We start from the raw sequence: 56652 nt of genomic DNA on the forward strand, positions 1-56652 counted from the left end.
TGATGCCGACGCTAGGCGTGATTGGTGAGCTTCGACAACCCTCCGGATGGTTGCGAAAACCGTCCGCTAGGGGTGCCGATCTTCCCGAAGATGTGGCCCGTCCACCCCATCGGCGGCGGTCGCGGGTTCGGCTGGCGGGCCATGGTTATGGCCTGCGGGGCTGCTGTTACGGCCGGCGGAGGTGGACGCGATCGGCTGGGTGGACCTTGATGGTGCCGTCGGTCGACGTGACCACGAGCACGGGGACGCCTTCGCCGAGCCGGTACGACCGGCGTTCCGCGTCGGTGGGCATGCGGGCGCCGACCCGGTCGCCGCGGGCGAGCACGATGACCTCGACCTGTTCGGGCACCCGCACGAACGTGCCGCGCGGCCGCTCGACGCTGACCAGCCCTTCGGTGCGCAGCTGGGCAATGGCCTGCCGAACCGTGGTGCGGCTGATGGTGAACTCCTGCGCCAGCCGCAACTCGCTGGGCAACGGGTCGCCGGGACCAAGCTCGCCCGACTCGATCTGGTTCCGCAAGATGTCGGCGAGCTGCCGGAAAACCGCGCGGTCGGCCGAGGGGTCGATCATGTTACCCAGCTTACGTGGCCACGATGCTCCATCACGTTGTACGTACAGTCCCATGTAGGTATGATAGTTCTGCCGCACTGAGAAGGCCGAGCTAGATCGGGCGGCGGGTGGCGACGGTCGGTTGGCTGCATCGCGAGGGCGCGTCCCGAGCGGTCTCCTCCGGCCGTCGCCCACCTTATCCAGACCACTGTGGATTCCCGATGCGGCAGGCCGTGCCTGCGCTGCCTTAGAGCATCGCGGCCGTGACTGGCGAGTGTGGACTTTCGGTTCTTCATCGCTTTGATGCGACCGAGTTGCTCGCGTTGGGCCTTGGACTTGGCCGGACCTTGTCTTGCTGGACCTTGTCTTGCTGGACCTGCCGGGCTGGGCCGACGGGGTGGGCCGGGGCCGGGGCCGGGGCCGGGCTGGGCTGGGCTGGGCTGGGCGTGGCTTGGAGCGGGCTGGGGCGGCGGGCCGGCTATGGCCTCCAAGTGTTCGCCACCTCGTGGACTCGTCGCCTGGGCGGTCCCCGGTGGTTACTGCGATGGAGGCTCTGGAGCCGGACTTATCGTCTTCGCCGTGTCAGCTTGGTGGCGCGGTCAGGGTTTCGGCCCTGGGATCGCCCACTCCAGGAACCGTTCGAACAGGTCGGGCGGCGGACTCTGCCCGTTGGCGGTCATGTCTTCCACGGCATCCGTCAGCTGGTTGACCAGATAGATGCACAACACGGATGGGAAGTGCCGGAACTCGTCCAGCAACATCTCCTTCGCTTGTGGGCAGGGCCAGGGCTGCTCGCAGGTGCGGCAGTCCCATGAGGGGCGGACCCAGAAGTGCTCGATCCGCTGCGCTTCCATCACCAGGCGCTGGCTGGTGGCGCGGGTCGATCAGCTTGCCGGGATCTGCTGGCCTGCGCGGGAGTGAGGTTCCCTGCCCGCCCGACCTGGTGCCCGTCATCGTCGTTGTCGCGTGTCCTGCTCCGCATCGCAGGACGACCCTTCGCCGACTGTCGACTATGGGCGGTCGACTGGTCTCTGCCGGAACTGGGTTGGTTGGACCGGGGTCTCGGCCTGGCGGCTGCTCTGTCTCCGGTGCTGAGCCGCGAGGGATGTGGCAACGGTCTTGCAGCGGCTTCGCTTCTGGGCGGGAGGCTTGGGGAGGCCGCGTCTGGCGCGATGGGCGCCGGGGGTGCGGTTGGGCGGCTTGGGGTGGTGGGGCGTTGTGGTCGGGAGTGGTTGAGGTGGGGGCAGCGCTGGGTTGTCGGGTGCGTTGCCTTGGTGGGGTTGGTGAATGTGGCGGCCGTGTGGGCCATCGGGTTGAAGGGGGGACTCGAATCGGTTCGGTTGTGTGACGGGTGGGTGGTGGGAAGGATTCCGGCAATGGCTGGAATGGACGGTCGTGGCATTGGCCGAATGGTTTCGGCAATGGTTGGTGAGGCGAACCAAGGAGGGGCGACGGTGCATTCCGGTGTTGGTTCGACACCTGTTTCGGCAGTGATCGCGGGGAGGACCAGCGTGGGCTCTACCAGCGCGGTCTCCGTTGCCCTGTCGACGCAGGGCTCGGGGAGGCCGCAGGAGCAGCGGCGCCAAAGGGTGCGCCAGCTGCGGCGGTGTAGTGGTGCCAACGGCACCGGCGAGGGTGACTCGCGTCTGGTGTTCATGAGGCTAGCCTAGTTGACTGACGACTAGCTGTCTCCCGTGAAGTTGATAAAAGACTAATAGTCTCGCGCCTACGGTGATCTCGTGGCAGCGAAGCAGATCCGACTGATGGGTGCGCACGAGATCCGCATCCGCCTGGGTGGGGTCAGTCGGCAGCGGGCGTACCAGATCACCAGCCGCGCCGACTTCCCCAAGCCCGTCGCCGATCTCGCCCAGGGCAAGGTCTGGCTGACCGAGGACGTCGAGGGGTGGATGAAGGTCCATCGCCGCGACATCGACGACCCCGAGGACTGAGCCGGCCGGCTCCCGCGAGTCACTCACTGACAGCCTCCTGATCTTCTGACTTCCCCGGCGCCGGGGAAGCGGTTGCCGCTGCGCCGCGGTTCCGGGGCGCCGATGGGCGCAGCGTGACTCGGCCGTTGGGGTGGCGGGTTATCAGGTTGAGGGTCTCCAAGAGGGACAGCCGGCGGAGAACCGTGCGCAGGCTCAGGCCGGCCTTGGCCGCCAGCTCGGCCGGGTCGGCGGGGCCGCGGCTGGGAATCGCCTCCAGCAGCAGGGCCGACTCTTCGTCGAGATGGTCGCGCTGGTGTTCGGGGCCGCGCGGGCGCTCCGCCTCGTAGTCGCCGATCTTCCCGATCTCTTCCAGCACGTGGGGGAGGCCGGTGACCATGCGGACGGCCGGGTTGGCGCGGATCAGCTCGTGGCAGCCGACCGACATGGCCGACGTGACCGGGCCGGGCACGACCATCGCCTTGCGGTGCAGCTCCAGGACCCGGCCCAGCGTCTGGACGGCGCCGCTGCGGGCGGCCGCCTCGACCATCACCGTGCCGTGGGTGGCGGCGGCGATCACCCGGTTGCGGATCAGGAAGCGGTGCCGCAACGGCTCCGAGCCGGGCGGCCACTCGCTGATCAGCAGACCGGTCTCGGCGATCCGTTCGAACATGGAGGCGTTCCCGGACGGGTACGGCCGGTCGACCCCGCAGGCCAGCACGGCCACGGTACGACCGCCGGCCGCCAGCGCCGCCCGATGAGCCGCCGCGTCGATGCCGAACGCCCCGCCCGACACCACCGTCCACTCGTGCTCGGCCAGCCCGTACGCGATATCGGTCGTGACATGGGTCCCGTACCCGGTGGCCGCCCGCGCGCCGACCACCGCGACCGACTTCTCCAGGATCTCGCCCAACGGCCAGCCGCCGCGCACCCAGACACAGAGCGGCGGCCGGACGTCGCGGTTGATCTTCCCGGGCGTGGGCACCTCGAGCGTGGCGAGCGCCTCCACCCCGGCCGGCCACTCGTCGTCGGTCGGGATGACGATCCGCGTCCCCAGCCGCTCCGCATGGCGCAACGCCGCCTCCGCCAGCCGCCGCGCGTCACCTTTGGCACTGCGCGCCGCCACTCCCGTACGCAGAGCCGAGTCCTGAGCCCGCCCAGCGAGCAGCATGTCCAGTGTGGACGGAGCACCGACCTGTTGGACCATCGTCCAGATCGCGCGATTGCCGGGCTCGGCCAGCCAGGTCAGCGCGACCCGGGCGGCCACATCCTCGTCCCGATCCGCCGGCGAGCTGTCCCCAGCCACGATCACGGCTCCTTCCAAGCTGTGGTCCGGTTCGCAGAGGGGGAGAATGAGAACGGCCGGTTGATTCGGTCGGCTCGTTCCTCGCCCATCCGTAGCTGTGCCGCCTCGTCCACGTCTTCTCGGTTCGGACGCTGTCTGCCGTCCAGGTCGGCGATGGTCCAGGCCAGCCGCAAGACGCGATCGAAGCCTCGGACCGACAACCGGCCCCGGTCGAGTCCGGTGCGCAAGACCTTGGTGTCGTTGTTCGGCAGCCGCCAAGGTGGTCGGCGCAGCTGAGGGCCGGGTACTTCGGCGTTGGTCTGCCAACCGTTCATGGACCAACGAGCCGCCGCCGCGGCCCGTGCCTTCGCCACCCGCTCGGCGATGATCATCGACGAGTCGGTCGGCGCGTCGTTGGTCATCAATTGGGCCGCGCTCAGTGCGCGTAGGTGGACCTGGATATCGATCCGGTCGAGCAGCGGCCCGGAGATGCGGGCCAGATAGCGGCGGCGTATCGCCGGCGCGCAGATACATGCCTGATCACCGGCGGGTTGAGCGCACGGACAGGGATTTGTGGCGACGACCATCTGCACGCGCGCCGGAAACTCCGTTGTCCCGTTGGCCCGCGCCACGATGACTCGGCCGCTTTCGAGCGGCTGTCGAAGCGCCTGCAGCGTGCTGGGAGCGAGCTCGCCGGCCTCATCCAGGAAAAGCACACCGCGATGTGCGAGTGACATCGCGCCAGGCTTGGCGATGCCGGTGCCACCACCGACAAGTGCTGACGTGCTCGCGGTGTGGTGTGGTGACTGAAAGGGGGGTCGCCGGACCAAGGTCGAGTGCGGCGGGAGCACTCCGGCGATCGACTGGATGGCGGTCACCTCGAGCGCCGCGTCGTCGTCCAGTTCAGGAAGGATCCAAGGCAGCCGCTCGGCCAGCATGGTCTTGCCGGCGCCGGGCGGACCGAAGAACGCGACGTGATGGCCACCGGCCGCCGCGACCTCGATCGCGTACTTGCCCAGTTCTTGACCGGCGACATCGGCGAGATCGAGACCGGGTGAAGCAGGTGGCGGCTCGGGGATGTCGGGCAGGTCCAGAAGGTGTGCCTCGCTACGGAGGAAGGAGATCAGTCGCTCGAGGGTGTCGACGGCGCGGACGTCGATCCCAGGGACGGCCGTAGCTTCGCGCGCGTTGGCAATCGGTACTACGACCCGGCTCACCCCATGGCGAACGGCGGCCGCGACCATCGGCAGAACACCACGTATCGACCTGACCCCGCCGTCGAGACCTAGCTCGCCGAGCAGGACCACCCCGTCCAGCGGAGCTGCCGGCAGGTCACCCGCCGCCGTGAGTAGAGCGCACGCGATAGCCAGGTCGAACCCGCTGCCGTGCTTCGGCATGGTTGCCGGTTGGAGATTGACCGTGATGCGCCTCTGCGGCCACGTCTGTCCGGAATTCACCACGGCGGCCCGAACTCGCTCCCGGGCCTCGTTCAGCCCCTTGTCCGGCAGGCCGGTCAGGATCACGGCCGGCAGACCGGGAGCGAGATCAGCCTCGATCTCAACGATCCGGCCCTCCATCCCGAGGAGACCCGCGCAAAGAACACGTGCGTAGCTCATGCGATGCGGCCCTCCATGCCGATCAGGCCGGCGCACAGCACCCGTGCGTAGCTCATCTCAGAACGCCGCGCGGATGTGTTCGACCATGGCGGCGCCCTGGGGCTGGGGCATCACCTCGACCACGTCGAAGCGGACCTCGCGCGGATGGGTTGTCGCCTCGGCGAGCCAGCGGGCCGCCAGCCGCCGCAGGCGCCGCGCCTTCTGCCAGTGGACGGCCTCGACCGGGCGCCCGAAGGCCCCGCTGCGCCGGGTCTTGACCTCGCAGAACACGATGTCGTCGCCGTCCTGGAGGACCAGGTCGACCTCGCCGTCGGAGCATCGCCAGTTGCGGTTCAGGACGACCAGCCCGGCCGCGGTCAGGTATCGCTCCGCGACGTGTTCGCCGTACTCGCCGACCGCTTTTCGCACCTTTGTCATGGCGGACACGGTGGCTCGGCGGAGCGGGCGACGGCCTGGGGGGCTGTGGACGGAGAGCTACTGTGGACAACCGCTCAGTGATCGGCCCGATGTGATAACCGGTCAGCGGTGGCGTTGCGGAGCGTGGTCGCCTAAGTTCCCATCTCGTGGACGGAAACCGCCGGTACCCCGACGAGCCGCAGCCCAGTTGGTACACCGGTCAGAGCACCGGTAACCCGTACGACTCGGGCGTGTATCAGCGGCCGCCGGCGGGCAGCCACGCGATCGAGGAGACCCGGGCGCCGGTGCGCGGGCCGGAATACCCGGCCGTCCGCCCGCCGGGCGCCACCTCGCTGGCCGACGCGCCGGCCCCGGCCACCTACGGGCAGACCCAGCCGTACAACGAGGCGACCAGCGTGGTGCCGCCGGTGAACCGTTACCAGCCGGCGCCACCACGGGCGAATCGGATGTTCCGTACCCGCCGTACCCTTTCCGCCCTTCTGATGCTCGCCGTCACCGGCGTCCTGATGATCCCGGCGATCATGCTGCTGATCAACGCCACCTTCGGTGACGGGCCGATGCAGGCCGGCGGGGTGGTGCCGGCCGTGCTGCTCACGCTGGGTCTCCCGCTCACCGGCGGCGGCCTGTACGCGCTGGCCGGCGCCGTCCCGGCCGACCGCAACGAATGGCTCCGCCCGCCCCACGTGTACCTCCCGATCGGCCTTCTGGTGCTCCTGGCCGCCGGGTTAGGGGCGGCATAAGCGAGGGCGTATGCTTGGCCACGGCGACCGCCTCGTGCGGTCGACCTCGCGCGCCCTCTGCACGCCGCCCATCGGCTCCTCGCCGGTGACGCAGCGCAGCGGCGGCCCTCCCTGGTCCCGTCTTCTCGGGTCCGCCTGCGGCCGACGACCGGGCGCCAGGACGCTCACCGGCCGGTGGGCGTGTCAACCAGGGATAACAAGGAGCAATTCACCATGGCCGTCGTGACCATGCGCCAGCTGCTGGAGAGCGGTGTCCACTTCGGGCACCAGACCCGGCGCTGGAACCCGAAGATGAAGCGATTCATCTTCACCGAGCGCAACGGTATCTACATCATCGACCTGCGCCAGACCCTCGACTACATCGAGAAGGCCTACTCGTACGTGCGGGACACCGTCGCCGAGGGTGGCCACATCCTCTTCGTCGGCACCAAGAAGCAGGCTCAGGAGGCCATCTCCGAGCAGGCCACCCGGGTGGGCCAGCCGTACGTGAACCACCGCTGGCTGGGCGGCATGCTGACCAACTTCCAGACGGTCTACAAGCGCCTGCAGCGGATGAAGGAGCTCGAGGGCCTGGGTGACCTGACCGGCACCGCCGCCGGGTACACCAAGAAGGAGACCCTGCAGCTCTTCCGTGAGAAGACCAAGCTCACGAAGACGCTGGGTGGCCTGCGGGACATGACCAAGGTGCCGTCCGCGATCTGGGTGGTCGACACCAAGAAGGAGCACATCGCCGTCGACGAGGCCCGCAAGCTGGGCATCCCGGTGATCGCCGTGCTCGACACGAACTGCGACCCGGACGAGGTCGACTTCCCGATCCCGGGCAACGACGACGCGATCCGCTCGGCCGAGCTGCTGACCCGGGTGATCGCCACGGCGGTGGCCGACGGTCTGATCGCCCGGTCCGGTCGCAAGTCCGGTGACGCCAACGCCAAGCCCGAGCCGGGCGCCGTCGCCGCCGGCGAGCCGCTGCCCGAGTGGGAGCGCGACCTCTACGAGGGCGCCGAGAAGAAGGCCGCCGACGTCGAGGCCGCGCCGGCCGCTGAGGCTGCTCCGGCCGCCGCTGAGGCCGCGCCGGCCGCTGAGGCCGCTCCGGTCGCCGCTGAGGCTGCCACCGAGGCTGCTCCGGCTGCTGAGGCCGCCCCCGAGGCCGAGAAGAAGGCCGAGCCGGTCGCCGCGGCCCCGGCCGCCGAGTAAAGACGCCGCTGAGCACAGACATCAAGAGAGCGAGTCATGGCTAACTACACCGCCGCGGACGTGAAGAAGCTCCGCGACCTGACCGGCAGCGGCATGATGGACTGCAAGAAGGCGCTCGAGGAGTCGGGCGGCGACTTCGACGCGGCCGTCGAGTTCCTGCGCGTCAAGGGTGCGAAGGATGTCGGCAAGCGGGCCGGCCGGACCGCCGCGAACGGCATCGTCGCGCACTCCGGCAAGGCGCTGCTCGAGCTCAACTGCGAGACCGACTTCGTCGCCAAGACCCCGGACTTCGTGGCCCTGGGTCAGCAGCTGGTCGAGCTGGGCGCCGCGAGCAAGGTCGCCGACGCCGCCGCGCTGAGCACGGCGACGCTGCCGGACGGCCGTACGGTCGCCGACACGATCCAGGACTTCTCGGCCAAGATCGGCGAGAAGATCGTGCTCAATCGGTTCGCCGAGGTCGACGGCAACGTGGCGGTCTACCTGCACCGCAAGGCGCAGGACCTGCCGCCGCAGGTCGGCGTCCTGGTCGAGTACTCCGGCAAGGACGACGAGGCCGCCGACGCGGACGCCCGCGGCGTCGGCATGCAGATCGCCGCGATGCGGCCGAAGTTCCTGAGCCGGGCCGACGTCCCCGCCGAGACGGTGGAGTCGGAGCGCCGGATCGCCGAGCAGACCGCTCGTGAGGAGGGCAAGCCCGAGCAGGCGCTGCCCAAGATCATCGAGGGTCGGGTGAACTCCTTCTTCAAGGACTTCGTCCTGCTCGAGCAGCCGTCGGTGACGGACAACAAGAAGACCGTGGCCGCGATCGCCAAGGAGGCCGGGATCGAGATCACCCGGTTCGTCCGCTTCGAGGTCGGCCAGGAGTAAGCAAGAGCACGGAGAGGAGGTCGGGTACGCGATTCTGCGCCCGGCCTCCTGTTCACATAGGGTCTCTGCAGTAGCCGGATGGGGAAGGCGGATTCCATGACGATGGTGACCGAGCAGGCCGTTCGGATCGATGATCCAGCGCCGCCGGCCGTGCGCCCGCGGCGGGTCGTGCTGAAGATGTCCGGCGAGGTCTTCGGCGGCGGCGAGGTCGGCGTCGACCCGGATGTCGTGCAGGGCATCGCCCGGCAGATCGCCACCGTCATCCGGCGCGGTGTGCAGGTCGCGGTCGTGATGGGCGGCGGCAACTTCTTCCGCGGCGCCGAGCTGCAGAAGCGCGGCATGGACCGGTCCCGGGCCGACTACATGGGCATGCTGGGCACGGTCATGAACTGCCTCGCGCTCCAGGACTTCCTGGAGAAGGAGGGCATCGAGACGCGGGTGCAGACCGCGATCACGATGGCCCAGGTCGCCGAGCCGTACATTCCGCTCCGCGCCATCCGGCACCTCGAGAAGGGCCGCGTGGTGATCTTCGGGGCGGGCGCCGGTATGCCGTACTTCTCCACCGACACGGTGACCGCGCAGCGTGCCCTCGAGATCCACGCCGACCTGGTGCTGATGAGCAAGAACGGCGTCGACGGCGTCTACACCGCCGATCCGCGCACCGACCCGACCGCCCGCAAGATCGAGACGATCACCTTCGCCGGGGTCCTCCAGCAGGGTCTGCGGGTGGCCGACCAGGCCGCCTTCAGCCTGTGCCAGGAGAACGACCTCCCGATGCTCGTCTTCGGCGCACAGGGTGATGACACGATCGTCCGCGCCGTCAGTGGCGAGAAGATCGGTACGTTGATCACCGCCGAGCAGCAGGACAACTGAGCAAGCAGGATCGAGCCAAGGAGGCGACGGCGGTGATCGAGGAGACCCTCTTCGAGGCCGAGGAGAAGATGGAGAGCGCGGTCGAACACGCCAAGGAGGAGTTCGCCGCGATCCGCACGGGACGCGCCACACCGGCGATGTTCTCGAAGATCGTCGTCGACTACTACGGGGCGCCGACGCCGGTGACCCAGATGGCGTCGGTCGGCGTGCCTGAGCCGCGCATGGTCATCGTCAAGCCGTACGACCAGACGCAGCTCGGCCCGATCGAGCGCGCGATCCGCGATTCCGACCTCGGGGTCAACCCCAACAACGAGGGTACGCAGCTGCGCATCCACCTGCCGCAGATGACCGAGGAGCGGCGCCGCGAGATGATCAAGGTCGCCCGCGGCAAGGCGGAGGAGGGCCGGGTGGCCATCCGTAACGTCCGTCGCAAGGCCAAGGAGCAGCTCGACCGCCTGGTCAAGGACGGCGAGGCGGGCGAGGACGACGGCCGCCGGGCGGAGAAGGAGCTGGACGACGTCACGCACCGGTACGTGGCCGTCGTCGACGACCTGGTGAAGCACAAGGAATCAGAACTGCTCGAGGTCTGATGTCATACCTCGATCCCCGTGGCGGGCCGCCCCACCCCGGCTCCGGTGACCGGTCGTCCCCCGCGGGCGACCCGGATCCGTACGCCGCCTACTGGGCGCCCGCCGCGGAGGAGCCGCCCCCGGCCGCGCCCTGGGTCGCGCCCACCGCCGCTACCTCGACCTCGGAGGCGGAGTACGAGTTGACCGCCGGACCGCGGGGCAAGGGCAAGCGCCGGGCCGGCTCGAGCACCTCCGGCCGGGCCGGGCGCAACCTGCCCGCGGCCCTGGCCGTGGGCACCGGCCTCGGCCTCACCGTGCTGGCCTCGCTGGTCATCTGGCGACCGGCCTTCCTCGCGGTGATCGCCGCGGCGGCCACCGTCGCCATCTGGGAGATGGTCCGCGCCCTGCGGGTCACCGGGGCCGAACCGCCGATGGTGCCGCTGATCGGCGGCGGCCTGCTGATGACCGGGCTGGCCTGGTTCGCCGGTGAGGACGCGGTCGTCCTGGGCCTGGTCGTGACCGTGCTCGCCGCGATCGTCTGGCGGCTGGCCGACCGGCCGCGACAGTTCCGCATCGACTTCCGCGCCAGCCTCCTGATCGCGGTGTACGTGCCGTTCCTGATCAGCTTCGGCGTCCTGATGGCGCTGCCCGAGAAGGACGGTCACTGGCGGGTGCTGTGCACCCTGATCGCGGTGATCCTCTCCGACACCGGGGGCTACGCCGCCGGCGTCTTCCTCGGCAAGCACCCGATGGCCCCGGCGATCAGCCCGAAGAAGTCCTGGGAGGGCTTCGGCGGCTCGGTGTTCGCCTCGGCGATCGGCAGCGGCCTGCTGCTCTACTTCCTGCTCGACGCGAAGGTCTGGTGGGGCCTGCTGTTCGGCGCGACGATCGCCGTCGTCGCGGTGATCGGCGATCTGGCCGAGTCGATGCTCAAGCGCGACCTCGGCATCAAGGACATGAGTCAGCTCCTGCCCGGCCACGGTGGCCTGATGGATCGGCTCGACTCGATCCTGTTCGCGGTGCCCACGGCCTATCTGCTGCTGACACTGATCGCGCCGCCGGGGTAAGCGATGAGTGACGACATGCCGGGGCGTGGGAGACTGGACACGCCATGACGACTCTCCCGGTCATTCCGACCAGTCCCGATTCGCCGGACGCCGTGCGTACGCGCCGTCGGGCCAGCATGCCCCCGCGCCACCTCGCCGATCTCGACCTGGCCGGCCGTCAGGCCGCCGTCACCGGTCTCGGCGAGCCCGCCTTCCGGGCCAAGCAGATCTCCACCCACTACTTCGGCCGGCTGGTCCGCGACCCCGGCTCGATGACCGACCTGCCCGCGGCCACCCGCGAGCGCCTGACCGGCGACCTGCTGCCCACCCTGCTCACCCCGGTGCGCGAGCTGGCCTGCGACAACGGCGCCACCCGCAAGACGCTGTGGCGGCTGCACGACAACGCGCTCGTCGAGAGCGTGCTGATGGGCTACCCCGACCGCGTGACCGCCTGCGTCTCCAGCCAGGCCGGCTGCGGCATGGCCTGCCCGTTCTGCGCCACCGGCCAGGCCGGCCTGACCCGCAACCTGTCCGTCGCCGAGATCGTCGACCAGGTGGTCTACCTGGCCGGGGTCGCCGCGTCGGGCGCGGTCACCGGTTCGCCGCCGCGGCTGTCCCGGGTCGTGTTCATGGGCATGGGCGAGCCGCTGGCCAACTATCCGCGGGTGCTCGAGGCGGTCCGGCGGCTCACCGCGCCGGCTCCCGAAGGGCTCGGCCTTTCGCAACGGCACATCACCGTCTCCACCGTGGGGCTGGTGCCCGCAATGCGCCGGTTGATCGCCGAAGAGCTTCAGGTGACCCTTGCACTCTCACTGCACGCCCCCGATGATGATCTGCGCGATGAGCTAGTGCCTGTCAACCAGCGTTGGAAGGTGGCCGAGGTGCTCGGAGCCGCGTTCGATTACGCGGCGCAGACCGGACGCCGGATATCCATCGAGTACGCCCTGATCAGGGACGTAAACGATCAGCCCTGGCGCGCCGACCTGCTTGGCAGGCTGCTGCGCGGCAAGCTGGCTCATGTGAATCTCATCCCGTTGAACCCGACTCCGGGCAGCAAGTGGGATGCCAGTCCCAAACCGGCCGAGCGGGAGTTCGTCGCCCGGCTCCGCGCGGCGGGTGTGGCGACGACGGTCCGCGATACCAGGGGCCGCGAGATCGATGGCGCCTGCGGCCAGCTGGCCGCGGGCGAGGTGACGGAGGCGGGCGCTGGGGGCCCCGCCGCCGACGCGGAGGTGGCACAGTGACTGGGCCGAGTACCCAGCAGCAGGATTGGGAGACGTTGTGACGAGTCAGGGGCAGCGTTTCCGACGGCGCGCGCTGCGGCGCGGCTACAAGGTGGACGAGGTCGACAGCTTCCTCGACCGTGTGGAGGCCACCCTGGCCGGTGAGCAGGTCGGCCCTCCGGTCGGCGCTCAGGAGGTGCACGACGTCGTCTTCCGGGTGCGCTTCGGCGGCTACGACGAGTGGCAGGTCGACCTTCACCTCGACCGCGTGGAACGGCAGCTGGCCGAGTTCGAGGAGCGTGGCGGCGGCCGGCAGCCCGACCCGCGGATGGCGCCCGAGCCGATGCGCGGCGGGGCCGGGGCGATGCCGGTCGACCGGATGGGTCAGTCGATGGGCGCCGGCGGGATGGGCCGCGGTGCTCCGCCCACCGAGCGGATCCAGATGCCCCCGCAGATGCCTCAGCGCCAGCAGCAACAGCTTCCCCCGCCGCCCGACCAGGGTTACGGGCGCGGCGGTTACGAGGAGCCTTCCTACGGCGGCCAGCGCGAGGAACCTTCGTACGGCGGCCAGCGCGAAGAGCCTTCGTACGGCGGCCAGCGCGGCCAGATGGGCCCCGGCGGTCCCGGCCCCGGTCAGGGTCCCGGCCCCGGTCAGTACGACACCGGCAGCTACGAGTCGTTCGAGCCCGGCCGGCACGGCAAGGCGGACATGACCGCCGAGATCCGGATGCCCGAGCGCGACCGTGGCGGCTACGGCCCGTCCCCGATGAGTGGCCCGCCGTCCCCGATGAGTGGCCCGCCCTCGCCGATGAGCGGCCCGCCGATGGGTGGCGGCCCGGGCATGGGCGGCGGCCCGCCGATGGGTGGCGGTGGCGGCCCGAACGGTGAGCTCTACCGCGTGGACCAGCTGCGGCGGACGTTCCAGCCGCGCCGGTTCGGCAGCGGTTACGACCCGATGCAGGTCGACCGGCTGTTCGAGAGCATCCTGCAGGCCATGTCCGGACGCGGCCCGATGCCGGTCCCCGAGAACGAGCTCGACACGCTGCAGTTCGGGCTGGTTCCGGGTGGCTACTTCGAGGCCGAGGTGGACGCCGCGCTGCGCGAGGTCAAGGACATCCTGCTGCGCCGTCGCTGAGTGGTGAGGGGCCCGGCCCGGGCCCCTCCACAACAGCGGTTACTGGTCGTTCGGCTTGAGGCCGTTACGACGCAGGACCACGTCCGCGATCACCAGGCCCACCAGCGCCAGGGCGGTGATGGCGAGATAGAGGTTCTCGGTGTTGCCCTCGTGGTTGCCCCAGAAGTAGAGCAGCATGATCGCGGCCGACCCCAGTGCTCCACGCCGGCCCCACTTGCGGTTGCCCGGCTTGAGCTGATCGGGAGCGTAAACCGGCTCTTCAGCCACGATTCGGTCCTCCTGCGCGGCGGTGATCATTTCTCCCGGTCATTTTCGCACGGCGGCTCCGCGCGCAGCCCACCAACCCGCACCCGGTACCTTCGATGCCGTTGGGACACCCGGCAGTGAGGGAGAGCAACGGTGCGGATCACGGGCACTGGCCACGCGAGCATGCGGATCGACACGGCCGCGGGCAGCATCTTGTGTGACCCCTGGGTGAACCCGGCGTTCTTCGCCTCGTGGTTCCCGTTCCCCGACAACTCCCAGCTCGACTGGGACCGGCTGGGCGACGTCGACTACCTCTACGTGTCCCACCTGCACCGCGACCACTTCGACGCGAAGAACCTGAAGCAGCACATCAGCAAGAAGGCGACCGTGCTGCTGCCGGAGTACCCGACCAGCCAGCTCGAGGACGAGTTGCGTGAGCTGGGCTTCACCAAGTTCTTCAAGACGCGGTCGAACGAGGTGCACGAGCTCGACGGCGGGCTCAAGGTGATGATCCAGGCGCTGATCAGCCCGACCGACGGCCCGATCGGCGACAGCTCGCTCTGGGTGGAACACGACGGCATCCGGGTGCTGAACCAGAACGACGCCCGGCCGAGCGACCTGACCACGTTCGCCGAGCTGGGCCACGTGCACGCCCACCTGCTCCAGTTCTCCGGCGCGATCTGGTACCCGATGGTCTACGAGCTGCCGCAGAACGCGAAGACCGCGTTCGGCAAGCAGAAACGCGACCGGCAGTTCGACCGCACCTGGCGCTACATCAACGACCTCAAGGCGTCACACGTCTTCCCGATCGCCGGCCCGCCGTGCTTCCTCGACGACGAGTTGTGGCAGTTCAACGACATCCACGGCGACGAGGGCAACATCTTCCCCGACCAGTCGGTCTTCATGTCGGAGTACGCGAAGGTCGGCGGCACCAACGGCGTCGTGCTCCTGCCCGGCAGCGTGTCCGAGCTCACCGAACACTCGATCGACACGTCCCACCCGACCGACGTCGACGAGTTCTTCGCCAACAAGCAGCAGCACCTCGAGGAGATGCGCGAGCGCAAGCGCCCGATCATCGAGGCCGAGAAAGCGTCCTGGCGGCACCCCGAGATCGACGTGCTGGGCGAGCTCAAGAAGCGCATCGAGCCGCTGCTCGAAGAGTCGCTGTTCATGGCCAACGGCGTCGGCGGCCCCGTCCGGTTCGACCTCACCGACTCGTTCGGCTCGGGCGGCGAGGTGGTCGAGTCGATCGTCGTCGACTTCCCGGGCAAGCAGGTCCGGCCGTACGCCGACGAGAAGGTCCGCTACCGCTTCAAGACCGGCCGCGCCCTCATCGAGCACCTCATCCACATCGACGAGGGCGACTGGGTCAACTCGCTCTTCCTGTCCTGCCGCTTCTCCGCCGCGCGCATCGGGCAGTACAACGAGTTCGTCTACTCGTTCTTCAAGTGCCTGTCCGAGGAGCGCCTGCAGTACGCCGAGGGCTGGTACGACGAGCACGAGCGCTCGGTCGACGCCGAGGACACCGTGATCGGCGACTGGAACGTGCAGCGCCGCTGCCCCCACCTGAAGGCCGACCTGTCCCGCTTCGGCGTCCTCGACGGCAACACCCTGACCTGCCAACTCCACGGCTGGAAATTCGACCTCCCCAGCGGGAGGTGCCTGACCAGCGTCGGCCACAAGATCCGCGCCGAGAAGAGCTGATCAAAGGCCAGTTCAAGAGCTAGATCAAGATCAGGTCGTAGCGGGGTGGGTGGTCCAGACCGCTGCTCCCGCCGAGGGTCGCTGCGCTCCACGTGCGTGAGCGGTTGCGCTCCTAAGACCTCCCCAGGTCTTTCAGGATGCGCATGGCGGCGTTGTGGCCGGCGGCGCCGATGACGCTGCCGGCCGGGTGGGTTCCGGCGGAGCCGGCGTAGAGGCCGTCCAGGCCCGTCGCGTAGGGCATGCGCTGGTTGAAGGCGACCGTGTTGTCGACGTGGTGGATGTGGCCACCGGTGATGCCGAAATGCCGTTCGATGCCGGGTGGCGTGAGCGGCATCGTGTCGGCGACCAGGTCGCTGGTGCCGGGGGCGTACCGGTCACAGATGGCCAGCAGCTTCTCGACGTAGCCGGGCAGCGCCTCGTCCCATGTGGTGCCGGCCAGCGTGTACGGCACCGACTGCACGAACAGCGCCGACGAGTGGTGTCCCGCCTCGTCCTGCAGGCTCGGGTCGACGGTCGTGTGCAGGTACCACTCGATCGTCGGCTCCTCGGGCAGCCGCCCCGCCTGCACGTCGGCCCACATCGCGCGCAACGCGGCCATCGGCGACTCGCCTTCCGCGCCCCCGGCCAGTCCGGCCGAACCGGGCAGCAGGTGGATGGTCGAGCCGAACGGTGACGCCGCGCCGGGCGGCAGGCAGGAGAAGGCCGGCAGGTCGCGCAGCGCCAGGTTGACCTTCATGGTGGTGCCCGGCTTCTTGATCGACGCCAGGTGGTCGGTCAGGGTGGCCGGCAACGCGCCGGGCGGCACGAGGTCGATGAGCCGGAACGGGTCGCAGGCGCCCAGCACGACGGGGGCGGCCACGGTCTGCCCGTCGGCCAGGGCCACCCCGCTGGCGGCGCCGCCGTCGACGGTCACGGCGCTCACCGGCGTACCCGTGAAGATCTGGGCTCCGGCCGACCGGGCGGCGTCGGCGAACATGCGGGACACCGTGCCCATGCCGCCGGCCGCGATCATCCAGGTGCCGTCGGCGTCGGGCAGCCGGCACATGTTGTGGGCCAGGAAGTTGTGGCCGGTGCCGGGGTCGTCGGGGCCCGCGTTCAGGCCGGAGATGCCGTCGGTCACCGCGTACATGCTCATCAGCAGCTCGGACTTGAAACCGAAGCGCGAGAGGTAGTCGGCGACCGACCCCCGCACCAGGTCGATGAACGTGCTCTGCAGGGCCGGGCGGATGTGCCGGTCGGCGACCTCTTCGATCGAGCCCGGCTCGCGCAGCCAGGCCGGGGCCAGGTCGGACCGCAACGCCGCGACCTCGACCGCCATGGCCTCGTCGGCCGCCACGTCACGCGGCGAGAAGAACCGCTCCATCTGGGCCCGGGTGGCCGCGCGGTCGCTGCCGAACAGCAGGTAGGGCGAGCCGGCCGGACCGGGCGTGGGCAGGAAGTAGTGCGGGTCGCGGCGCAGCACCGGAATGTCCACATCCAGCTTCCGCAGCAGCTCGGGCGGCATCAGCCCGAGCAGGTAGGACCCGGTCGACTGGCCCAGACCGGGCACCCGCGGGAACGGGTGTTCCGTGCGCGTGGCGCCGCCCAGCACCTCGGCGGCCTCCAGGACCACCACGTCGAGGCCGGCCCGCGCGAGCAGGATCGCCGACACCAGACCGTTGTGGCCGGACCCGATGATGACCACATCGGCACGCTGCGGAAGAGACGTCATGGCGTGGACCCTAGCGCTGAAATCTGCCTCACGTTCCGGTCTGTGGATAACGGACGTCCAGTAGGTTGGCGGCATGTTCGGGTGGTGGGGACGCGCCGTCGTACGCGTCCGCGGAGCGGTGATTGTCGCCGCGCTGGCTCTGGTCGCGGCCGGCGCCACCTGGGGTCTCGGCGTCTTCGGCGAGCTCACCGGCGGCGGCTACGACGACCCCGGCTCCGAGTCCAACCGGGCGCGCGACGCGATCGCCGAGCGCCTGCACCGACCCGACCCCGACCTGGTGGTGCTCTGGTCGAGCGGCGACACAACCGTTCAGGACGCTCGGGTACGCGCGGCGATCGGCGCCGCGGTCGCCGACATCCGCGAGCAGCCGCAGGTCACCAACGTGGCCAGCTATCTCGACGGGCGTATCCCGGGGCTGATCAGCAACGACGGCCGGGCCACCTACGCCACCGTCTGGCTGGCCGGCGACGACGCGGACGCCAAGCTGGCCGCGTACGAGGCGGTCGAGCCCCATCTGGAGGCGGCCGGGCTGCGCACCGACGTCGGCGGCGAGGTGGCGTTCAACCAGCAGGCCAACGAGCAGACCGAGCGGGACGTGACCCGGGCCGAGCTGTTCTCGCTGCCGGTCCTGCTCCTGCTGCTGATCCTGATCTTCCGTGGCGTGGTGGCGGCGCTGTCCCCGCTGGTCATCGGTGGCATCGCGATTCTCGGCGCGTTCCTGGCCGTACGCGGGCTGACCTATCTGACCGACATCAGCGTCTTCGCGATCAACGTGATCACCCTGCTCGGGCTGGGCATGGCGATCGACTACTCGCTGTTCGTGGTCAGCCGTTTCCGCGAGGAGCTGGCCAACGGGCGGGACGTGCCGGAGGCGATCCGGATCACGGTCGTGACGGCCGGCCGTACCGTCGTGGTCTCGGGGTTGACCATCATGCTGGCCCTGTCGTCCCTGCTGATCTTCCCGCAGCCGTTCCTGGGCGGGATGGCGATCGGGGGCATGGCGGCGGTGCTGGTCGCCATGCTCGCCGCGCTGACCGTGCTGCCCGCGGCGCTGTCCCTGCTCGGGCACCGCATCGACCGCCTGCGCATCCCGCTGCCACACCGTCGTGACGCCGTACCCGGCGCCGGCTGGGCCCGCCTCGCCCACAGCGTGATGCGCCGGCCGGTGCCCTACCTGCTCGGCGTCCTCGCCCTGCTGGTGCTGTTCGCGGTGCCGTTCACCAGGGTGGAGTTCGGCGGGTTCGACGCCCGGGTGATGCCGGCCGACACCCCGGCCCGGATCGTGGTCGAGACGCTGCGTGACGATTTCCCGGGCGGCGGCGCCACCCCGATCGATGTGTACGCTCCCGCGGGTAACGCCGCGGCGCTGGCCGGGCGCATCTCCGGGCTGCGTGGCGTGACCGACGCCCAGGCGACCGACCCGTCCCTGGTCACCGTGATCACCGCGTACGACCCCAGCAGCGAGGCCGCGCGCGAGGTGGTCCGGCAGATCCGTGACCTGGCGCCGGACACCCTGGTCGGCGGCCGCGCGGCGATCGACCAGGACCTGCTGGAGAGCCTGGCCGAGCGGCTGCCGTGGATGGCGCTGATCATGGCCGTGGCCACCTTCCTGCTGCTCTTCCTGGCCTTCGGGTCGGTGCTGCTGCCGATCAAGGCGGTGGTGATGAACGCGGTCTCGATCGGCGCGTCGTTCGGCGTGGTGGTGTGGATCTTCCAGGACGGCCATTTCGAGAGCCTGCTGCGCTTCGAGTCGACCGGGTTCATCGAGCCCAGCAACATGATCCTGGTCCTGGCGGTGCTGTTCGGCCTGGCCACCGACTACGAGGTGTTCCTGCTCTCGCGGGTCCGTGAGGAGTGGGACCGCACCGGCGACAACACCACCGCGGTCGCCACCGGCCTGCAGCACACCGGGCGGATCATCACCGCGGCCGCGCTCCTGCTCATCGTCGTGGTGGCCGGGTTCGCGACCGGCGGCGTCTCGATCGTGAAGACGATCGGCGTGGGCATGATCGTGGCCATCCTGGTCGATGCCACGCTGGTGCGGGCGCTACTCGTGCCGGCCACCATGCGCCTGCTCGGCCGGCTCAACTGGTGGGCGCCCGGCCCGCTCGCGCGCTTCCGCTCGCCTTTGCTGGAAGGCGCCGGCGCTGAGGGTGGCGCCGTACCCCACCAGCATGAGGACGTGGAAGAGGTAGAGCCAGAGGCCGATCGCGACCATGCCGCCGATCTCGGTGAAGCCACCGAACGGGACACCGAGGTCCAGCGGTAGCGAGCAGAACAGCACGAAGCCGTGCAGGAAGCCGGACAGGTTGGCGGCGGTGAACGAGCCGACCACGACGGTGGCGAGCCACGGCGGGCGGCCCGGGGCGAGGTAGCGGTAGACCCAGATCACCATCGGGGTCAGCACCAGCCAGCAGGCCAGGAACGACAGGACCACACCGCCGACGGCGTACCAGCCGCCGCGTATCCACAGACCGCTGGTCACCGGGAGCGCCAGGAACGCGGCGAGCAGCAGGGCGGGCGCCGCTGCCAGCAACGGCAGCCAGAGGATCCGCCCGCGCCAGCCGACCATCGTCTCGTCCCGGCTCCGGACCGAGACGAACGCCCGGCGCAGCCCCTCGCCGTAGAGCGTCGCCGGGAGCAGGCTGGCCAGGGCGAACCAGGGTGACAGCTGCAGCCCGGCGCCGATCAGCGCGGAGAGCGCCCGGGGCGCGCCGATCGCGTCCGGCAGCGCCTCGATGGTCAGCCCGGTCAGCCGCCGGATCCGGTCGGCCCCCGCCACCAGCCCGGTGACGTAGATCGCCAGCAGGCACACCGGCACCACCGCGATGCCGGCGTAGAACGTGACCGCGGCCGCGTGCAGCGACACGTCCCGCCCTCGGAGCGGACGGAGGACGGCTTTCAGGGTGGCCAGCACGCTGGACTGATACCCAGTTGTCCACAGGCAAATTCGGACTTCGGCCCGCGTCCGGGAGGATGGTCGTCATGCGGGAGTTAGTACTGCTCGGGTCGACCGGTTCGATCGGGACCCAGGCCATCGACATCGTCCGGCGCAACCCCGAGAGGTTCCGGGTGGTCGCGCTGGGCGCCGGCGGCGGCAACGTCGCGTTGCTGGCCGAGCAGGCCCTCGAGCTGGCCGTCGAGGTGGTCGGGGTGGCCCGGTCGTCCTGCGTCCAGGATCTTCAGCTCGCCTTCTACGCCGAGGCGCAGAAGCGCGGGTGGTCCAGCGGCGACTTCCAGCTGCCCAAGATCGTGGCCGGGCCGACCGCGATGGCCGAGCTGGCCGAGTGGCCCTGTGACGTGGTGCTCAACGGCGTCGTGGGCAGCCTCGGTCTCGCGCCCACGCTGGCCGCGCTGCGGGCCGGCCGCACGCTGGCGCTGGCCAACAAGGAGTCGCTGGTCGCCGGCGGGCCGCTGGTCCGGGCCGCGGCGGCGCCCGGGCAGATCGTGCCGGTCGACTCCGAACACTCGGCGCTGGCCCAGTGTCTGCGCGGCGGTCGCCGGGACGAGGTGCGCCGGCTGGTGCTGACCGCGAGCGGGGGCGCCTTCCGCGGCCGATCGCGCGACGAGTTGACGCATGTCACACCGGAAGACGCGCTCAAGCACCCGACCTGGGACATGGGCCCGGTCGTCACGATCAACTCGGCCACCATGGTGAACAAGGGACTCGAGGTGATCGAGGCCCACGAGCTGTTCGACGTGCCGTACGCCGACATCGAGGTGATGGTGCACCCCCAGTCGGTGCTGCACTCGCTGGTCGAGTTCGCCGACGGCTCCACGCTGGCCCAGGCCAGCCCGCCCGACATGCGGCTGCCGATCGCGCTGGCGCTGGCGTGGCCCGATCGGGTGCCCGGTGCGGCGGCCGGGGTCGATTGGCGTGAGGCTCACAACTGGGAGCTGCGGCCGCTCGACGACCAGGCCTTTCCGGCCGTACGGCTGGCGAAACAGGCGGGTGAGGCGGGGCATCTGTTGCCCGCTGTCTACAACGCGGCCAACGAAGAGTGTGTGGCCGCGTTCGTGTCCGGTCGGCTACCTTTTCTGGGCATCGTCGACACCCTCGAACGGGTGCTCTCGGCGGCGCCCGGTTTTGCTGATCCGGGTACCGTCGATGACGTGCTGGCCGCGGAGTCCTGGGCGCGGACCCAGGCGCAGCGGATGATCGCGACTGCGGCAGAAGGAGCCTGATGCTGTATTGGGTGGGTGTGGTGGCGTTCGCGCTGGCCATCCTGATCTCGGTGAGCCTGCACGAGGCGGGCCACATGATCACTGCCAAGCGGTTCGGCATGAAGGTCAGCAAGTACTTCGTCGGCTTCGGCCCGACGGTGTTCTCCTTCAAGCGCGGTGAGACCGAGTACGGCCTGAAGTGGATCCCGCTCGGTGGCTTCTGCAAGATCGTCGGGATGACGCCGCAGGACGACGACGTCGACCCGGCCGACCAGCCGCGGGTCATGTGGCGGTTCCCGGTCTGGAAGCGGACGATCGTGATGGCGTCCGGCTCGATCACCCACTTCCTGCTGGCGCTCGTGGCGATGTGGTTCGCGGCGGTCTTCGTCGGCCTGCCCAACCCCGCCCTGCCGACCGACGCGGCCGAGCAGCGGGCCGCGCCGGCCCAGATCCAGGTCGGCGACTGCGTGCAGATCAGCCTCCGCGAGACGCCCTGCGCGGTGGGCACCAACGGCGACCTGAAGGGCCCCGCGGCCGCCGCCGGGCTCAAGACCGACGACATCATCACCGCGATCAACGGCAAGCCGATCGACAACTACGGCCAGCTCACCGACACCATCCGGGCGCTGCCGGCCGGGCCCGCCGAGTTCGCCTACAGCCGCGCCGGCCAGCCCGGCACCGCCTCGGTCGACCTGGTCGCGGCCCAGCGCCCGCCGCTGGACGACCCGAGCGGGACCGTCACCCAGGTGGCCGTGGCCGGCATCAGCTGGACCACCACCGAGCCCGGCCTGATGACCTACGGCCCGATCGACGCCTTCGGGGCCACCGGCGAATACACCGTGACCATCCTCAAGGGCACCTTCGAGGCGATGAAGCGGATCCCCGAGAAGGTCCCGGCCCTGTGGAACTCGATCACCGGCGACACCCGCGACCCCGACACCCCGATCAGCGTGGTCGGCGCCAGCCGCCTCGGTGGCGAGGCGATCGCCGCCGGCCTGCCCCAGGTGTTCTTGATGATTTTCATCTCGCTGAACGTCTTCATCGGCATCTTCAACCTGCTGCCGCTGTTGCCGCTCGACGGCGGACACATCGCGATCGCGTGGTACGAACGCGTCCGCTCGTGGCTCTACGCCAGGCTCAAGCGACCCGATCCAGGGCGTGTCGACTACTTCAAGTTGATGCCGTTGACCTACGCCGTCATCCTGATCGGTGGGGCGTTCACCCTGCTCACCATCACGGCGGACGTCGTCAATCCGATCTCGATCTTCTCCAGGTGATGTGACAGTGACCGCAGTAAGTCTCGGCATGCCGGCCGTTCCGCCGCCGCCGCTCGCCCCCCGCCGCAAGAGCCGCCAGCTCATGGTCGGCTCGGTTCCCGTGGGTGGTGGCGCCCCGGTCAGTGTCCAGTCGATGACCACAACCCTCACCGCCGACGTGAACGCCACGCTGCAACAGATCGCCGAGCTCACGGCGTCCGGCTGCCAGATCGTCCGGGTCGCGGTGCCGTCACAGGACGACGTCGAGGCGCTGCCCGCGATCGCCACGAAGTCGCAGATTCCGGTCATCGCCGACATCCACTTCCAGCCCAAGTACGTGTTCGCGGCGATCGACGCCGGGTGCGCGGCGGTCCGGGTCAACCCGGGCAACATCCGCAAGTTCGACGACCAGGTCAAGGAGATCGCGAAGCGGGCGGGCGACGCCGGCATCCCGATCCGGATCGGCGTCAACGCCGGCAGCCTCGACAAGCGGCTGCTGGAGAAGTACGGCAAGGCCACCGCCGAGGCGATGGTCGAGTCGGCGCTGTGGGAATGCTCACTGTTCGAGGAGCACGGCTTCCGCGACATCAAGATCTCGGTCAAGCACAACGACCCGGTGGTGATGATCCGGGCCTACCGTCTGCTGGCCGAGCAGTGCGACTACCCGCTGCACCTCGGCGTGACCGAGGCCGGGCCGGCCTTCCAGGGCACGATCAAGAGCGCGGTGGCGTTCGGCGCGTTGCTGGCCGAGGGCATCGGCGACACGATCCGGGTGTCGCTGTCGGCGCCGCCGGTCGAGGAGATCAAGGTCGGCAACCAGATCCTCGAGTCGCTGGGGCTGCGCGAGCGCGGGCTGGAGATCGTCTCCTGCCCGTCGTGCGGCCGGGCCCAGGTCGACGTCTACACGCTGGCCGAGCAGGTCACCGCGGCGCTCGAGGGCTTCCCGGTGCCGCTGCGGGTGGCCGTCATGGGCTGCGTGGTGAACGGGCCGGGCGAGGCGCGCGAGGCCGACCTGGGCGTGGCCTCCGGCAACGGCAAGGGCCAGATCTTCGTCAAGGGCCAGGTCATCAAGACCGTGCCCGAGTCGATCATCGTCGAGACGCTGGTCGAAGAGGCGCTGCGGCTCGCCGACCAGATGGGCGCCGACCTGCCCGACGAGATGCGCGAACTGCTCCCGGGGCCGACCGTCACGGTGCACTGAGCCGGGCCGTCACGCCGAAGTGGTCGCCGGCCCAGACGCCGTCGACGGGCTGGTCCAGAACCAGATCGTGTGCGGGTTCCCGGCGCGGCGCCGGGCAAACGGTGGCGGGCGCTCAGAACAGCTGGGCGCTCAGAACAGCCGGGCGCTCAGAACAGCACGGTGGCGAAGGTGCCCGCCGGCCGGAAGCCGCAGCGGACGTAGGCCCGGCGGGCGGCGGTGTTGTAGTCGTTCACGTAGAGGCTGACCGTCGGGGCCACGCGATGTAGCGCGTCGAGGGTGACCGCTGCCATCGCCGGGGCGGCCAGGCCTCGGCCGCGGAACTCCGGGTCGACCCAGACGCCCTGGACCTGGGCGGTGTGCCGGGTGGTGATGGCCAGCTCGGCCTTGAAGATCACCCGCCCCTCGTGGAAGCGGGCGTAGGCGCGCTTGCCGCGGACCAGCTCGGCGATGCGGCGACGGTAGCCGCGGCCGCCGTCGTCCTGGAGCGGGGAGACGCCGACCTCCTCGGTGTACATCGCGACGGCGGCCGGGAACAGCAGATCGACCTCGTCGTGGCGGACCAGGCGTACCCCCGGATCGGGCTTGATCTCGGGGTCTTGATCGGTCACGAGCAGGGGCTGGTCGGGGCGCACGTCGCGGGCCGGGCCCCAGTGCGCCGCGAGCCGGTCCCAGAGGTCGAGCACCGCGTCGGCGCGGCCGATGATCGACGAACAGATGCGTGGCTCGCCGGCCAGCAGCTCGGCGAAGGCGGTCACGGCGGCCGGGGTCGCGCACACCGGCACCAGATGGGCGCCCGACCAGATCAGCGACTCCACGCCGTGGCTGGGGCCGTAGCCGTAGACGCGGCCGTCGGATCGCCACCAGCTGAGCCCATGAGCAGCCACACGCTCGGCGATCTGGGCGCCGGCGTAGGGGTCTCGGTCGAGGATCCGCTCGACCGTCGCCCGCTCGGACTCCCCGAGCTGGCGCATCGGCACCGTCAGCACAGCTACCAGATTGCCAGATGACGCCTAGCTCACGCGCGACGTACCCCACTCCGCCAAGAAGGGGTTGCAGCCGATCGTTCGCCGATATATCGTCTAACTATCGACGACAGATTGGTGAAACATCATGAGGCACGAAGCATTCCGTCATCTGCACGAGGCCCGCATGCGTGGGTTCGGCTTCCCTCCCGGCTTCCCGTTCGGTCCCGGTGGTCCTGGTGGCCACGGCGGCCCCGGCTGGGGCGGCTGGGGCGGCGGGCCCGAAGGCCGCGGCGGCCGGCGTGGCGGTCGAGGTAGCCGGCCCAACGTCCGGCCCGCCGTCCTGGCGCTGCTCCTCGAGCGGCCCATGCACGGCTACGAGATCATCCAGGAGCTGGAGAGTCGCACCGGCGGCATCTGGCGCCCCAGCCCCGGCTCGGTCTACCCCACCCTCCAGATGTTGGAGGACGAGGGCCTGATCGAGGCCGAGGCGGCCGGCAGCCGCAAGAGCTACCGGCTCACCTCCGACGGCCGGCCCGAGGCCGAGACCGCCGCGCAGAACCCGCCGTGGGCGCAGTTCAGCGAGGACAGCATGTCCCAGGTGCACGACTTCCGTGACGCGGCCGCGGGCATCTTCGACGCGCTGCGCCAGATCGGCTTCAACGGAACGCCGGAGCAGCGGCAGAAGGCGCTGGAGGTGTTGGGGGACACCAAGCGCCGGCTGTACGCGATTCTCGCCGACAGCGAGTGACCGGCACCTTCGAGCGGCCCGCACCGAGCTTCGGTGCGGGCCGCTCCTCTTTGTGACGCTTGCCGCCTGTGGATAACCGTCGGTTCGGCGATTTCGGCGGCTACGTTGTTGCCCCACCCAGTGACGGGGTGGGGGAGGAGGTGGGGGGCGCTGACGATCCAAGAATTTCGATCGGTTGGCCGTCGGCGGCTCGCCGCGGTCGCGGCGGCCGCGGTTTTCGGTGGCGCCCTGGCGATGTTGGCCGGGCTGATCGCGGCGCCCGGACCCTGGGAGCAGGGGTACGTGAGCGAGGCGGGAGTCACCGGCCTGCCGTTCGCCGGGGTGTATCGGACGGGGCTGGTGGTGCTCGCAATCGGCGTCGGCTGTCTCGGGCTGAGTCTGCGGGCGCGCCTTCTGCTGGTGGCGGCGGTGCTGGCGGGGATTTCCGGGGCGGTTCCGTGTACGGCGGGGTGCCCGCTGCCGCCGTACGAGGTGAGCACGTTCGGCGACGTGGTGCATGCCGGAGCCGCGATCCTCGGGATGGCGGTGCTGGCGGGGGCGATGGCGGTCAGGTGGTGGACCGCCGACGATCGGTTGTCCGGCTTGGCGGCGGGAGTCGTGGTTCCGGTCGGCGGGGCGCTCGGGCTCACCATGGTGTTCGCGGGGCGGGTGCCGCTGGGGGCCGTTCTGGAGCGGCTGCTTCTGGTGGTCGCGGTGGCCTGGCTGATCGGGACGGGGCTGCGGCGTTGGCTCGACCCCTCTCCGTAGCGTCAGGTGGGTGGCTTCTTCTGAGCGCCAGGATCGCCACGTCACCCGGCGGGACGAGATGATCAACTCGCGGGCTCCACCTTGCTGCTTCTCCGTAGGTCCGTAATTATGGAGTTATGGAAGAGCGGAGCCTGGAAGAACGTGTCGCGGCGCTGGAGGAGCGGGTCGCCGCCCTGACCGCACGGCCGGAAGAGATCGTCGCGCCCAACCGGCACGAGCAGACCTTCTGGGCGCTGGAGGGCCTCCGGGCGCAGATCGGAGACCTCGAGGGCGGGGCGGTGCTCTACACCGGCATCGTCGAGCTGTCGCCGACCGAACACTACGAGTGGCAGATGGGCCTGCCCGTGCAGGGCCTGCTGGAGGACGACTGGTCCGGCCCGGCCACCACGCTCGCCGCTCTGGGCCATCCGGTGCGGCTGATGCTGCTCAAGCGGGTGCTCCAGGGGGTCCGCAACCCGGCCGACCTGGCCGAGCAGGAAGGGCTGGGCACGACCGGGCAGATCTACCACCACCTGCGGCAACTGGTCAGCGCCGGGTGGCTGCGTGCGTCGGCGCGTGGGGTCTACGAGGTCCCGGGCGAGCGGGTGATCCCGCTGCTGGCGCTGGTCATGGGAGCCAAGCGGTGAGGCGGGTCGACCGCGGTGATCGTGCGCTGGTGCTCGCTGCCGACGGTGGGCCGCGGCAAGCCGCAATGGCGCCGGCTTCAGTCGGGGCTGTCCGCCGCGATCTGCGTGGCCGTGCTCGCCTTCCTGGTGTGAGAGATCTGATGGGTACGCGCTTCCAGCGCCGTGACGACCGCGGCCATGTCGTCCGGGCCGTGGCCCAGCGCCACCGCCTCACCGAACAGCTGCTCACACGCGTCGAGCAGCGGTGACGCGATCCCGGCGCGACGGGCGGCGTCGGCCACCAGCTCGCTGTTGTAGTGCACGTCCCGGATCGCGGCCTGCACCCCGAACTCCCGGTCGCGCAGCTTCACCGTCTTGATCCGGGAGATGTCGCTGGCCATCTGGCCGGCGTTCAGCACCGCGGTCAGCCGCTCCAGGTCGAGGCCGCCGCGCTCGGCGAAGTGGTACGCCTCGGCCAGCCCGGTCACCAGGTTGATCAGGTAGAGGTTGACCGCCAGCTTCATCAGCAGACCCTGCGGGACCGGGCCGCATTCCACGGCCTCACGGACCATCGGCGCGATCAGGGGCCGCACCACCGCCACGTCGTCCGGCGCCCCGGCGAGCATCGCGACCAGTTGCCCCGCCTCGGCCGGTTTGCGTGAGCCGGAGACCGGCGCCTCGACGTAGCGGCCACCGGCGGCGATCACGTCCTCGCCGAGGCCGGCCGAGTATTCCGGCGCGGTCGTGCCCATGTGGACCACGATGCGGCCCTTCAGCGCGGCGAAGTCGTCGGTGCCGCGGCCGAGCACGGCATCGATGGCCTCGCCGTTGGCCAGCATGAGCAGGACGACGTCGGCGCGGGCGATCACCTCGGCGGCCGAGGGCGCCATCAGGGCGGCCAACTCGTCGTCGGCCGGCGGGCGGCGGCTCCACACGACCAGGGGAGTGCCGGCGCGGGCCAGGTTGAGAGCCATCGGCACGCCCATCACGCCGAGCCCCAGAAATCCAACGATCATGGCCGAGACGATATGCGTCGTGGCCGGCGGAGGTCGCGAGCCAATCCAGCGATCGCGGATGCGGAAAAAAGAGTTGATCTTGGCCTTCCGCCGCCGCCCCCGCCCCGGAACTGGGTGGGTGGAAAGTAGGGCATGGGTACGACAGGTTTGGGTGGCTGTCCACAGGTCGGTCAGCCGACGCGGCGGACGATGGCCAGCAAGGACGCCTCGACGTCGTCGATCGGGCGCTCGGGGGAGAAGACCAGCCAGTCGACGGCCACGACCAGGCCCACGCCGAACAGGGCCGAGGACGCTACCCGGACGTCGAGGTCGGCGGGCAGGTCGCCGGAGTCGACGCCGGCCTGGACGGTCTCGGCGATCACGCCGATCGCCTGTTCGCGGAGCAGGATCAGGGTCTGCTGCCACTCGCGGTTGGTGCGCCACATCTCGGAGAGCAGCAGCTGGGCGAAGGCCCGGTAGCGGCGGATGTAGTCGAGCTGGGCGTGCACCAGCGCCGCCACCGCCTCGCGGGCGGGCTTGCCGGCCACGGCCGCGCGGAACTCGTCGGTCAGCAGGCCGATCCCGTGCCGGAGGAGTTCCTCGAAGAGGGCGGTCTTGGAGGCGAAGTTGTAGTAGACGGTGCCCTTGGCGACCTTGGCCCGCAGCGCGATGTCGTCGACCGTGGTGGCCGAGAAGCCCTGCTCGGCGATCAGCTCCACGGCCGCCTCGAAGAGCTTCTGCCGGGTGTCGGTACGCCGTTTAGTGCGCCCGTCGACCGTCACGTCGTCCCCTCAGATCACCAGCGAAGGATGCAGCGCGGACGGGGTCAGCCGCCGGCCGCGGTGGGCCACCAGCACGGTCAGGATCAGGGCGCCCGCGCCGTAGCCCAGCAACGCCAGCGCGCCGGTCATCACGGTACCGGCCGCGCCGCCGTCGATGGCGTGGCGCAGCGCGCTCACCGCGTACGTCATCGGCAGCAGCGGGTGGACCGCCTGGAAGAACCACGGCGTGGTCTGCACCGGATAGGTGCCGCCGGAGGACGTGAGCTGGAGCATCAGCAGGACCAGGGCGACGATCCGGCCGGCCGGGCCGAGCGCGGCGCCGAGCAGCTGCGTGATCGCGGCGAACACGGCGGCGGCCAGCATCAGCAGCCCCCACATCGCCCACGGGTGCACCGGGTTCAGGCCCAGCCCCAGGCAGACCACCCCGAACAGGAGGGTGGCCTGCGCGAAGCCGATCGCCACGGCGGGCAGGAGGCCGGCCAGCACGATGCGCGGGGTGGGCGCGCGCGAGGCGACGTGCCGGCGGTTCAGCGGCTTCAGCACCATGAAGGTGATCATCGCGCCGACCCAGAGGGCCAGGGCCAGGAAGTACGGTGCGAAGCCGACGCCGTAGGTGGCCGCCGGATGACGGGTGACGCGATCGAGCGCGACCGGGTCGCCGAGCACCTCCGAGCGTTCGGCGGCGTCGTCGTAGCCGGGAATCTGCTTGGCGCCGTCGGTCAGGCCGGTGGCCAGCCGTGCGGCGCCACCCTCCAGGTCGCCCAGCCCGGCGGCGAGCTTGCGACCGCCCTGGTCGAGCGTGGTCAGGCCGTCGTCGAGCTGCCGGGCGCCGGTGGCCAGGCGGTAGATGCCGCCGCTGAGCCGGTGTGCGCCGACGGCGGCACTGGTCGCGCCGGCATCGACCCGGTCGGCGCCGGCGGCGAGGTCGGACAGGCCGTCGGCCAGGGCGTCCACCCGGGTCCGCGCGGCCGCCACGTCGTCGGCCAGATGCGGCGCCGCCGCGGCCACCCGGTCGGCGGTGGCGGCCAGGGCCCGCAACCGCTTCTGGAGCTGGGCCAGGTCGGCGTTCTGCGACCGGAGCTCCTTCGCGGTGGCCACGAGCTGGCGTGCGGTCGCCCGGGCGTCGTCGATGCCCTCGGTCGTGTCGGGCAGGCCGTCCAGGTAGTCGCTCAGCGTCTCGGCGTCGTCCTCGGCCTTCCGCAGCCCGGCGTCGAGGGCGCCGAGGTTGTCGGCCAGCGCGTCGGCGCCGGCGGCGACCTGCCGGGCGGCCGTCTGGATCAGGGCGGTGTTGTCCCGCAGCACCGGCCCGATGCGGTCGGCGGCGTCGTCGACCGCGGTCTTCAGCTGCTGCCCGCCGTTCGCGGCCCGTGCGGTGCCGTCAGCGAGTTGCCGGGTGCCGGCCTTGAGCTGGTCCAAGCCCGCGGCCAGGTCGCTCGCGCCCTTCCGCGCCGTGCCGAGCCCGCGGTCGAGCTGCCCGGCGCCGTCGGCCGCGGTGCCCAGACCGTCGGCCAGCCGGTCGGCGCCGGCCGACGCGTCGTGGGCGCCGTCGCGCAGCTGCCCGGCGCCGTCGGCGGCCTGCTCGGTCTGCTGCTTGAGGTCGGTGAAGCCGACCAGCATCCGGTCGAAGTAGCCGGCCGACGCCGAGGCGGCCGCGGCCGCGCGCACCTCGCTGAACGCGGTGCGGGAGAAGACGCCGGACAGGTAGTTGGTCGCGTCGTCGGTCACCACGTGCAGCTGCGCGGCGGTGGGCTCGGCGTCCTGGTCGGGGCCGGTGACCAGGTCGGCCGAGAAGTCGGCCGGAATGCGCAGAGCGATGTGGTACTCGCCGTCGTTCAGGCCCCGCTCGGCGCCGCGCTCGTCGGTCACGTGCCAGTCGAAGATCTGCCGCCGCTCGAGTTCGGCGGCGAGGTCCCGGCCCGCGTGCACGCTCGTGCCGTCGGTCGCCGTCGCGGGACGGTCCTCGACGACCAGGGCGGCCGGGATGTGGTTGAGCCGGCCGTACGGGTCCCAGAACGCGTAGAGGTACAGCGCCCCGTAGAGCAGCGGGATCACGGCGAGCACGACGATGGCGGCGGCGGTGAGCCGGCCGCGGAAGAAGCGTCGCAGCTCCAGGCCGGCCAGGGTGAGCGCGCTCATGCCGGGATTCCGAGCTCGATCACGCGGGTGGCGGCGTGCGGATGGGTGCGGGCGGTGATGATCACGGCGAGGCCTTCGGCGGTGAGGTCGGTGAGGGTCTGCAGCAGGTCGGCCCGCTCGGCGTCGTCGAGGCCGAGGTCCCAGTCGTCGAGCGCGACGACCGCCGGGTTCTCGACCAGGGCAAGAACCAGACCCAGGAGCTGTTTCTGGTACGGGCTGAGCTCGCGACCGCGGAGCCCGGGTGGGAGGCCGAGAAGCGGGACGGCTTCAAGGTCGGTGTTGCCTATAGGTGCGCAGAGCGGCTCTGCGCACCTATAGGCGACACCCCTGCGCCGGGGCCGGCCCAGCAGGGCGAGGCGCTCGCGGACGTGCTCGGCGACGGTCGCGGTCGGCTCGGGATCGGTGACCCCGGCGACGTGACCGAGAGACACGCCGCGCCGCGTCGGTGGCGGAGGCGGCGCGGCCTCGTCGATCGGCTCGGCCTTGTCGATCGGCTCGGTCTCGTCGGTGGCGGGGGTTTCGCGGGCTGACGGAGGCGTACCCGGCGGGGTGTGGATCTTGCCTTCGGTGAGCCTGAAGCGACCGGCCAGGGCGAGGAGCGCGGTGGTGCGGCCGCTGCCGGGCGGGCCGGTGAGCGCGACCAGGTCGCCCGGCTCGACCACCGCGTCGAGGCCGCGGACGACCCAGCGGCGGTGATGGCGGACGCCGGCACCCTCGGCGACGAGCACTGACATGACGGGCTCCTAATTGCACTGACTGGTCAGTACAAAAACCTACCCGCATCGCGGCCCGGGCTCCCAGTGAAGAACTTCACAGCTCCGGCGAAGGGCCACGCCTAGGATCAGCGCCATGGCCAAGCGCTGGGGTATGACCGTTCCGCTCGGCGGGATCCCGCTGTCCGAGCACGCCGAGGTGTTCAAGGCCCTGGTCGACGCCGGGTTCACCGACGCGTGGACGTCCGAGGTGGCCGGCTCCGACGCGTTCACGCCGCTCACGCTGGCCGCGGCCTGGGCGCCGACGCTGCGGCTGGGCACGGCGATCGCGCCGGTCTTCACCCGGGGGCCGGGGCTGCTGGCGATGACCGCGGCCGCGCTCGCCGAGACCGCGCCGGGGCGCTTCCAGCTCGGCATCGGCGCGTCGTCGCCGATCGTGGTCGGCGACTGGAACTCCGTACCCTTCACCAAGCCGGTCGCCCGGAGCCGCGACATGCTGGGCTTCCTGCGTCCGGCGCTGGCCGGGGAGATGGTCGACCGCGAGTTCGAGACCTTCGCGGTACGCCGATTCCGGCTCGAGCGTCCACCGGCGACCCCGCCGCAGGTGTTGCTGGCGGCGCTGCGCCCGGGCATGCTCCGGCTGGCCGCGGCCGAGGCGGACGGCGTGATCATGAACTGGCTGGCGGCCACCGACGTGCCGACCGCGCTGGCCGAGACCAAGGGCGCCGCCGCGGCCGACTTCGACGTGGTGGCGCGGATCTTCGTCTGCCCGACGGCCGACCGCGCCTATGCGCGCAACGTGGGGCGGCGCATGATCACGTCCTATCTGAACGTGCCGGCGTACGCCGAGTTCCAGAAGTGGCTCGGGCGCGGGCCGGCCCTGGCGGGCATGTGGACGGCGTGGCGGGCCGGGGACCGCAAGGGCGCGCTGGCGGCGATCCCGGACCAGGTGGTCGACGACCTGATCGTGCACGGGTCGCCGGCCGAGTGCCGGGACAAGATCCAGGCCTACGCCGACCACGGCATCCGCGTGCCGGTGCAGGCCCTGATCGCGACGCCCGAGTGGGAGTCCGGTGACACCGCCGCCAAGCTCGCCCTGGTCACCGCCCTTGGGGCCTGACCTCGACGACCGGTCTCAGCGGAAGTGCTCGCGCCCGGCCAGGACCGCGTCCAGCCAGCGCTCGTACCAGGACAGGAAGTCCGGGTCGCCGGTGAAGGTCGGCCCGGTCTCGTCGTTGTTGCCGACGACGCGGCCGCGGGCCGGCCCGCTGACCACGAGCAGCGACATGAAGCCGCATCCTTCGTCGCTCAGGGCGAGCGTGCCGCGGAAGGGTTCCTGATAGATGTCGTCCACGTCCCAGTCGTCGGGCACGTGGCCCGGTTCGACCGGGAAGGGCCGGGCCAGCAGGAAGGCATCGGACAGGTTGAGGTAGCCGTGGAACCAGTCGTCGAGGGGGTGCAGCCCGTAGTAGGGCCCGGCGCCACCATATGGTCCCGGGCCGCCGTGACCGATGGTCGTGATGAAGGCGCGATAGTCGGCCGGTAGCTCGACGCCGCCGTGGCCCCGCTCGAACTCGGCGACCGCGTCGTCGCTCAGCGGCGGGCCCAGCCGGAAACCGTGACTGCTCGCCCCGAACATCACCGGCTCACCGGGCTGGGCGGCCGCGTCACGCAGCTTGGCGGCCACCCGCGCGAGCCGCTCCGGCAGTTCGTCCATCACCCCAGTCAACCAGCAGCGGTCACGCCCGCCGAGGGGCGTGACCGCAACCGGCCGTCGCCGGGGCGGCGGTCAGTTGATCAGGGAGCGGCTGCGCCACGCGGTGGCGAACGAGGTGCGGCCGTTCGTGCGCAGCAGGGAGCCCTCGTAGAGCCGGGCGCCGATGCCGAGCGTGGCCAGCGCGGTGAGCGCCAGAAGGGCCAGGGAGACGAAGGGTTCCCAGGCCGCCAGGTCGCCGGTGAAGGCCCGGACCGGCATGGCCAGCGGGGCGCTCAACGGGATGTAGGACAGCACCTTCATCGCCAGGGCGTTGTCGGACAGGAAGATGGTCAGGAAGAACGGGATCATCACGATCATCTGCAGCGGTGCCGAGACGCCGGCCAGATCCTCCTGACGGGCGGCCAGGGCGCCGGCGCCGGCCCACAGGGTGGCCAGCATGATGAAGCCCACGATGAAGAACGGCAGGAACCAGCCGATCGCCGGCGCGATCAGCGACACGATGGTCGTGTCCACCCCGGCGAGCTGCATGCCGGCGAAGGCGACCAGGGTGATCAGGGCGATCTGACCGAACGCGAGCAGGCTCATCGCGGCCACCTTGCCGGCCAGCATGGCCCGCGCCGGGATGCTGGCGACCAGGATCTCGACGATGCGGGTGGCCTTCTCCTCGGTGACGCTCTGCGCGATCTGCAGGCCGAAGGTCAGCGACGTGGTGAAGAAGATGAAGGCCAGGACGAACGGGACCAGGAACTCCACCGCCGGGTCGCGGTCGCTCGGCTCCAGCAGCTCGACCGGCGGCGCCTCGCTCAGCGCCTTCACCACCGGGCTGGGCGCCTCGTCCAGGGCGATCACCTTCGGGCCGCCGACCACGGCCGCGTCGGCGTCGCCGTCCCGCACCATCCGGGTCGCCTCGGCGTCCGACGACGCCGGCAGCACGGTCAGACCGGCCCGGCTCAGCGCCTCGGACGACGCCGTGGCGCTGGTCGAGACGGCCACGTTCTGCGGGTCGTCGTCCAGCAGGATCGGCAGGGTCACCGAGCCGATCGCGATCAGCAGGAAGAAGACCGTACTGAAGAGGAAGGTCTTGTCGCGCAGTTTGACCTTGATCTCGCGCGCGGCCACCAGGCGCGCCGCCTCGAACGTGGTCACGAGGTCACCACCTCTCGGAAGATCTCGGCCAGCGACGGCCGCACCGGACCGAAGCTGCGGACCGGGCCGCGGGCCACGGCGGCCCGAAGCACCTCCTGGTCGTCATGGGCGCCGTCCAGGTCGAACACGGCGCTCGGGCCGTCCAGGCTGACCAGCGTCACGCCGGGCTGGTCGCGCAGCCAGCCGGCGTCGGCGGCCACCTCGATGGCGAAGCGGGGGAGGGCGTACGACGAACGCAGCTCGGCCCGGCTGCCGGCGGCCCGGATCACCCCGTCGGCGATGATCACCAGGTCGTCGCAGAGGCGTTCGACCAGTTCCAGCTGATGGCTGGAGAACAGCACCGGAGCGCCCGCGCCGGCCCGCTCGCGGAGCACGCCGACGACGGTCTCGACGGCGATCGGATCCAGCCCGCTGAACGGCTCGTCGAGCACCAGCACCTCGGGGTCGTGCACCAGCGCGGCGGCGATCTGCACCCGCTGCTGGTTGCCCAGCGACAGCTTCTCCACCTGGTCGCCGCCACGGTCGGTGAGCTGGAGGCGCTCCAGCAGGGCGGCCGTGCGCCGGCGGGCGTCCTCGCGGCTCAGGCCGTGCAACTGTCCGAGGTAGACGATCTGGTCGGTGACGGTCATCTTCGGGTAGAGGCCGCGTTCCTCCGGCATGTAGCCGAACCGCTGCCGGGTGGGCCGGTCCAGCGGCGCGCCGCGCCAGGAGACGGCGCCCTGGTCGGCGGCGAGCACGCCCAGGATGATCCGCATCGTGGTGGTCTTGCCGGCCCCGTTGGCGCCCACGAAACCGGTCAGCCGGCCCGCGGTCACCCCGAAAGTGACGTCCTTGAGCACCTGTCGATCGCCGAAGCTACGGCTCACGGCGTCGACGGTCAGAACATCGGTCATGCTGGTCAACGCTAGTGAAGAGGGGTGGGCGGCGCGTCCGGCGGCAGGACGACGGCCGGGGTCATCCGCGCGGAGGACCCGGATGGACCACCCCCAGTTCGTAGGCGAAGACGACCGCCTGGGTCCGGTCGCGGGCGCCGAGCTTCATCAGCACCCGGCTGACGTGGGTCTTCACCGTGGTCTCGCCGAGGTGCAGGGCGGCCGCGATCTCGGCGTTGGTCGCGCCGCCGGCCAGGTGCACCAGCACCTCGTGCTCGCGCGGGGTCAGGTCGGTCAGCCGGCGGCCGGGCGCGGGACCGGACGGCCGGGCGAACTCGGCGATGACCCGCCGGGTGATCTCGGGCGCGAGCAGGGCGTCGCCGCGGGCCACCACCCGGACCGCCTCGGTCAGCGCCTCGGGCGTGCCGTTCTTCAGCAGGAACCCGGACGCCCCGGCCTGCAGCGCCTCGAACAGGTACTCGTCCCGGTCGAAGGTGGTCAGGATCAGCACCCGCGGCCCGTCCCGCGTGGTGATCCGGCGGGTCGCGGCCAGCCCGTCGGTGCCGGGCATCTCGACGTCCATCAGCACCACGTCCGGCCGCAGCGAGCCGGCCAGGTCGATCGCCTGCGCGCCGTCCGAGGCCTCGCCGATCACCTCGATGTCGTCCTCGAGGTCGAGGATCACCCGGAAGCCGGTGCGGACCATCTGGTGGTCGTCCGCGAGCAGGACCCGGATCACGCGTGGGCCGCCGGCTCGGCGGAACGCTGCGCGGGGATCGAGGGCAGTTCCAGAGGCAGGCGTACGCGAACCCGGTAGCCCCCGTCGGCCCGCGGCCCGGCCTCGATCGACCCGTCGTGCACGGCCACCCGTTCGCGCATGCCGATCAGGCCCATGCCGCCGGTCGCCGGCACCGCGGACCCCCGGCCGTCGTCGGCCACGTCGACCTCCAGTTCCCGGGACAGATAGCGGATGCGTACGTCCACCGTGGACGCGTGCGCGTGTTTGAGCACGTTGGTCAGCGCCTCCTGGACGATCCGGTAGGCCGCCTGCGTCACCGAGTCGGGCAGCGGCACCGGCTCACCGTACGTGGTCAGCTCCGCGGTGAGCCCCGCCTCGCGTACCCGGACCAGAAGTTCCTCGACCCGGTCCAGCCCGGCGGCGGTGAACGGCGTCTCCTCCGGCGCGGTGTCGCCCGCGCGCAGCGCGCCGAGCATCCGCCGCAACTCGGCCACGGCGGTGCGGGCGCTCTCTTCCACCGCGGTCAGCGCGGCCCGGGTCTTGCCGGCATCCTTGTCCAGCGCCTTGCGGGCGGCCGACGCCTGGATGCCCATCACCGACACGTGGTGGGCGACCACGTCGTGCAGTTCCCGCGCGATGCGCACCCGCTCGCCGAGGACGGCCCGCTCCTCGGCCTTCTCCTGGGCGGTCCGCAGCTGCTCGGCCTGCTCCTCGAGCTGGTGCTGGCGGCGGGCGGCCAGCCAGGTGCCCTCGCCGGCGAGGTACGCCCCGGCGAAGATCCCGACGTTGACCAGGAGCAGGTTGACCAGCGTGGCGAAGGTCGGGGTGAACGGGCCGCGGCCGTCGGTCACCCGGTCGAGCATGTCCAGCGAGAGCAGCCAGGAGACCAGGACCCAGCCGAGCATCCCGGTGATCACGATGATCCGGGTCCAGCGGGCGACCTGGCGATCGCGGCCCCAGGCGCCGAGCGCGTACATCGACGCGAACAGGACGCCACCGGCGAACTGGGTCTCCTGGGCGCCGCGGATCTGGCCGGCCAGGAAGAGCAGGGACACCACGATGAACACGGCCGTGGGGTGGGCCCGTCGCCAGACCAGCGGCACCGAGATGGCCACCGCCCAGGCGTAGTGCTCGGGCGCGCCGGGCTGGAAGTGCCAGATGAACATGCCCGCGCTGCGCGCCATGGCCACGTTGAGCACCGCGCCGGCCGTGACGCCCAGCGCGATCCACAGATCGATGCGGCGTTGCCGCGGGGTGGGTCCGGGGCGCTGCCATTCGTCGGGCATGCGCTGGAAACTACCCGGCCTGGTCGTACTCGTGGGGGGTCTGCGGCTGGTGGGTGTGGGTGGGGACGTCGGCGTCGTCGTCGGGGGTGAGAATGCCGCCGAGGTCGACGATCTGCCGGTGAGCGGCGGCGAGCCGGTCCTCGAGCGTGACGATCCGGCAGGCCGGCGTGAGCTGTACGCCCTCGTCGAGCAGTTGCCGTACGCGTGCGGCCAGCGTCAGCTGGTGCCGGGAGTAGCGGCGGTGGCCGCCGTCCGAGCGTTCGGGCTCGATCAGCCCGGCCGCACCGAGGCTGCGCAGGAAGGCGGGGGTCACCCCGATCATCTCGGCCGCGCGGCCCATGGTGTACGCGGGGTAGTCCGCGTCGTCGAAGCTGCTGCTCATGCGCCTTTCCGGGGGATCGAGGGGTTATCCGCACACTCCAGGGCCCCGGCGGGTAACCGGGGCCCTGGATTTTCAGTTCTGTGGCCGTCTCACCGCACGCGTGCCGCTAGCGGTGGGCCGGAGTGAAGGGCATCGGCTGCGATCACCTCTTGTCGGGTCGGGGACGTGGCGAGTTCCGCTTCCACTTCGCTGTGGTATCTCGTCCTCCTTCTCCAACTCCAGCGTCTTGCCTGTTGCGAGTCGGTTCGTGCGTTACCGACTCCACTGATGTTAGGCCGGTCACAAACAGATTTCTAGTGTCTCCGCTGTAGATTTTCTCCAGCAGCGCGGGAGCGGGCGTGACCGATAACGGCGATGCCGTCGTGAGAGAGGTGACCGCGCTCCCGCGCCGCCGCGGGAAGGTGTTCGTGGGGCCTGCCGAGGGCCCGCGCCGGAAGTCGGCGTCAGAACACCGGCAGGGCCGCATCCGTAAGGATCGCGTCTATCTGAGGCCCTGACATGGCAACGAGTCTGCCGTCAGCCGAACGGCCGGGCAACGCAATTAACCCGGCGCATTGACGCTGGTAACACCACGGGGAGATCATCACGGCACGGCCGTGGCTTGCGTCACAGTCGACCCCCTGGCTGAGGGAGACACATGAGTACGCAACAAGTCCCCAGCACCGACGAAGAACGCCTCGCCCAGCTCGGCTACCAGCAGGAACTGCATCGCCGGCTGTCCGGATTCTCGAACTTCGCGGTTTCCTTCTCGATCATCAGCATCCTGGCCGGCGCGATCACGTCGTACGGCATAGCCATGAACGCCGGCGGTCCGCTCGCGATCACGCTCGGCTGGCTCTTCGTCGGCGTCATGGTCACCTTCGTGGCGCTGGCCATGGCCGAGGTCTGTTCCGCCTACCCGACCGCGGGCGCGCTCTACTGGTGGGCGGCCGCGCTGGCCAAACGCAACAAGGCCGCCTGGGCCTGGTTCATCGGCTGGTTCAACTTCCTCGGCGAGGTCGCGGTCACCGCGGCCATCGACTTCGGCGCCGCGATCACCACGTCGGCCTTCCTGAGCCTGACCTTCGACATGGAGGTCACCAAGCTCCGGACCTTCCTGATCTTCCTCGTCATCATCATCGTGCACGGGCTGCTGAACACCTTCGGCGTCAACCTGGTGCGGTTGCTGTCCGACGTCAGCGCCTGGTGGCACCTGGTCGGCGTGGCGGTCATCGTCATCGTGCTGGCCGTGGTGCCCGACCAGCACAAGCCGATCTCCGAGGTGTTCTTCGAGGTCAAGAACGAGACCGGGTTCACCTTCGGCGGCGCGGCGGTCTACGCGGTGCTGGTCGGTCTGCTGATGGCCCAGTACACGTACACCGGCTACGACGCCTCGGCCCACGTGGCCGAGGAGACCCACGACGCGGCCCGGGCCGCGCCGCGCGGCATCGTGATGTCCGTGGTGGTCTCGGTGATCGCCGGCTTCTTCCTGCTCACCGCGATCACCTGGGCCATCCAGGACTACGACGCGGAGCGGACCACCGAGCTCGCCCTGCCGCCCGCGCAGATCTTCATCGACGCGGCCGGCCACAACCTCGGCACCTTCCTGCTCTTCATCTGCATGGTAGCGCAGTGGTTCTGCGGGATGGCCTCGGTCACGGCGAACTCCCGGATGTCGTACGCGTTCGCCCGCGACGGCGCGCTGCCCGGCTCGCGGCTGTGGAAGCAGGTCAACCCGCGCACCGGCACGCCGACGAACTCGATCTGGCTGTGCGTGACCCTGTCCACGCTCCTGGTGGTGCCGTCGCTGGTGAACACCACGGCGTACGCGGCGGCCACCTCGATCGCGGTGATCGGCCTCTACGTCGCCTACGTGGGACCGGTGTTCCTGCGCCGCATGCTCGGCGCCGAGTTCCAGGTCGGGCCCTGGAATCTCGGGAAGTGGAGCGCGCCGATCGGCTGGATCGCCATCGTGTGGGTAGGAATCATCTGCGTCCTCTTCATCCTGCCGGTGGCCGGGCCGATCACCGCGAGCAACTTCAACTACACGATCTTCGCGGTGGCGGTGGTGCTGGCCTTCGCGACGATCTGGTGGTTCGCGAGCGCCCGCAAGTGGTTCACCGGCCCCAAGCAGAACGTGATCGAGAAGGCCGCGCACGGCGAACAGACCATGCCGACCGCCGAGTAAACAGGGGGACGACCGAAGATGAACCTCGAGGACCTGGATGTTGCCGTGGACAACGGCAGCGTCGACACGGTGCTGCTCGCCCTGACCGACATGCAGGGCCGGTTGCAGGGCAAGCGCCTGCACGGCCGCTACTTCATGGACGAGGTGGTACAGGGCGGCAGTGAGGGCTGCAACTACCTGCTCGCGGTGGACGTGGACATGAACACCGTCGACGGGTACGCGATGTCGTCGTGGAACAGCGGATACGGCGACTTCGTGATGAAACCGGACTTCAGCACGCTGCGTCCGGTCCCGTGGCAGCCCGGCACCGCGATGGTCCTCGCCGACCTCGAGACCACGAGCGGCGAAGCGGTCTACGCGTCACCCCGTCAGATCCTGCGCCGCCAGCTCGACCGGCTGGCGGCGCACGGCCTGACCGCGTACGCGGGGACCGAGCTGGAATTTGTGCTCTACAAGGACTCCTACGAGCAGGCGTCGGACAAGAACTACCGCGACCTGATCCCGGCGAACCAGTACAACGTCGACTACTCGTTGCTGGGCACCGCGCGGGTCGAGCCGCTGCTGCGCCGGATCCGCAACGAGATGTACGGCGCCGGCCTGCTCCCGGAGAGCGCCAAGGGCGAGTGCAACTTCGGGCAGCACGAGATCGCCTTCCGCTACGACGAGGCGCTCAAGGCCGCCGACAACCACGTCATCTACAAGAACGGGGCCAAGGAGATCGCCGCCCAGGAGGGCATGGCGCTCACCTTCATGGCCAAGCCGAACGCCCGCGAGGGCAACTCCTGCCACATCCACTTCTCGCTGCGTGGCGAGGACGGGAGGTCGGCGATGCTCGGCGACGGGCCGGCCCACCTGAGCGTGACCGGGCAGCGGGTGCTGGCCGGTCTGCTCGCCACGATGCGCGAGTTCAGCCTGCTCTTCGCGCCGAACATCAACTCCTACAAGCGCTACGCGCCCGGGTCGTTCGCGCCCACGGCGCTGCGCTGGGGCGTGGACAACCGCACCTGCTCGCTGCGGATCGCCGGGCACGGTCAGGGGATGCGGGTGGAGAACCGGGTGCCGGGCGGCGACGTCAACCCCTACCTGGCGATCGCGGCGCTGGTCGCGGGGGCGCTGCACGGCATCGAGAACGACCTTCCGCTGGAGGACGAGTTCGTCGGGAACGCGTACGACGACGCGACCGCGGGACGGGTGCCGGCGACGCTGCGCGAGGCCGCCCTGCTGTGGTCGGCCGGCAGTGTGTCCGAGGCCGCATTCGGTGCTGACGTGCGCGATCACTATGCCAACATGGCGTCGGTCGAACTGGCCGCATTCGACGCCGCGGTGACCGATTGGGAGCTGCGGCGCGGCTTCGAAAGGCTCTGACTTGACCGACGTGATCAACCCCTCGACCGGGGCGGTGCTCACCTCCGTACCCGGCCTGGGTGTGGAAGAGACCGACGCGGCGATCGAGCGTGCCCAAAAGGCCTTTGTCTCCTGGCGCAAGGTCGCCCCCGGCGACCGGGCCCGGTTGTTGCGCCGCTTCGCCGCGGTGGTCGACCAGCACATCGACGAGCTGGCCGATCTGGAGGTACGTAACTCCGGGCACACCATCGGGAACGCGAAGTGGGAGGCCGGCAACGTTCGGGACGTGCTCGACTACTACGCGGGCGCGCCCGAGCGGCTGTCCGGCCGGCAGATCCCGGTGGCCGGCGGCCTGGATGTGACGTTCCACGAGCCGCTGGGCGTGGTCGGCGTGATCGTGCCGTGGAACTTCCCGATGCCGATCGCCGGCTGGGGTTTCGTGCCCGCGCTGGCGGCCGGCAACACCGTGGTGCTCAAGCCGGCCGAACTGACCCCGCTGACCGCGCTGCGGCTCGGCGAGCTGGCCCTGGAGGCCGGCCTGCCGGAGGGCGTGTTCACCGTCGTCACTGGCCGGGGCAGCACGGTCGGCCAGCGGTTCGTCACCCACCCGGCGGTCCGCAAGGTGTGCTTCACCGGCTCCACCGAGGTCGGCAAGGCGATCATGGCGGGCGCCGCCGACCAGGTGAAACGGGTGACGCTCGAGCTCGGCGGCAAGAGCGCCAACATCGTCTTCGCCGACGCCGACCTGGAGAAGGCGGCCGCGTCCACGCCGGCGAGCGTGTTCGACAACGCCGGCCAGGACTGCTGCGCCCGCTCGCGGCTGCTCATCCAGGAGTCGGTGTACGACAAGTTCCTCGCCCTGCTGGAACCGGCCGTGCGGGCGTTCCGGGTCGAAGACCCGGCGTTGCCCAGCGCCGAGATGGGACCGCTGATCTCGGCCACCCAGCGGCGCTCGGTGTCGACCTACGTCGACGACGCCGACGTGGCGTTCCGGGGCAGCTCGCCGGACGGCCCCGGCTGGTGGTTCGCGCCGACCGTGCTGCTCGCCCGCTCGACCGCCGACCGGCACTGGCGCGAGGAGGTGTTCGGCCCGGTGCTGTCGGTGCTGCCGTTCCGCGACGAGGAAGACGCGGTCCGGCTGGCCAACGACACCGAGTACGGCCTGTCCGGCAGCCTCTGGACCCGCGACGTCGGCCGGGCCCTGCGGGTGTCCCGGGCGGTGGAGACCGGCGCGCTGAGCGTCAACTCGCACTCGTCGGTGCGCTACTGGACGCCGTTCGGCGGCATGAAGCAGTCCGGCCTCGGCCGCGAGCTCGGCCCGGACGCGCTGCTCTCGTTCACCGACGTCAAGAACGTGTTCATCGCTACGGAGGACTGATTTGGAACGACTTCAGGACCGGGTCGCCGTGATCACCGGCGCCGGCAGCGGCATCGGGCTGGCCACGGCACGGCGCTTCGCTCTTGAAAAGGCGAAGGTCATCTGCGCGGACATCTCGGTTGCCGCGGGAGAAAAGGCGGCCGAGGAGGTAGGCGGCGAGTTCGTCCAGGTCGACGTGGCCGACGAGGAGTCCGTTCGCGCGCTGATGGACGGCACGGCCGAGCGGCACGGGCGGCTGGACATCGTCTTCAACAACGCCGGCATCTCGCCGCCGGACGACGACTCGATCCTGGAGACCGGGCTGGACGCCTGGGAACGGGTGCTCAAGGTCAACACCACGTCGGTGTTCTTCGGGTGCAAGTTCGCCATCCCGCACATGCGGCGGCAGGGCAAGGGCTCGATCATCAACACCGCCTCGTTCGTGGCGCTGCTGGGCGCGGCGACGTCGCAGATCGCGTACACCGCCAGCAAGGGTGGCGTGCTGGCGATGACCCGGGAGCTGGGCGTGCAGTTCGCCCGCGAGGGGATCCGGGTGAACGCGCTGTGCCCCGGCCCGGTGGCCACGCCGCTGCTGATGGAGCTGTTCGCCAAGGATCCGGAGCGGGCCGCCCGCCGGCTGGTGCACGTCCCGATGGGCCGGTTCGCCGAGCCCGCCGAGATCGCCGCCGCGGTCGCCTTCCTGGCCAGCGACGACGCCAGCTTCATGACGGCCAACCAGTTCGTGGTGGACGGCGGCATCACCGGGGCGTACGTGACGCCTCTGTAGCAAGTCGGGTGTTTAACACCTGTGAACCCTGGGCAGAGTTTGTGCACGTCCGATGTAATGGATGCAGGGGTCACATCCCCGCTCGTGTGTGCCCAGAGGCGCCGCGTGGGCGGGCCGATGGGCCCGGTGCGCGGCGCCCTCCGGATTCCGGGGAGGCGCCGCGTTCCGTTTTTCCTCCCCGCGTGGCACTTGATCGGTAACGAGTGATCCGTAACGTGGGGGTTATGCGCCGCCCGATCATCGGCATCACCACCTATGTCGAACCCGCCGCCTGGGGCGTGTGGCAAGACCTGCCCACGACGCTGCTGCCGCACGCCTACGTGGAGGCGGTCACCCTGGCGGGTGGACGGGCCGTGCTGTTGCCGCCGGACGACGCGGACGTCGACTTTCTGCGTACGCTGGATGGGTTGGTGCTCTCCGGCGGAGCCGACCTCGACCCGGCGCTCTACGGCGCCGAGGCCGAACCGCTCACCGTCGCCCGCACCGACCGGGACGCGGCAGAGTTGCCGCTCACCCGCGCCGCCCTCGAGGCCGACCTGCCGATCCTCGGCGTGTGCCGGGGCATGCAGGTGCTCGTGGTGGCCGCCGGCGGGACGCTTCATCAACACCTGCCCGACGTGCTCGGCCACGAGAAACACCGGCCGGCGCCGGCCGTCTACGGCACCCACGCCGTGACGCTCACCGCCGGCAGCCGGATCGCCGGCCTGATGGGCGACGACCTCGAGATCGACTGCTATCACCACCAGGGCGTGGCCGATCCCGGATCGCTGCTGGTCACCGGCCGGGCCGAGGACGGTCTGCCCGAGGCGGTCGAAGACCCGGCCCGCCGGTTCGTGCTCGGCGTCCAGTGGCATCCCGAAGTACACCGGGACAAGCGGCTGTTCGGCGCCCTGGTCGACGCGGCCCGCCCCTGAGGAATGCGAAGGAGGAACATGGTCAGGCCCCTGATCGGACTCACCGCGTACGCACAGCAGGTGAAGTACGGCAACAACGATCTGCAGGCCGGGATGCTCCCGATGACCTACGTCAAGGCGGTGCACGCCACCGGCGGCCGCGCCGTGCTGATCACCCCGGACGACCCCGGCACCGACGTGCTCGACTCGCTGGACGGCATCATGTTCTCCGGCGGCGGCGACATCGACCCGGTCCACTGGAACGAGGAACTGCACCCGGCCGCCGACATCGACGAGGCCCGGGACACCTCCGAGCTGATGCTGATGAAGGCCGCGCTCGACCGTGACCTGCCGATCCTCGGCGTGTGCCGCGGCCTCCAGGTGATGGCCGTGGCCTCGGGCGGCTCCCTGCACCAACACCTGCCCGACGTGATCGGCCACGACCGCCACCGCGCCTCCCCGGGCACCGACCCGCTGGCCGCCGACGCGTCCGCCTACGGCCGGCACGACGTCGTGACCAAGCCCGGCTCCCAGGCCGCGGCCCTGCTCGGCGAGCGTCTCACCGTGAACTCGTTCCACCACCAGGGCATCAACGACCCCGGCACGTTCACCCCGACCGGCTGGTGCCCGGACGACCAGGTGATCGAGATCATCGAGGACCCGGACCGGTACTTCGCGCTGGGCGTGCAGTGGCACCCGGAGCGCACCGGCGACCTCCGCGTCTTCGCCGCGCTGGCCGAGGCCGCGTCCCGCCGGTACCGCGCCGGGCGGCCAGTGCTCGCCGCCTGACGGTCGCCGACCGGTCGGTCGCGCCTCGCGGTGTTACCGTGCAAACCCTGGTCGGGAGCTAGTTTCGGGAGGTGGGTGTGACCTCGGACGACCATCTGCCGCAGCGGCTGCGGACGGCGTTCGAGCGGGGCGGCGAGATGGGCCGCCGGATGCGCGAGCTCGACTGGACCAGCACCCCGCTCGGCCCGCCGCAGGACTGGCCCGAGGAACTGCAGACCGCGGTGGTGGCGATGCTCGCCTCCCGGGCCCAGATCGTCATCTTCCACGGGCCGGAGTACTGCGCGCTCTACAACGACGCCTACATCGTCACGATGGGCGTGAAGCACCCCGGCTACCTGGGCCGGCCCGGCCGCGAGATGTGGGCCGAGGCGTGGGAGGTGCTGCAGCGGCTGTTCGACGGGGTGGTGCGCTCCGACGCGGCCTTCTGGGCGAGCGACCACCCGTTCCTGCTCGATCGGTACGGCTTCCTCGAGGAGACGTACTTCGACATCTCGTCCGACCCGATCCGGGCCGCCGACGGCACGGTCACCGGGGTCAACTGCATCGTCACCGACACCACGTCCCGGGTGCTCGGCGAGCGGCGGGTCCGCACCCTCAGCGCGCTCGGCCGCCGGCTGGCCGACCAGGTCGACCAGGCCGGGCTGGGCGCGCGGGTGGCCGAGGTGCTGGGCGAGAACCGGGGCGACATCCCGTTCGCGGCGCTCTGGCTGGACGACCCCGAGACCGGCGGCGAGCTCACCCTGGCCGGGTCCAGCGGCGCGGCGCCGGCCCCGCTGACCCGGATGACCCCGGCCGACCGGGCCACCGTGGCCGCGGTGCTGCGGACCGGCCGGCCTAACCGGGTGCCGACCCGCGCGGTGTGCGACCCGCCGCCGCACGCCGCCACGGACAGTTCGCTGGTGGTGCCGATCGGGGTCGGCACCGGCCACGCCGGCGTGCTGGTCATCGGGCTCAGCCGGCACCTGTCCATGGACCGCGACTACAGCGACTTCCTCGACCTGGCCGGCGCCCAGATCTCCCAGGCCGTGTCGGCCCACCGGACCTACGAGCTGCAACGCCGCCGGACCGCCGAGCTGACCGCGCTGGACACCGCGAAGACCAACTTCTTCGCCAACGTCAGCCACGAGTTCCGTACCCCGCTGACCCTGATCCTCGGCCCGCTGGAAGACCTGCTCGGCGAACGCCTCGAGCCCGACCTCGCCGACCGCCTGCGGCTCATGCACCGCAACGGGTTGCGCCTGCTCAAGCTGGTCAACACGGTGCTCGACTTCTCCCGGCTGGAGTCCGGGCGGATCCGCGCGGCCTACCGCCCGACCGATCTGGCCACCTACACCGCCCGGCTGGCCGGCACGTTCCGTTCGGCCACCGAGCGCGCCGGGCTGCGGCTGACCGTCGAGACGCCGCCGCTGGCCGCGCCGGTGCACGTCGACCGCGAGATGTGGGAGAAGATCGTCTTCAACCTGCTCTCCAACGCGGTCAAGTTCACCCGCGAGGGGGGCGTCACGGTTCGCCTGACGGCCGACGGCGACGAGGCGGTGCTGACCGTCGAGGACACCGGCGTCGGCGTCCCGCCCGAGGAGCAGTCGCTGCTGTTCGACCGGTTCCACCGCGTCTCCAGCACCTGGTCGCGCAGCCACGAGGGCACCGGCATCGGGCTGGCGCTCGTGCGTGAGCTGGCCGAGCTGCACGGCGGCGGGGTGGGCGCGGCCAGCGAGGTCGGGGTCGGCAGCCGGTTCACCGTCCGCGTCCCGTTCGGCACCGCCCACCTGCCGGCCGACCGCCTGGTCGCCGACCCGCGCCACCTCGCCGACGAGGTCGACCCCCGGCTCTACCTCGGCGAGACCCAGAGCTGGTCGGCCGAGCCACAGCCGGCCCCGGCCGAGAGCGCGCCGGGCGGGCGGATCCTGCTCGCCGACGACAACGCCGACCTGCGCGAACACGTCACCCGGCTGCTGCGCGGGCACTTCCGGGTGACCGCGGTGGCCGACGGGCAGGCCGCCCTGGAGACCGCGCTGCGCGAGCCGGTCGACCTGGTCCTGACCGACATGATGATGCCGCGGCTGGACGGCTTCGGGCTGATCCGCGCGCTGCGCGCCGACGAACGGACCCGGGACGTGCCGATCGTGGTGCTGTCGGCCCGGGCCGGCGAGGAGGCCTCGGTCGAGGGGCTCACCGTCGGCGCGGACGACTACCTGGTCAAGCCGTTCTCGGCCCGCGACCTGATCGCCCGGGTGCGGGCCAACCTCGGCCTGGGCCAGGTGCGCCGGCAGATCATCAGCCGGTTGCGCGGGCTGGTCGACGCGGCGGCGGCGGTCAACACGGTACGCACGACGGCCGAGGTGCTCGACGTCGCGGCCCGGCACGTGCGGGCGATGACCTCGGCCGGCCGCGTGGTGGTCACCGCGGCCGGGGCCCGGGCCGAGGTGGACGGTGGCGCCGCCCCCGACGCGACCCCGGTGTCCGTGGTGCCGCTGCTGGACACGGCCGGGGTGGAACACGGCGAGCTGAGCGTCTGGGAGGGCTCCGACGGGGTGCCCGACTCGGGCGTGATCACCCAGCTCGCCCGGCTGATCGGCCTCCGGCTGGAGAACGCCCGGCTCTACGAGGCCGAGCACCGGATCGCCAGCACGCTGCAGCACAGCCTGCTGCCGGCCTACCTGCCGCGGATGCCCGGCGCCATCGTGGCCGTCCGCTACCTGCCCGGCAGCACCGAGGCCGAGGTCGGCGGCGACTGGTACGACGTGATCAGCGCCCCCGGCGAGAAACTGTTCCTGGTCATCGGCGACGTGGTGGGCAAGGGCGTGCAGGCCGCCGCCGGGATGGGCCAGCTGCGCAACGCGCTCCGGGCGTACATCCTGGAGGGTTTCGGGTGTGGTGAGAGCCTGAGCCGCCTCAACCGGCTGGTCGACAACCTGGGCCGGCGGCAGTTCGCCACCGTGGTGTGCGTCTGCTTCGACCCGCGCACCCGGACGCTCACCTACTCGTCGGCCGGCCATCCGTCGCCGGTGCTGTTCGACCTCTCCCAGGAGGAGGGCACCTTCCTCTACTCCTCGGCGATGGGCCCGCCGATCGGGGCGCTGAGCGACATCACCTATCCGACCCAGACGGTGGAGCTGGAGGCCGGGACGCGGCTGCTGCTCTACACCGACGGGCTGGTCGAGGACCGCCGCCGGGGCATCGACACCGGGCTGGCCGAGCTGACCAGCGACGTCGCCAAGCCCGTCGAGCACATCGAGGACCTGCTCGACGCGCTGCTGGCCAAGGCGTCCCAGCAGAACCGGCGGGACGACATCGCGCTGCTCGCGCTCCAGGTCACCGAGCCGCGCGAGTTCGTGCTGCGGCTGCCCGCCGACCCGACCCGGCTGAGCGTGCTGCGCCGCCGGCTGGACGACTTCCTCACCGCCCACGAGGTGCCCGAGGCCGACGTGTTCGACCTCACCGTGGCGGTGTCCGAGGCGGCGGCCAACGCGATCGAGCACCCGATCGACCCGGTCGAGCCGTTCATCACGATCGAGGCGTCGCTGGACCGCGAGGCGGTGACGGTGACCGTCCGCGACACCGGGACCTGGCGGCCGTCCGCCGGGCCCGGCTTCCGCGGCCGGGGGCTGGCGCTGATCGGCGCACTGTCCGAGATGGCGCTGGCCCGCTCCGAGTCGGGCACCTCGGTGACGTTGCGCCGGCCGCTCACGCGGGACGTGCCACCCATGGCTGAGCCGCCAGACCGCTGATGTCGAGCACCCGGTAGACCTGGCCCGACGGGATCACGTGCAGCGAGCCCGGGAAGCGCTCGTTCAGGCGGATCAGGGCGTGCAGCGCGGCCGAGTCGAAGAAGGTGACCGCGGTCAGGTCGAGGGTCGCTCCGCGTACGCCCTGCGGGGTCGCCGCCCGGAACATCGCTTCCGCGGTCGACATGTCCACCTCGCCGGTCACCGTCACGGTGACCCGGTCGTCGTGCACCGCACCGACGGCCGAGAAGGAGCCGATCCCGTCTTGATCCACGAAAAGCACGATGACACAGGGGCCTAGGGGCGGCAACAACCGGTTGTGCCACCCGAGGCTTCGCCGGGCGGCTCCGGCACGGCGATAAACTCGGTGCCATGACCGTACGAGCCCCGCTCACGCCGGGTAAGCAGTCGGCCCGGCGTCAGGTGCCGGCGCAGATCACCCGCCCGGAGTACGTCGGGAAGGCCCGCCCGAAAGAGTGGCGCGGATCGCACGTGCAGACGCCCGAGACGATCGACAAGATGCGTCTGGCGAGCCGGCTCGCGGCCCAGGCCACCCAGCTGGCCGGCGAGCACTGCAAGCCCGGCGTCACCACCGACGAGATCGACCGGGTGGTGCACGAGTTCCTCTGCGATCACGGCGCCTACCCGTCGACGCTGGGTTACAAGGGCTTCCCGAAGTCCTGCTGCACCTCGATCAACGAGGTGATCTGCCACGGCATCCCGGACAGCACGGTGCTCGACGACGGCGACATCATCAACGTCGACGTCACCGCGTACATCAACGGCGTGCACGGCGACACCGACGCCACGTTCCTGGTCGGCGAGGTCGGCGAGGAGGCCCGGCTGCTGGTCGAGCGCACCCACGAGGCGATGATGCGCGGCATCCGCGCGGTCGCCCCCGGCCGCCCGATCAACGCCATCGGCCGGGTCATCGAGGCGTACGCCCGCCGCTTCGGCTACGGCGTGGTCCGCGACTTCACCGGGCACGGCATCCACGAGACCTTCCACAGCGGCCTCTACATCCCGCACTACGACAACCCGAAGCTCGACACGGTGATGGAACCGGGCATGACCTTCACCATCGAGCCGATGATCACGCTGGGCACCTACCAGTACCGGATGTGGGACGACGGCTGGACCGTGGTCACCAAGGACGGCTCGTGGACGGCCCAGTTCGAGCACACCCTGGTGGTCACCGAGGACGGCTACGAGATCCTGACCCTGCCCTGACCGTCACTCGAAGAGGCTGGTGAGCGGGCCGTCCACCGGTCGTCCGCGGGCCGTCAGGTCGTCGGCCTGCGCCTTCAGCACCGCCGCCAGCTCCTGCATGTCGGCGCCGGCCAGGCCGGTCCGTCGTACCGCGTCGGCCCGGTTCCGGAAGTACGTGCGGCTGAGCAGCCCGGCCACCATCGAGGCGTGCAGGCGCGCCTCGGACATCAGCACCAGGGCGGCGTCGGTGTCGTACCACTCGGCCAGGCGGGCCGCCCGGGCGTGCGCCGCCGACGCCACGCACCAGTTGCGCCGGGCCAGCGCCGAGAACTCGCCCGGCCGGGTCTCGGCCAGCTTGGCCAGGTGCACGTCGCGCTGCTCGGCGAACCAGCCGTGCGGGTCGTACAGCGACTTCGCCGAGAGGTAGCGGTCGGCCTCCAGCGGCCAGCGCGGGGTCAGCTCGCGCGCCCGGCGCAGGCCCTCGTCGGCGTTCACCACGGTCAGGTCGACCAGGACGCCGTCCACCCGGCGCAGCACCGGCCGCGGTCCGGTCTGCCGATAGGTGGCCACGACCAGGTTGATGTCGCTGCCGTCGGTGTCGTCGCCGTGGGCCAGTGAACCATGCACGCCGATCGCCCGGACCTCGGCCGGCCAGCGCGCCTGGATCACGTCACGCAGCCGGACGGCCAGGTAGCCGCGCGGGCCGGCGACATCGATCTCGCTCACCCGGACATTGTCACGGATTCATGTTCCCGCGGCTACGTCGTGTGGTTCTCGTTATTGCGGGCGACCGGGGAAGGCCATGGTCAGCGGGGCGACCCCGGCCACCCGGCGCCACTTGACCGCCTGGATCGCGGCGCCGGTGAGCGCGCCCAGCGCCGTCGCGCGGTCGGCGGCGCTGGTCACCGCGAGGGTCGCGCGCCAGGCCTGGGCCACGCCGTCCTCGATGTGGATGGCCAGCTTGAGCGCGGACGCCCGGTCGGTCACCGGGAACGGCAGGTCGTAGCCCGCGGGGGCCGGGGCCGGGCTCGCCTTGAGCTGGTCGAGGCGGCTGACCAGCTGGTCACGGCGGGTGCGGTGGTCGGCCTCGGCGGTCCGGGCCAGGGTCTGTTCGCCCTTGCTCAGGCGAACCCCGATCAGCGCGTACGCGTAGATCGCCGCTTCTTCGGCCGCCAGCGCGGCGGCGAGCTGCTCGTTCACCGGAGGGCCTCGACGTGGGTGGCCCGGCAGGCGGCGATCGACCCCATCAGCGCCGCCCGGTCGGCGGGGGCGGTGCGGGCCGAGGCGCTCGCGGTCTTCATGGCGGCGCTCTCGGCGGCCCGCAGGCCGGACAACGCGGCCGGCGCGGGAGCGCTGGGGACGGGCGCGCCGGCCGAGGGGCCGGCCGCCCCGATCAGGATGGCCAGCGCGGCCGCGTGAGCGCGGTGGTCCTCGGCCAGCGGGGTGATCCGGCCGGACAGGTCGGGCTGGGCGGCGGCCAGGCGGTCGTAGGCCGCGGCCAGCGCCCGCGCCTCGTCCAGCACCGGCTGGATCGGGTCGGGCTCGGGGATCGGCTCGGGATCACTGTCGAAGAGACCGCAGCCGCCGGGCGCCGTCACGGCCACCGCCCCGATCACGGTCGCGCCGAGCACGCGCCGCCGGTTCCACATCCCCACAGCGGACAGTCAACACCATCACCACGGCCTGTATCGACCCCGTCGTTGACCAGCGCATGACGGGGATTCGGAGCGGCGCTGGCGGGGCTCCGGGAGCGAAGCGTTACGCTCTGCGCAGCCGCCGGGGGTTTTCGGCCCGGCGGCATGCCGGTGTTTCCGGCGGATGCCAGGAAGGGTGGAGATCGATGACGCAGCGTGGTCGTGCGGGTTCTCGCCCGGGTCATCGTCGCCCCGGCGGCGACCGTGGCCGTGACACCGCGCCGGACGACCGTCCCGTGGCGCCCCGCGTCGACCTGGCCGCGGCCAAGTCCCGGGTGCTCGCCGTGATCGAGCCGGTGGCCGCCGCCGCCGGGTACGACCTGGAGGACGTCCATCTCTCCCGGGCCGGCCGGCGGCACGTGCTGCGCGTCCTGGTCGACACCGACGGGGGAATCAGCCTGGACGACGTGGCGTTGGTGTCCCGGGCGATGTCCCAGGCGCTGGATGCCGCCGAAGAGGCCGGTGGCGAGGTGCTGGCCGGTGAATACCAGCTCGAGGTGGGCTCGCCCGGTGTCGACCGGCCGCTGACCCTGCCCCGGCACTGGCGCCGCAACGTCGGCCGCCTGGTCGCGGTGAACGGCCTGACCGGCCGGATCACCGCCGCCGACGACACCGGGATCACCCTGGACGACCGTGTGATCCCGTTCGCCGATCTGGGCCCCGGCAAGGTGCAGATCGAGTTCAAGCGGATCGACGAGGCCGAATTCGAGGACGTCGACGACGAGGATGAGGAGGGCGAGGAATGAACATCGACCTCGCGGCGCTGCGCGCCCTGGAGCGCGAGCGGGAGATCCCGTTCGACACGATCCTCGCGGCGATCGAGACCGCGCTGCTCACGGCCTATCGGCACACCGAGGGCGCGGAATCACACGCACGCGTGGAGATCGACCGGAAGAACGGCGCGGCCCTGGTTTTCGCCCAGGAGACCGACGACGAGGGCACGGTCGTCCGGGAGTGGGACGACACCCCGCACGACTTCGGCCGGATCGCGGCGATGACCGCCAAGCAGGTGATCCTCCAGCGGTTGCGGGAGGCGACCGACGAGGCCCACTTCGGCGAGTACGCCGGACGCGACGGTGACCTGGTGACCGGCATCGTCCAGGCCGACGCCGCCCGGGCCGAGAAGGGCATCATCATCGTCGACCTGGGCAAGCTCGAGGCGGTGCTGCCGCAGTCCGAGCAGGTGCCCGGCGAGACGTACCAGCACGGCGCGCGCGTCCGGTGCATCGTGGTGCACGTGGTGAAGGGCTTCCGCGGCCCGCAGATCACCCTGTCCCGCTCGCACCCGGCGCTGGTCAAGAAGCTTTTCGCGCTCGAGGTGCCGGAGATCGCCGACGGAACCGTGGACATCGCCGCGATCGCCCGTGAGGCAGGTCACCGCACCAAGATCGCGGTCCGGTCCACCGTGCCCGGGGTGAACGCCAAGGGCGCCTGCATCGGCCCGATGGGCCAGCGGGTCCGCGCCGTGATGAGCGAGCTGCACGGCGAGAAGATCGACATCATCGACTGGTCGGACGATCCGGCGCAGTTCGTCGGCAACGCGCTGTCGCCGGCCAAGGCCCTGCGGGTCGAGGTGGTCGACCTGGCCACCCGCACCGCCCGGGTCACCGTCCCCGACTTCCAGCTGTCCCTGGCGATCGGCCGCGAGGGTCAGAACGCCAGGCTGGCCGCCCGGCTGACCGGCTGGCGGATCGACATCAAACCGGACAACGAGTCCGCCGGCGTCTCGGAACACGATGCCGCCGAAGCCGGAAGCTGACCGAATACGCGCAGCGGTAGGCGGGGGAGTAGACTTGCCAGAGGCCGGACCGACACGAACCTGTGTCGGCTGTCGTTCACGCGTTCCGGCCTTCGCGTTGTTGCGGTTCGTCGTGGCAGGGTCCGGGGATGATCTCCGGCTCGAGCCCGATCCGGACCGCCGACTGCCGGGACGGGGAGCACATCTGCATCCCGATCCGGCTTGCTTCGCGCTGGCGGAGCGGCGCCGTGCCTTCGGGCGGGCGTTGCGATTCACCGGTGTTGCTGACACCGGTCCGCTTGCCGAGCACATCCGGGCGGTCTTTCGACCCTCCGGAGCCGCCGATGGTGGGGCGTCGGAGCCCCATCACGACCCAGCAAGGTAGGACGACCGACATGAGCACACGATGAAGTCCCTGAAATGAACAGGCTTCTAGTGCACGAGTGAGGTCGCTGCGGGTCCGCCTGCACGACCTCGAAGTGAGGAGTGCAGTGCCAGGTAAGGCCCGCGTACACGAGCTCGCGAAGGAGCTCGGGGTCGACAGCAAGACCGTTCTCGCCAAGCTCAAAGAGATGGGCGAGTTCGTCAAGTCAGCTTCCAGCACCGTCGAGGCCCCGGTGGCCCGACGGCTTCGCGGCGCCCTGGAGACCTCGAACGGCAGCGCTTCGGCGCCCGCCGCTCCGGCTCCGAGCGCACCCAAGTCCCCGACGAGCGCGCGGCCCGCGCCGCCGCGTCGTCCCACCGCGCCGGACGCGGGCACCAAGCCCGACGCCCCGTTGTCACCGGCGTCCACACCCGGCTCGCCCGGTTCGATGGTCCGGCCCAAGCCGGCGCCTCGTCCCGGCCCGACGCCCGGTCCGGTCGCCAAGCCGGCCAGCGCGCACGACATCGAGGTGGCGGCCGCCGAGGCGCGCGCCTCGGCGCTGAAGGCCGAGCAGGAGGCCTCCGTCAAGGCCGCCCAGGCGGCTCAGGCCGCACGGACGGCCCGGGAGACCGAGCGCCGGCAGCAGCAGCCGCCGGCCGACGGCGCCTCCCGTCCGGGTCCCGGTCCGCGTCCCGGCCCCGGCGCGGTTCCCCCGCGTCCGGGTTCCCCGGCGGCTCGTCCCACCGGCCCCGGTGGCGGCAACGCGCGTCCCGGCCCGGGCGGCAACGCTCCGCGGCCGCCGCGCAGTCCCGGTAACAACCCGTTCGGTGTCTCCGGCGGCGGTTCGTCCCGTCCGTCCCCGAACGCCATGCCCCGGCCCGGTCAGTCCGGCCCCGGCATGCCTCCTCGTCCGAGCCCGGCCTCGATGCCGCCTCGGCCGAGCCCCTCGTCCATGCCGTCGCAGCGCCCGGCCCGGCCCGCCGGTCCCGGTGGCGCCGGCGCGGGTCGTCCCGGCGGTCCCGGTGGCGGTCGTGGCGGTCCCGGTGGCGGCGGCGGCGGTTTCCGCGGCGGTCCCGGTGGCGGTGGCGCCGGCGGCGGCTTCCGTGGCGGCCCTGGTGGCGGTGGCGGTGGCGCCGGTGGCGGCTTCCGTGGCGGTCCCGGTGGCGGCGGTGGCGGTGGCTACCGTGGCGGCCCCGGTGGCGGCGGCGCCCCCGCGGGTGGCGGCGCTCCCGGACGTCCGGGTGGCGGCGGTCGTGGCCGTGGCGGCGGTGCCGCGGGTGCCTTCGGGCGTCCGGGTGGCCGGCCGACGCGTGGCCGCAAGTCCAAGAAGCAGCGGCGTCAAGAGTTCGACAACCTCAGCGCCCCGGCGATGAGCTCGGGCGCACCGCGCGGCCAGGGTCAGGAGATCCGGCTGTCGCGTGGTGCGTCGCTGTCCGACTTCGCCGACAAGATCAACGCGAACCCGGGCTCGCTCGTCCAGGAGATGTTCAACCTGGGCGAGATGGTGACCGCCACGCAGTCGGTGTCCGACGAGACGCTGCTCCTGCTCGGCGAGCACCTGGGCTTCACCGTGGTGATCGTCAGCCCCGAGGACGAGGACCGCGCGCTGCTCGCGCAGTTCAACATCGACCTCGACGCCGCGGTGGACGAGGACCGGCTGGTCACCCGGCCGCCGGTGGTGACCGTCATGGGTCACGTCGACCACGGTAAGACGAAGCTGCTGGACGCGATCCGCAAGACCAACGTGGTCGCCGGCGAGGCGGGTGGCATCACCCAGCACATCGGCGCCTACCAGGTCGCGGTCGAGCACAACGGCGAAGAGCGGGCCATCACCTTCCTCGACACCCCGGGTCACGAGGCGTTCACCGCCATGCGTGCTCGTGGCGCCAAGGCGACGGACATCGTGATCCTGGTGGTCGCGGCGGACGACGGCGTGATGCCGCAGACGGTCGAGGCGTTGAACCACGCCAAGGCCGCCGAGGTGCCGATCGTGGTCGCGGTCAACAAGATCGACAAGCCCGACGCCAACCCGGACAAGGTGCGTCAGCAGCTGACCGACTACGGCCTGCTCGCTGAGGAGTACGGCGGCGAGACGATGTTCGTCAACGTCGCGGCCAAGCCCGGCATCGGCATCGACGAACTGCTCGAGGCCGTCCTGCTGACCGCCGACGCGGCGTTGGAGCTGACCGCTCCGATCGACGGGCCGGCGCAGGGTGTCGTGGTCGAGTCGCACCTGGACAAGGGTCGCGGCGCCGTGGCCACCGTCCTGGTGCACAAGGGCACGCTCCGGGCCGGCGACTCGATCGTGGCGGGCGGCGCGCACGGTCGCGTCCGCGCCATGCTCGACGAGAACGGCAACACCGTGTCCGAGGCCGAGCCGGCTCGTCCGGTCCTGGTCCTGGGTCTGACCTCGGTGCCGGGTGCGGGTGACACGTTCCTGGCGGCCGAGGACGACCGCACGGTGCGGCAGATCGCCGAGCAGAGGCAGGCCCGCCGTCGTGCGGCGACCTTCGCCAACTCGCGTCGTGGCCGCACGCTCGAAGACCTGGTCAACGAGCTCAAGGAGGGCGAGAAGACCTCGCTCACCCTGGTCATCAAGGGCGACAGCTCGGGTTCCGTCGAGGCCCTCGAGGACGCGCTGTTCAAGATCGATATTCCGGACGAGGTCCAGCTCAAGGTCATCCACCGCGGTGTCGGTGCGATCACCGAGAGCGACGTGAACCTGGCGAGCGCGACTTCGGACGCGACCGCCACGATCATCGGCTTCAACGTCCGGGCCTCGAACAAGGTCAAGGAACTGGCCGACCGCGCCGGCGTGGAGATCCGCTACTACAGCGTCATCTACCAGGCCATCGAGGAGATCGAGGCGGCCCTCAAGGGCATGCTCAAGCCCGAGTACGAAGAGGTCGAGATGGGCACCGCGGAGATCCGCGAGGTGTTCCGCTCGTCCAAGATCGGCCTCATCGCGGGTTGTGTGGTCCGTTCGGGTCTGCTCAAGCGCAACGCCAAGGCGCGCATCCTGCGTGATGG

52 protein-coding genes and 1 pseudogene (1 of these 53 running past the window's edge) are annotated in these 56652 nt (G+C 71.0%); 30 read left to right on the forward strand and 23 right to left on the reverse strand.

The window, feature by feature from the left end:
- Positions 1-166: 166 nt before the first annotated feature.
- On the reverse strand, positions 167-571 hold the full coding sequence (locus tag AB0M54_RS32725; RefSeq protein ID WP_364315370.1) for a winged helix-turn-helix domain-containing protein: 405 nt from the start codon (positions 569-571) through the stop codon (positions 167-169).
- Between the two features lie 578 nt (positions 572-1149).
- Positions 1150-1404, reverse strand: a complete 255-nt coding sequence (locus tag AB0M54_RS32730; protein ID WP_364317118.1) for a hypothetical protein — start codon at positions 1402-1404, stop codon at positions 1150-1152.
- 909 nt (positions 1405-2313) lie between these two features.
- Between AB0M54_RS32730 and AB0M54_RS32735 the strand changes: the two genes are divergently transcribed.
- Positions 2314-2499 (forward strand): DNA-binding protein, encoded by a 186-nt coding sequence (locus AB0M54_RS32735; RefSeq protein WP_364317120.1) that lies wholly within the window; start codon positions 2314-2316, stop codon positions 2497-2499.
- Positions 2500-2518: 19 nt separating this feature from the next.
- On the opposite strand, the gene AB0M54_RS32740 is transcribed toward AB0M54_RS32735, so the two are convergent.
- The 3 genes from AB0M54_RS32740 to AB0M54_RS32750 are packed head-to-tail and all read right to left on the reverse strand — an operon-like array spanning position 2519 to position 5793.
- Positions 2519-3781 carry a DNA-protecting protein DprA gene (locus tag AB0M54_RS32740; protein ID WP_364475598.1) on the reverse strand — a complete coding sequence of 421 codons (1263 nt, stop codon included), beginning with the start codon at positions 3779-3781 and terminating at the stop codon, positions 2519-2521.
- A gap of 2 nt (positions 3782-3783) precedes the next feature.
- Positions 3784-5376: a YifB family Mg chelatase-like AAA ATPase gene (locus tag AB0M54_RS32745; RefSeq protein ID WP_364475600.1), complete on the reverse strand. Its 1593-nt coding sequence runs from the start codon at positions 5374-5376 to the stop codon at positions 3784-3786.
- A 57-nt stretch (positions 5377-5433) separates the two neighbouring features.
- Positions 5434-5793 (reverse strand): YraN family protein, encoded by a 360-nt coding sequence (locus AB0M54_RS32750; protein WP_364315378.1) that lies wholly within the window; start codon positions 5791-5793, stop codon positions 5434-5436.
- Between the two features lie 146 nt (positions 5794-5939).
- Between AB0M54_RS32750 and AB0M54_RS32755 the strand changes: the two genes are divergently transcribed.
- The 8 genes from AB0M54_RS32755 (at position 5940) to AB0M54_RS32790 (ending at position 13440) form a co-directional block, all read left to right on the forward strand.
- Positions 5940-6533: a hypothetical protein gene (locus tag AB0M54_RS32755; protein ID WP_364315381.1), complete on the forward strand. Its 594-nt coding sequence runs from the start codon at positions 5940-5942 to the stop codon at positions 6531-6533.
- 213 nt (positions 6534-6746) lie between these two features.
- The gene (gene rpsB, locus AB0M54_RS32760; protein WP_364475602.1) at positions 6747-7727 is read left to right on the forward strand and encodes a 30S ribosomal protein S2; all 981 of its coding nucleotides are present in this window, start codon (positions 6747-6749) and stop codon (positions 7725-7727) included.
- A gap of 36 nt (positions 7728-7763) precedes the next feature.
- Positions 7764-8594, forward strand: a complete 831-nt coding sequence (gene tsf, locus AB0M54_RS32765; RefSeq protein ID WP_364315385.1) for a translation elongation factor Ts — start codon at positions 7764-7766, stop codon at positions 8592-8594.
- 96 nt (positions 8595-8690) lie between these two features.
- On the forward strand, positions 8691-9467 hold the full coding sequence (gene pyrH / locus AB0M54_RS32770; RefSeq protein ID WP_364315387.1) for a UMP kinase: 777 nt from the start codon (positions 8691-8693) through the stop codon (positions 9465-9467).
- A 32-nt stretch (positions 9468-9499) separates the two neighbouring features.
- The gene (frr, locus tag AB0M54_RS32775; RefSeq protein WP_364315390.1) at positions 9500-10057 is read left to right on the forward strand and encodes a ribosome recycling factor; all 558 of its coding nucleotides are present in this window, start codon (positions 9500-9502) and stop codon (positions 10055-10057) included.
- Positions 10057-11103, forward strand: a complete 1047-nt coding sequence (locus AB0M54_RS32780; RefSeq protein ID WP_364315392.1) for a phosphatidate cytidylyltransferase — start codon at positions 10057-10059, stop codon at positions 11101-11103. The genes frr and AB0M54_RS32780 overlap by 1 nt, the downstream gene beginning before the upstream one ends.
- Before the next feature lie 44 nt (positions 11104-11147).
- Complete coding sequence (gene rlmN / locus AB0M54_RS32785) at positions 11148-12326, forward strand: 23S rRNA (adenine(2503)-C(2))-methyltransferase RlmN (protein ID WP_364315395.1); 1179 nt, start codon at positions 11148-11150, stop codon at positions 12324-12326.
- 37 nt (positions 12327-12363) lie between these two features.
- The gene (locus tag AB0M54_RS32790) at positions 12364-13440 is read left to right on the forward strand and encodes a DivIVA domain-containing protein (RefSeq protein ID WP_364315398.1); all 1077 of its coding nucleotides are present in this window, start codon (positions 12364-12366) and stop codon (positions 13438-13440) included.
- 39 nt (positions 13441-13479) lie between these two features.
- Here the strand turns inward: AB0M54_RS32790 and AB0M54_RS32795 are convergent, their stop codons facing one another.
- Positions 13480-13737, reverse strand: a complete 258-nt coding sequence (locus AB0M54_RS32795) for a hypothetical protein (protein ID WP_364315401.1) — start codon at positions 13735-13737, stop codon at positions 13480-13482.
- Positions 13738-13839: 102 nt separating this feature from the next.
- Between AB0M54_RS32795 and AB0M54_RS32800 the strand changes: the two genes are divergently transcribed.
- The gene (locus tag AB0M54_RS32800; RefSeq protein ID WP_364475604.1) at positions 13840-15390 is read left to right on the forward strand and encodes a Rieske 2Fe-2S domain-containing protein; all 1551 of its coding nucleotides are present in this window, start codon (positions 13840-13842) and stop codon (positions 15388-15390) included.
- Between the two features lie 112 nt (positions 15391-15502).
- Here the strand turns inward: AB0M54_RS32800 and AB0M54_RS32805 are convergent, their stop codons facing one another.
- On the reverse strand, positions 15503-17101 hold the full coding sequence (locus AB0M54_RS32805; RefSeq protein ID WP_364475606.1) for an NAD(P)/FAD-dependent oxidoreductase: 1599 nt from the start codon (positions 17099-17101) through the stop codon (positions 15503-15505).
- A gap of 73 nt (positions 17102-17174) precedes the next feature.
- Between AB0M54_RS32805 and AB0M54_RS32810 the strand changes: the two are divergent.
- Positions 17175-19142: pseudogene (locus tag AB0M54_RS32810) on the forward strand (MMPL family transporter); the annotation flags it as partial.
- A 6-nt stretch (positions 19143-19148) separates the two neighbouring features.
- On the opposite strand, the gene AB0M54_RS32815 reads toward AB0M54_RS32810, so the two are convergent.
- Positions 19149-20018 (reverse strand): YhjD/YihY/BrkB family envelope integrity protein, encoded by an 870-nt coding sequence (locus AB0M54_RS32815; RefSeq protein WP_364475607.1) that lies wholly within the window; start codon positions 20016-20018, stop codon positions 19149-19151.
- Positions 20019-20077: 59 nt separating this feature from the next.
- Here AB0M54_RS32815 and dxr point away from each other — a divergent pair, with 59 nt between their 5' ends.
- Genes dxr through ispG form a run of 3 tightly spaced genes read left to right on the forward strand, consistent with a single transcriptional unit; the run spans position 20078 to position 23722 of the window.
- A complete protein-coding gene (gene dxr, locus AB0M54_RS32820) occupies positions 20078-21286 on the forward strand; it encodes a 1-deoxy-D-xylulose-5-phosphate reductoisomerase (RefSeq protein WP_364315413.1) in 1209 nt (402 codons plus the stop codon).
- The gene (locus tag AB0M54_RS32825; protein WP_364475609.1) at positions 21286-22542 is read left to right on the forward strand and encodes a site-2 protease family protein; all 1257 of its coding nucleotides are present in this window, start codon (positions 21286-21288) and stop codon (positions 22540-22542) included. The genes dxr and AB0M54_RS32825 overlap by 1 nt, the downstream gene beginning before the upstream one ends.
- A gap of 7 nt (positions 22543-22549) precedes the next feature.
- Positions 22550-23722, forward strand: coding sequence for a flavodoxin-dependent (E)-4-hydroxy-3-methylbut-2-enyl-diphosphate synthase (gene ispG, locus AB0M54_RS32830; RefSeq protein ID WP_364475611.1), 1173 nt, complete (start codon positions 22550-22552; stop codon positions 23720-23722).
- 146 nt (positions 23723-23868) lie between these two features.
- On the opposite strand, the gene AB0M54_RS32835 is transcribed toward ispG, so the two are convergent.
- Positions 23869-24708: a GNAT family N-acetyltransferase gene (locus AB0M54_RS32835; RefSeq protein ID WP_364315423.1), complete on the reverse strand. Its 840-nt coding sequence runs from the start codon at positions 24706-24708 to the stop codon at positions 23869-23871.
- Positions 24709-24832: 124 nt separating this feature from the next.
- On the opposite strand from AB0M54_RS32835, the gene AB0M54_RS32840 reads away from it, so the two are divergent.
- The 3 genes from AB0M54_RS32840 to AB0M54_RS32850 all read left to right on the forward strand — a co-directional run bounded on the left by AB0M54_RS32840 (position 24833) and on the right by AB0M54_RS32850 (position 26808).
- A complete protein-coding gene (locus AB0M54_RS32840; RefSeq protein WP_364315426.1) occupies positions 24833-25435 on the forward strand; it encodes a PadR family transcriptional regulator in 603 nt (200 codons plus the stop codon).
- A 120-nt stretch (positions 25436-25555) separates the two neighbouring features.
- Positions 25556-26182 carry a DUF998 domain-containing protein gene (locus AB0M54_RS32845; protein WP_364475613.1) on the forward strand — a complete coding sequence of 209 codons (627 nt, stop codon included), beginning with the start codon at positions 25556-25558 and terminating at the stop codon, positions 26180-26182.
- Between the two features lie 116 nt (positions 26183-26298).
- Entirely contained in the window at positions 26299-26808 is a 510-nt protein-coding gene (locus AB0M54_RS32850) for an ArsR family transcriptional regulator (protein WP_364315428.1), read from the forward strand.
- 77 nt (positions 26809-26885) lie between these two features.
- Here the strand turns inward: AB0M54_RS32850 and AB0M54_RS32855 are convergent, their stop codons facing one another.
- The 4 genes from AB0M54_RS32855 to AB0M54_RS32870 form a co-directional block, all read right to left on the reverse strand.
- Positions 26886-27803: an NAD(P)-dependent oxidoreductase gene (locus AB0M54_RS32855; RefSeq protein WP_364315430.1), complete on the reverse strand. Its 918-nt coding sequence runs from the start codon at positions 27801-27803 to the stop codon at positions 26886-26888.
- A gap of 170 nt (positions 27804-27973) precedes the next feature.
- Positions 27974-28564 (reverse strand): TetR family transcriptional regulator, encoded by a 591-nt coding sequence (locus AB0M54_RS32860; RefSeq protein ID WP_364475615.1) that lies wholly within the window; start codon positions 28562-28564, stop codon positions 27974-27976.
- Between the two features lie 9 nt (positions 28565-28573).
- Positions 28574-30700, reverse strand: a complete 2127-nt coding sequence (locus tag AB0M54_RS32865) for a YhgE/Pip domain-containing protein (RefSeq protein ID WP_364475617.1) — start codon at positions 30698-30700, stop codon at positions 28574-28576.
- Positions 30697-31434, reverse strand: a complete 738-nt coding sequence (locus AB0M54_RS32870) for an ATP-binding cassette domain-containing protein (protein WP_364475619.1) — start codon at positions 31432-31434, stop codon at positions 30697-30699. The genes AB0M54_RS32865 and AB0M54_RS32870 overlap by 4 nt, the downstream gene beginning before the upstream one ends.
- A gap of 133 nt (positions 31435-31567) precedes the next feature.
- On the opposite strand from AB0M54_RS32870, the gene AB0M54_RS32875 reads away from it, so the two are divergent.
- The gene (locus AB0M54_RS32875; protein ID WP_364475678.1) at positions 31568-32533 is read left to right on the forward strand and encodes an LLM class F420-dependent oxidoreductase; all 966 of its coding nucleotides are present in this window, start codon (positions 31568-31570) and stop codon (positions 32531-32533) included.
- A 15-nt stretch (positions 32534-32548) separates the two neighbouring features.
- On the opposite strand, the gene AB0M54_RS32880 is transcribed toward AB0M54_RS32875, so the two are convergent.
- The 6 genes from AB0M54_RS32880 to AB0M54_RS32905 form a co-directional block, all read right to left on the reverse strand.
- A complete protein-coding gene (locus tag AB0M54_RS32880; RefSeq protein WP_364315439.1) occupies positions 32549-33130 on the reverse strand; it encodes an SMI1/KNR4 family protein in 582 nt (193 codons plus the stop codon).
- A 72-nt stretch (positions 33131-33202) separates the two neighbouring features.
- Positions 33203-34276 (reverse strand): ABC transporter permease, encoded by a 1074-nt coding sequence (locus tag AB0M54_RS32885; protein ID WP_364315442.1) that lies wholly within the window; start codon positions 34274-34276, stop codon positions 33203-33205.
- A complete protein-coding gene (locus AB0M54_RS32890) occupies positions 34273-35169 on the reverse strand; it encodes an ATP-binding cassette domain-containing protein (RefSeq protein WP_364315445.1) in 897 nt (298 codons plus the stop codon). The genes AB0M54_RS32885 and AB0M54_RS32890 overlap by 4 nt, the downstream gene beginning before the upstream one ends.
- Positions 35170-35230: 61 nt before the next feature.
- Positions 35231-35887, reverse strand: coding sequence for a response regulator transcription factor (locus tag AB0M54_RS32895; RefSeq protein WP_364315447.1), 657 nt, complete (start codon positions 35885-35887; stop codon positions 35231-35233).
- Positions 35884-37173 (reverse strand): sensor histidine kinase, encoded by a 1290-nt coding sequence (locus AB0M54_RS32900; RefSeq protein WP_364475621.1) that lies wholly within the window; start codon positions 37171-37173, stop codon positions 35884-35886. The genes AB0M54_RS32895 and AB0M54_RS32900 overlap by 4 nt, the downstream gene beginning before the upstream one ends.
- A 10-nt stretch (positions 37174-37183) precedes the next feature.
- The gene (locus AB0M54_RS32905) at positions 37184-37555 is read right to left on the reverse strand and encodes a MerR family transcriptional regulator (protein ID WP_364475623.1); all 372 of its coding nucleotides are present in this window, start codon (positions 37553-37555) and stop codon (positions 37184-37186) included.
- 637 nt (positions 37556-38192) lie between these two features.
- Here AB0M54_RS32905 and AB0M54_RS32910 point away from each other — a divergent pair.
- From AB0M54_RS32910 to AB0M54_RS32940, 7 genes are all read left to right on the forward strand, one after another.
- Positions 38193-39722: an amino acid permease gene (locus AB0M54_RS32910; RefSeq protein WP_364475625.1), complete on the forward strand. Its 1530-nt coding sequence runs from the start codon at positions 38193-38195 to the stop codon at positions 39720-39722.
- Between the two features lie 18 nt (positions 39723-39740).
- Positions 39741-41087, forward strand: coding sequence for a glutamine synthetase family protein (locus AB0M54_RS32915; protein ID WP_364315456.1), 1347 nt, complete (start codon positions 39741-39743; stop codon positions 41085-41087).
- Between the two features lies 1 nt (position 41088).
- Positions 41089-42444, forward strand: coding sequence for an aldehyde dehydrogenase family protein (locus AB0M54_RS32920; protein ID WP_364315459.1), 1356 nt, complete (start codon positions 41089-41091; stop codon positions 42442-42444).
- 1 nt (position 42445) lies between these two features.
- Positions 42446-43210, forward strand: coding sequence for a 3-oxoacyl-ACP reductase (locus AB0M54_RS32925; RefSeq protein ID WP_364475627.1), 765 nt, complete (start codon positions 42446-42448; stop codon positions 43208-43210).
- 224 nt (positions 43211-43434) lie between these two features.
- Complete coding sequence (locus tag AB0M54_RS32930; protein ID WP_364315465.1) at positions 43435-44124, forward strand: gamma-glutamyl-gamma-aminobutyrate hydrolase family protein; 690 nt, start codon at positions 43435-43437, stop codon at positions 44122-44124.
- Between the two features lie 18 nt (positions 44125-44142).
- On the forward strand, positions 44143-44892 hold the full coding sequence (locus AB0M54_RS32935; RefSeq protein ID WP_364475628.1) for a gamma-glutamyl-gamma-aminobutyrate hydrolase family protein: 750 nt from the start codon (positions 44143-44145) through the stop codon (positions 44890-44892).
- 71 nt (positions 44893-44963) lie between these two features.
- Positions 44964-48620 carry a SpoIIE family protein phosphatase gene (locus AB0M54_RS32940; RefSeq protein WP_364475630.1) on the forward strand — a complete coding sequence of 1219 codons (3657 nt, stop codon included), beginning with the start codon at positions 44964-44966 and terminating at the stop codon, positions 48618-48620.
- On the opposite strand, the gene AB0M54_RS32945 is transcribed toward AB0M54_RS32940, so the two are convergent.
- On the reverse strand, positions 48577-48891 hold the full coding sequence (locus AB0M54_RS32945; protein WP_364315472.1) for an STAS domain-containing protein: 315 nt from the start codon (positions 48889-48891) through the stop codon (positions 48577-48579). The genes AB0M54_RS32940 and AB0M54_RS32945 overlap by 44 nt on opposite strands.
- A 98-nt stretch (positions 48892-48989) precedes the next feature.
- On the opposite strand from AB0M54_RS32945, the gene map reads away from it, so the two are divergent.
- Positions 48990-49847: a type I methionyl aminopeptidase gene (map, locus tag AB0M54_RS32950; protein ID WP_364315475.1), complete on the forward strand. Its 858-nt coding sequence runs from the start codon at positions 48990-48992 to the stop codon at positions 49845-49847.
- Positions 49848-49850: 3 nt separating this feature from the next.
- Here map and AB0M54_RS32955 read toward each other — a convergent pair whose 3' ends face one another.
- The 3 genes from AB0M54_RS32955 to AB0M54_RS32965 are packed head-to-tail and all read right to left on the reverse strand — an operon-like array spanning position 49851 to position 51424.
- On the reverse strand, positions 49851-50552 hold the full coding sequence (locus tag AB0M54_RS32955) for a nucleotidyltransferase domain-containing protein (RefSeq protein WP_364315478.1): 702 nt from the start codon (positions 50550-50552) through the stop codon (positions 49851-49853).
- 51 nt (positions 50553-50603) lie between these two features.
- Positions 50604-51026, reverse strand: coding sequence for a ferritin-like domain-containing protein (locus AB0M54_RS32960; RefSeq protein ID WP_364315481.1), 423 nt, complete (start codon positions 51024-51026; stop codon positions 50604-50606).
- Positions 51023-51424, reverse strand: coding sequence for a hypothetical protein (locus AB0M54_RS32965; RefSeq protein ID WP_364475680.1), 402 nt, complete (start codon positions 51422-51424; stop codon positions 51023-51025). The genes AB0M54_RS32960 and AB0M54_RS32965 overlap by 4 nt, the downstream gene beginning before the upstream one ends.
- A 242-nt stretch (positions 51425-51666) precedes the next feature.
- Between AB0M54_RS32965 and rimP the strand changes: the two genes are divergently transcribed.
- From rimP to infB, 4 genes are all read left to right on the forward strand, one after another.
- Complete coding sequence (rimP, locus tag AB0M54_RS32970) at positions 51667-52266, forward strand: ribosome maturation factor RimP (RefSeq protein ID WP_364315484.1); 600 nt, start codon at positions 51667-51669, stop codon at positions 52264-52266.
- Positions 52263-53279 carry a transcription termination factor NusA gene (gene nusA, locus AB0M54_RS32975; RefSeq protein WP_364315487.1) on the forward strand — a complete coding sequence of 339 codons (1017 nt, stop codon included), beginning with the start codon at positions 52263-52265 and terminating at the stop codon, positions 53277-53279. Before rimP ends, nusA begins: the two co-directional genes overlap by 4 nt.
- The gene (locus AB0M54_RS32980; RefSeq protein ID WP_364315489.1) at positions 53257-53643 is read left to right on the forward strand and encodes a YlxR family protein; all 387 of its coding nucleotides are present in this window, start codon (positions 53257-53259) and stop codon (positions 53641-53643) included. The genes nusA and AB0M54_RS32980 overlap by 23 nt, the downstream gene beginning before the upstream one ends.
- A 106-nt stretch (positions 53644-53749) precedes the next feature.
- Positions 53750-56652, forward strand: the 5' portion of a protein-coding gene (gene infB / locus AB0M54_RS32985; protein ID WP_364315492.1) for a translation initiation factor IF-2. It continues 172 nt past the right edge of the window; the window shows 2903 of its 3075 coding nt (coding positions 1-2903); the start codon lies at positions 53750-53752; the stop codon falls past the right edge of the window.

The sequence above is a fragment of the Actinoplanes sp. NPDC051470 genome (genome assembly GCF_040682035.1).
GTDB lineage: Bacteria > Actinomycetota > Actinomycetes > Mycobacteriales > Micromonosporaceae > Actinoplanes.

Bases quoted from the DNA above. Each gene is read 5' to 3' on its own strand.
- AB0M54_RS32870 (WP_364475619.1), bottom strand. From the start codon at position 31,434: ATGTCAGTGCTCGTCGCCGAGGGTGCCGGCGTCCGCCATCACCGCCGC.
- AB0M54_RS32880 (WP_364315439.1), bottom strand. From the start codon at position 33,130: ATGGACGAACTGCCGGAGCGGCTCGCGCGGGTGGCCGCCAAGCTGCGT.
- pyrH (WP_364315387.1), top strand. From the start codon at position 8,691: ATGACGATGGTGACCGAGCAGGCCGTTCGGATCGATGATCCAGCGCCG.
- AB0M54_RS32825 (WP_364475609.1), top strand. From the start codon at position 21,286: ATGCTGTATTGGGTGGGTGTGGTGGCGTTCGCGCTGGCCATCCTGATC.
- AB0M54_RS32980 (WP_364315489.1), top strand. From the start codon at position 53,257: ATGCCGCCGAAGCCGGAAGCTGACCGAATACGCGCAGCGGTAGGCGGG.
- AB0M54_RS32905 (WP_364475623.1), bottom strand. From the start codon at position 37,555: ATGAGCAGCAGCTTCGACGACGCGGACTACCCCGCGTACACCATGGGC.
- rimP (WP_364315484.1), top strand. From the start codon at position 51,667: ATGACGCAGCGTGGTCGTGCGGGTTCTCGCCCGGGTCATCGTCGCCCC.
- AB0M54_RS32795 (WP_364315401.1), bottom strand. From the start codon at position 13,737: ATGATCACCGCCGCGCAGGAGGACCGAATCGTGGCTGAAGAGCCGGTT.
- AB0M54_RS32900 (WP_364475621.1), bottom strand. From the start codon at position 37,173: ATGCCCGACGAATGGCAGCGCCCCGGACCCACCCCGCGGCAACGCCGC.
- AB0M54_RS32915 (WP_364315456.1), top strand. From the start codon at position 39,741: ATGAACCTCGAGGACCTGGATGTTGCCGTGGACAACGGCAGCGTCGAC.
- AB0M54_RS32735 (WP_364317120.1), top strand. From the start codon at position 2,314: ATGGGTGCGCACGAGATCCGCATCCGCCTGGGTGGGGTCAGTCGGCAG.
- AB0M54_RS32855 (WP_364315430.1), bottom strand. From the start codon at position 27,803: ATGATCGTTGGATTTCTGGGGCTCGGCGTGATGGGCGTGCCGATGGCT.
- AB0M54_RS32745 (WP_364475600.1), bottom strand. From the start codon at position 5,376: ATGAGCTACGCACGTGTTCTTTGCGCGGGTCTCCTCGGGATGGAGGGC.
- nusA (WP_364315487.1), top strand. From the start codon at position 52,263: ATGAACATCGACCTCGCGGCGCTGCGCGCCCTGGAGCGCGAGCGGGAG.
- AB0M54_RS32750 (WP_364315378.1), bottom strand. From the start codon at position 5,793: ATGACAAAGGTGCGAAAAGCGGTCGGCGAGTACGGCGAACACGTCGCG.
- AB0M54_RS32890 (WP_364315445.1), bottom strand. From the start codon at position 35,169: ATGACCGATGTTCTGACCGTCGACGCCGTGAGCCGTAGCTTCGGCGAT.
- AB0M54_RS32840 (WP_364315426.1), top strand. From the start codon at position 24,833: ATGAGGCACGAAGCATTCCGTCATCTGCACGAGGCCCGCATGCGTGGG.
- AB0M54_RS32780 (WP_364315392.1), top strand. From the start codon at position 10,057: ATGTCATACCTCGATCCCCGTGGCGGGCCGCCCCACCCCGGCTCCGGT.
- AB0M54_RS32935 (WP_364475628.1), top strand. From the start codon at position 44,143: ATGGTCAGGCCCCTGATCGGACTCACCGCGTACGCACAGCAGGTGAAG.
- tsf (WP_364315385.1), top strand. From the start codon at position 7,764: ATGGCTAACTACACCGCCGCGGACGTGAAGAAGCTCCGCGACCTGACC.
- AB0M54_RS32930 (WP_364315465.1), top strand. From the start codon at position 43,435: ATGCGCCGCCCGATCATCGGCATCACCACCTATGTCGAACCCGCCGCC.
- AB0M54_RS32725 (WP_364315370.1), bottom strand. From the start codon at position 571: ATGATCGACCCCTCGGCCGACCGCGCGGTTTTCCGGCAGCTCGCCGAC.
- AB0M54_RS32910 (WP_364475625.1), top strand. From the start codon at position 38,193: ATGAGTACGCAACAAGTCCCCAGCACCGACGAAGAACGCCTCGCCCAG.
- rlmN (WP_364315395.1), top strand. From the start codon at position 11,148: ATGACGACTCTCCCGGTCATTCCGACCAGTCCCGATTCGCCGGACGCC.
- AB0M54_RS32875 (WP_364475678.1), top strand. From the start codon at position 31,568: ATGACCGTTCCGCTCGGCGGGATCCCGCTGTCCGAGCACGCCGAGGTG.
- AB0M54_RS32865 (WP_364475617.1), bottom strand. From the start codon at position 30,700: ATGAGCGCGCTCACCCTGGCCGGCCTGGAGCTGCGACGCTTCTTCCGC.
- map (WP_364315475.1), top strand. From the start codon at position 48,990: ATGACCGTACGAGCCCCGCTCACGCCGGGTAAGCAGTCGGCCCGGCGT.
- AB0M54_RS32805 (WP_364475606.1), bottom strand. From the start codon at position 17,101: ATGACGTCTCTTCCGCAGCGTGCCGATGTGGTCATCATCGGGTCCGGC.
- AB0M54_RS32730 (WP_364317118.1), bottom strand. From the start codon at position 1,404: ATGGAAGCGCAGCGGATCGAGCACTTCTGGGTCCGCCCCTCATGGGAC.
- rpsB (WP_364475602.1), top strand. From the start codon at position 6,747: ATGGCCGTCGTGACCATGCGCCAGCTGCTGGAGAGCGGTGTCCACTTC.
- dxr (WP_364315413.1), top strand. From the start codon at position 20,078: ATGGTCGTCATGCGGGAGTTAGTACTGCTCGGGTCGACCGGTTCGATC.
- AB0M54_RS32850 (WP_364315428.1), top strand. From the start codon at position 26,299: ATGGAAGAGCGGAGCCTGGAAGAACGTGTCGCGGCGCTGGAGGAGCGG.